We start from the raw sequence: 57671 nt of genomic DNA on the forward strand, positions 1-57671 counted from the left end.
GGCTGCGATGAACAATGACTATATGATGCAAATTCTCAAGTGCTTTTGTCAAGCATGATTGAGATGCTCTTACCCTGTCGGCCACAGCACCCTCATATTTGCGGTGATGGCGGTGAACTTTAGCATCGGCTTCTTCAACTTTTGCCAGTGCTTCATAGGCGCGCTTAGATTGTTTTGCCCCGTCTGTTTTCTCCTTAGCTAAATCCTTCATAGCGTCCGCTTCTTCCTTCGTGAAATAGCGCGGTGCTGGCACAACTGGAACACTGCGGATGCTGGAAAAGTTGCCAGGATTTAGCGGTGTGATAACGCTTGCGTCGGTGCTTGCCAGAACTTTTGATTTGTCGATTGCGTGTCCGCCGTCGTTGCTGGCAGTGAGTTTTCCAGCATCAGAATTACCACCAAACAGTCGCAGTTGTAAGCTCATAATTTTGTCCCAATTTGAATGTTGATGCGAACAGGAGAGGGAAATAAATTCAGGGGATTGATTTGTCGCCACATAGACATAGCCAGCACAAGCAGTCCCGCCGATGCGAGTGCGAGTGCGATGAGTTGCCCAAGGTCAACCCAGTCTAAAAAGCTGGTGGAAGTCTGGCGGGTGAAACCGCACACAGGGAACGAACCGTCGTTAGTCCAATCTAGGGTGTCTACACTTTCTAGAACTGTGTCTAGTGGTGCAGTCAAGGTATACAAGCAGTCGAACTGCTTGCGACTACTTGCGACTGTTTCACTTGTGTCTAGTGGTGTGTCTAGCACTGTGTCTACACTGTCTACAATCGCTGTGTCAAGCAGTTCAGACACTGCGTCTACACTTCCTATAACTGTGTCTAGTGGTATATCTAGCAATGCGTCTACACTGTCTACATTCACTGTGTCAAGCAGTTCACCGTCAACGAGGTACAGTTCTAGCAGCGCTTCCCATGTAGCAGTTTTGCTAAGCTTCCCGAACTGCTTGGCATCCTCATTGGTGAAGCCACGGTCATAGGCGATCGCCTTTAATTGGTCAATGCGACGGTAGCTGACAATTGGTTTAGTCATGGCTGACAAGCCTCAAGTCACCACCAACAACTAATCGCTCGTCAAAACAGGGGTACGTAGAGTCTGGCCCTTGTCCACCTGTCCAATTAACTAGATAAGCCCAAGTTTGTTCATAAGGATGCCAGCAAAAACCAAGCACCTCGCCGTATTCGACACACTCCTTGTCGAATTCATTAGTCCAGTAGTCGGCTACTTTGTCACCAATACAAAACTGGGACTTGGGATATTTCTCAGGGGTTAGATTGACTGGTTGAGAACGCGGCACAAAAAACAGCAAAGCGGCCGATGCGATTTTCTGCAACAACTCGCGACGGGGAATCATTAAGAGTTGCGATCGTCCGCAAAGACAACCGTCTAAAAATGTCATAATTTATCGGCTCCAACCGTTGTACCTGAACGTTTGGGGAAGTCGTGGTTTGGCTAGCATTGCAAGTGCTCGTCAACCGCGCATCAATCTTCCTTAGTTACTCACGATTGCAGACTTCCACCTCCTTGTCAACACAGGAAGTGTAAAGTTTTGTTTCAAATTATTCGGCAAGCAACTCCATCACTTCGTCGGGCGTAATGCCGTAAATAGCAGCTAGCAGTTTGACATTTTTCACATCACTTCCTAACTGTTTAAGCACTCCAATTGCACTACCCAATGGAATAGCTTCTGTTGTGGACTGAGTTAGTAAATCAATCGTTGTCTGAGTATTGGCTCGTTTTTTATAAGTACCTTCATTCATCTGTGTTGAATGCCCCAAACTCTTAGCTCTTGTCTCCTGAGACATTCCCGCCATTTGACCGTTGAGATTTGCTAAGTGACGTAAAGCGTGGGTTTGGGTAAAGCCTTTATCCCATCTTCTTAAGATAGTTTGTGCGCGGTCACTGTATAGCCCACTAATCGTCTTTGGATTGTTTGACGATGTTCTAACATCAGGCAAGTTGCCTGATTTGATTTCTAAACATTCCATCAAGTCAGGATGAGTAGGAGGGAGCATGGGTATACACAACCTGTAGCCCGTCTTAGTTGTAGTATCTAGTAACGTCTTATCGCCTACTACGGCAATCATTTGTTTGTTTATCGGTTCATTCAAGGCAGGAATAATAACACCATCTTTCGTCTTAAATGGCTTGTCAATATTCTGAATCGCAAAAACTTCATGAACTCGAAAGCCATACACCAACTGCATTGAGAATACCCACATCCACCGCCTACGTGATTCCAAATGGTATCGTTTGTTGTTGGGAACATCTAAAACCACTTCGCGAAGTTTTAAAAACTCATCAACCGATAAAGTTTGAAGGTCTTCACGAAATTCTGTTTGTCTACCGTCAATCTCTTTGAGCCTGCCCAATAAGTCGGCACTGTCAATAGTCTCAGCAAGCTTTTTCATGGCGCACAAGCAATTTTTAAAGCACTTGGTTCCTTGTTTTTTACCGTTAACTGCGGACAGAATATCTGTTAGGTTTACGACCCTATCTTGTGGCAACAGCTTATAGTAGTCACCGTAAACGGCACTCCAAGTACGTTGCTGACTAATACTACTCCTGTCACGTTGTTGACGGCGTTTAGTGCGTCCATCCCAGTATTCTTTCTCTACTTTTGTTATCGCCTGACCAAACGTTATCAAATCATTTTTGATGACGTTTTTATCCAAAATAACATCATCATACCAGGCTAAAAAGCGACTCTCGCTAGAGAAGGACTGTAAACCGCTAGCAACTAGATGAGCTTTCCTCAGAGCATCAGTGATACCTTGCATGGTCAAGTAGCACCCACAAGTCTTGTTGACCCGCTTGTCACCTAACTTGAATTGCAACGTTATGTAACCACCACTCGCTTTCCTGTCTCTTTTTAGCCCTACGCCCTTGGGGCATTCTTTCTGTGCTTGTTGGAAGTAGTCTAGAATCCGCTCGTAGCCAATAAGGTAGTCTGCGGTGGTACTTGCAGTGACAGGATTAGATTTTTCGCTCATCTCTCGCTCCCTACTCTGATAGTGCTGAGTTCGACTGATGTACTCAGCCTACAGCAAGTCGCTCAGTGTTCGCTCAAATCAAAAACAGGACTTTCAGAGTGGGTGCAAAAAATGGCTAGAACGACGGAAATTCGTAATTCAAGAGCGAGGCTTTGATTCAAGTCCTGCCGTACCCGTTACATAAAACCTAATAGCATCAATGCTTTGAGCCGTTCTTTCCCGAAAAGGAGAGAGCGGCTCAAACCTTATTTGTTTCGCATTTTTTTCGCATTTTGTTTCGCACAACAAATGCGAAACACTGCCTATCTGGGTCAGGTGGTATCCCGGCATCCTTTCAGCAGACACGGGTCAACTCTCCGGGCCCAATATTTCCAAGAACGTCTCCACGTCTGCCAAGTCCGCTCTGGATTTTTTACGCCGCGCTTTCAATTGGTTGAGCAAGTCAGTCGGCTCTGGGAATTCTGCGACGGTCGGAGCTGAGTTTTTATTTTCGGCGTCTGGCATCCGAAACAAATCCTTAAAAAAGCCCCACCTGCCACACTGGGCGAATCTTCATGCTTCTGACCGATCGACACTGCTACCCTTCTGGGTATAGGTTTGCTATAGCCGATGTGATATCATAAAAAGTCTATTGTGTCAATAGCCTAGCTCCTGCGATGTTCAAACAGCAACAGCAGGTTGTGGGCCGAGTAGCCCTCAGAGGTTATCCTTAGTAATCAGGCTAGTTTCCGACAGGTTTGGATATGTTCCCAACAACTCTATTTCATGTTCCCCAAAATTTAATGCTATTACTCGACCGCAGCGCGATCGACCGATTAAAGCCCCTATTGGCGCAAGCAACCGGAATGCCTATAGTTGCATCGGAAAATACGGCAACAATTGCGCTCGTATTGGTTGCTATGGGAATTCTGGGTTGGGGATTTTATCGCGCCAGACCTTTTGGCAAACTGGGAATTTTGGCTTGGTTGCAGTCTGTTGCGCTGATGAGTCCCTGGCTGCTGTTCTTTGGTTTGTTCGCCGCCGGAATTTACCTCAATCTAGTTGCGGTATTGTTGCTGCTAGTGGCATCCACGGGATTGTACATTTATCTGGGCCGGCAATTGCGTAAGGCTGCATCTGATACAGTGCTGCCGCGGCCGGATGCTGCTGAGGTAAAGTCCCAAAGCGATGCTTTCTCAGCCCCTGAGTCGCAGCGACCACCAGGCCCAGAAACGATTAAGATCGTCACCTCGTCGCCTGCGAATAATGAATCAGAAATAATTCCCGTTCCGGTGGAAGACCTCAAGGCAATTAAAGGTATCTTTGGAATTGATACTTTCTTTGCCACAGAAACGATTCCCTATCAAGATGGGGTAATTCTCAAAGGCAATCTCCGAGGAGACCCAGAACAAGTACACTCACGTTTGACGGCAAGTTTGGAAGAAAGATTAAACGATCGCTACCGCCTATTTTTAGTAGAAAATCAGGACGACAAGCCCGTAGTTATTATCTTGCCCAGCACCAACGACCCGCAGCCCACAACCGTGTCTCAAAAAATCCTAGCAGTCGTGCTCCTGCTGGCAACAATTGCTACTAGCTTAGAGACAGGCGGTTTGCTGCTAAGTTTCGATTTCTTTAACTCGCCGGCTAGATATCTAGAAGTTTTGCCAATTGCAGCCGGAATTTGGGCGGTTTTAGGGTCTGGGGAAATTGCTCGCCGAGTGCTGGCAAATCGGTACAAGGTTGGCTTGAGTTGGCCGTTTTTTATACCAACTTTGCAGATAGGTTGTTTTGGCGCGATCGACCGTTTTGAGTCGCTGCTGCCCAACCGTAAAGTTTTGTTTGACATCGCTTTTGCCGGGTCAGCGGCTGGGGGAATAGTTTCTGTGCTAATGCTGGTAACGGGTTTGCTGCTGTCTCACCCCGGCAGTTTGTTTCAAATTCCCGCAGAATTTTTCAAGGGCTCGGTTTTGGTGGGAACTTTGGCAAAAGTGGTTTTGGGTTCGGCGTTGCAGCAGCAGATTGTTGACGTTCACCCGCTGGTAGTTATCGGTTGGTTGGGCTTGGTAATAACGGCGATTAATTTGATGCCGGCGGGACAGTTGGACGGGGGTAGAATCGTGCAAGCCATCTACGGTCGGAAAATAGCCAGTCGCACTACTTTGGCGACTTTTGTGGTGCTGGCTATCGTTTCTTTAGTTAATCCTTTGGCTCTGTATTGGGCGATCGTGATTCTGATTTTACAGCGGAATCTGGAGCGACCGAGCCTCAACGAGCTGACTGAGCCTGACGATGCTCGCGCGGCTTTGGGTTTGCTAGCTTTGTTCTTGATGATTGCTGCGCTGTTGCCGTTGACTCCGGCTTTGGCTGGCCGTCTGGGAATTGGCAACTAGCAGTAGTCGGGCATCTTTGGTAATAGGCTCTTGGGTTGCGGTAAATTAGTGGAATATAGGAATTGAGCGATCGAACTGGGAACTGAAGGGCGATCGGGTTCCTAACTACTAATTTCCCATTAATACCCGCGCCCAGGGCAATTTATCTACTACCAAAAGTTGATTTTTTTATAACCCAAAATTTGTTTAAACTTGATCGATTAAGTTTAAATAACTTATCTGAGCCTATAGGATAAAGTCATGGCTAATCAACTTCCTCCTGTATTGGTAACTTTTGATGCAGATGTTTTAATGACTGGCCGAACCCAAGTTTGGCAAGAATATGCGAAGGTGGGAACTTGCTATATCCCAGAAGTAGTGTACGACGAAATAGATCGTCTGACAGGGCAAGCGGTGGAAAAAGCTCAAGAGCAAGTAGCTAGAGAGTTTATGCGCTTTTTTGCCGACAGCGGTTGGATTGCAACTGACGCTCAGGAAACACACCGCGCTCTCGAACCTTCGATCAAAAATCAAAGCAAGCCAGCAATGCTGGTGGTGGCGACGGCTCAGTGCGTTTACGGTTTGGCTCAAGAACACCCGGACGCATTGGTGATTTTTGTGTCCAACAGCCAGCCTCTGCTGAAGCGGCTGGCTTCTGTAGGCGCTACGAATCTCTGCGGGATTACCGGGGCGATGCTGTTAAATTGGGCGAGGAAAGGGGAACGCCCGCCGGCGGCGACTCAGCAATTGCAAAGTTTGATGCGTACCCTCGCCGAACGCAAATCGACTCAGCGCCCTAACAACAGAATTCAGGATGCTGCTGTGGGCCAAACGGGGGCTTCTGCTAGCAAGTTAACGGGGACGCGCGGCGCTTCTGAATTGAAGTCGTCTACCAGTTTTACTAAAACTAATAAAACGGGTTTGACTGAGAAGCGCAGTGCGAGTTCCCGGCCCAAAACGCCACGGCGCAATCGCGAGGAGTCGATAGATTACGAGCCGGCTGTATATCGCATGAAACATATTACACCTCCGAAAAAAAGGGACAGCGGTTTTCTGTCTAGTGTGTTCAATTTTTTGGGAGCCTTATTTTTCTTGACGGTAGCGGTGGGTATTTTGTGGCGAGTGTTCGATGTTAGGGGTTTTAGAAAGACTTTTGTGCCGGCTCTACCGCAGCCTGTGCAACAATTTGTTAAGTCGATCGACCCTAAATAATCTAGTTTGCTGAAAATTCTACCTTCTGATGTGGCTGATTTGCACCTTGGGAAACTGGGATAGCACGCTTGGTTAACAAATCGGTTCTCTCCCCTAAATATAGCGGTAAGCTGCTCGTGGCGCACCCTACGGTTAGAATTTCTGGCCTTAGTCCGCTGGGAATTTTCAACGGCTACTATCACAACACAAGATGAACGCTCCACTTTAGTGTTCTAAAAATTCCTCGCCATGCTGAACGGGAACCAAATAATTAGTGGATTAGCACTGGCTTTTGCGGGTTTTGCGTATGCTTTAGTATTTTTTGTTCTTCTTCCCTTCAGACAATACGATTATGCAGCACCACTTGGGGCAATAGCAATGGCGATCGCCCTTACTCTAGCAATGAATTGGCTACTATCTGCATCGTTGCTAACTGGCTGGAGTTGGGTGGCGGCATTATTTGGTTTTCAGGTAGTCCTGATGTTTTTTGGTAGCGTGTTTTTGGAAGATGGGCTGTACCTGCCAAATTTGTTGTTTTTGGGAACTATGATCGTAGGATATGGGAGCGTTTATACCAGTTTTTCACAACAAAAAACACTGGTAATTGTGGGCTTATTGACGGTATTTTTCCTAGCTTTAATGTACTTATCTTTGATTGGTGGCTATGCGATCAAAGGCAAAAATCCGTTTCAGGGTTCTTCTACCCAGATGCTGCCGCTGTTGAATCAAAGGGTAGAAATTATCACCGACAATCCCAAACAATTTTATTTGAATGGTAAAACTGGCGAACTCACGCATATTGACCGTTATGAGGTGACAGTGAAACTAGATTCTGGAGGAGACGAGAGATTGATGTGGCCCTATGTCAATGTTTGGTGGCAGGATATCAAGGCTGCTAGGGAATGAGAATTAAATAACTTCCACAATAACAATTAAAATTGTAAGTTATTTAATTCGCGATCCTAGCGAACAGAAGTCGCACTAATTTATATCGTTTTCGCTGGCCTCGGAATAATAAAATAGAGTCAACACTTAACACTCAACCATTCAGTTTTCAGACCCCTAGTCAACAGTCAACAGTCAACAGTCAACAATCATGACGAGTTCAACGGAAATTGATATCATTCATTGTTTAAAGCTGGCGCTGTTCCTTCTAAAGGTCGAATAATGGCCGGTTTATTGGTAGATTGTTGCTGAAAAAGTGCCTTGAGTGCCAATTCAAGATTTTCTGCCATGACGATGCGGTTTTCGTAAACAGCAATAACTCTGACTAAAGTTGGCAAACTATTACGCTCTGCTTCTAAGTAAAGAGGTTCCACATACAGTAAAGATTGTTCAATAGGAATTACTAATAAGTTTCCTTGAATTGCTTTTGAACCCTGGCGATTCCAGAGAGATATTTGTTCGGAAATAACAGGATCTTGGTTAATTAAAGCTTCTATTTGTTCCGGGCCATAAACTAATCGCTGTTTGGGAAACAGATACAACAGCAATTTTCCGTAATTGCCACCATCCGATCGCCCTGCAATCCAAGCAATTAAATTGTTGCGGCTTACTGGTGTAAATGGCAGCAGCAAAATAAATTCTTCTGTTGTTTCCGTTGGCAGTTTCGTAATCAAATAATACGGTGCTACGGGCTGCTGTTCGCTGCCATAAATTTCATTGGGAACTCGCCACAAATCCTCCCGATTGTAAAATACTTGCGGGTCTTCCATATGATAAGTTAGCAAGCGTTCTGATTGAATGCTCAGCAAATCTACTGGATATCTGATATGTTTGCGGAGAGCCGGAGGCATTTTGTCAAGGGGTTTGAAGAGTCCGGGAAAGATAGCCATCCAACTGTTAATAATCGGATCGGAGGGATAGGCAACATAGAAGTCAACAGATCCGTTGTAGGCATCAATTACTACTTTTACAGAGTTACGTATGTAGTTAAACTCATGATTTCCCGGATCGGAATACGGATAGCGAGGACTTGCTGTATAGGCATCGATAATCCAGTAAAGATAGTTGGGAGATTTATCATTAGCGGCGGGTGCAGGTTTAATTTTGTTGCCATTGTCCTCCCTGGCTTTTTCTATATCATCATTGCTAAGATTGGCGTTGGCTACTACTAAATACGGGTCAGAATCGTAGCGCAAAAAAGGAGCGATCGCCCGGACTCTTTTGTTAATATTTCGGCGGTACAGCAATTTAGTTTCTGGGGTAAAATTGCGGGTAAGCGCCATTTGCCAATTTTTGAGATAATTAGCAAACAGCCAGCGCCTCCATATAGAACCGATCGCAATTCCGCCCCTACCGCTGTAAGTATTGTAAACATTTTCTTCGCCGCTGGGATAGTCGAATTCTTTGACTTTTGTGGGCGTCATCACGTCTGTATCGGTGATTTCGCCGTAGTAAATTCGCGGGTAGCCGATCGGAATACTGGCCCGAATTCGATCGCTAGTGACTTCCAAAGCAGTCTCTCCTTTCTGGGCTGCCACTCCAATATCTTTGACAAAATAATCCGGTAAACCGCCGACACCGACTCTGTTTACGGGAGAAAGAGTAAAGCCGTAACCGTGAGTGTAAACTAGGTGTTCGTTCACCCAAGTTTGAGCATCTGGGGCAACTGCTGTGTAATCTAATTCCCGCGCTGCCAGAAACACTTGTTGACTTTCCGAATCTCCTTTTTGTGCTTTTTCCTTTTTGATTGTGTAGCGATCGATATCCGCATCAGGAAATGTATAATATGGTCTAATTTGCTGTAACTGTCGGGTCGTTTGCAGCAGCGGTCGCTTGTCCCACAGGCGGATGTTGCTAATAGTAAGTTGATTTTTTTCTAAGTCGGCATAAGTAAGTTTTCCGGCGGGATCGAATGTTTTTATTTCGATATTGTTGAGATCAAAGGCTTCTTTAGTAAAGGCAATACTGCGCTCAATGTACGGCTGTTCTCGTGCTAGTTCGTTGGGTTGAACTATGAGTTTCTGCACAATTTGTGGCAGCAGCCAACCTCCCACAAAAGTTAAAGTTACCCAGGCTAAAATAATTTTTTTTAGGACTTCATTTTTAATTTTGAATTGGTAAACCTGCCACAGCATCAAAAGTGCGATCGTCGTGGCCACAATACTCAAAAATCCATAGAAGGGCAGTCGCACTGTCACGTCAGCATAATTTGCGCCGTAAGTAACGTCTCCCCGCGAATACAGCAATGAGTAGCGCCCCAACCAGTAGCGGAATGCAACGGCTAGCATGGAAGCTGCACCCAACCCGTACAAGTGCCGCTGCTGGGATCGAGAAAACCCCAAAAATATCCCTTGACTCAGGCTATTTCCCGACAGCAAATATGTTAAAGCACTAGATACTAAACTGTACAAAAATACAACTGTCAGCCCGAATCCTAGCAAATCTAAGATTGGCAAAATAAATACATAAAAGCTAATATTTTGATGAAAAAGAGGGTCGGTCGTGTTAAAATTAATAGGGTGAAAATATTGCAAAACATTTGTCCAGCGACTGGCGACAATCAGCCCGATCGCCAAACTGAGAAAAAGGGCGATCGCCCGCAGCCAAAAATCAGGCTTAATTACCACAGCTAACATTGTCCCCAGCAGCAAGCCCAACTGCCACCAGCGAGAAAATAACTGCACGGCTATTTGCTGGATGGACTCAATTCCTAACTGCACCGGCGGTGCAGGTAAATTGCCAGCTATACCCAAATAGGTGAGGCTGTTTGCAGCCAACAGCCCGCAGTGAATTACTATAAAAGTTGCGATCGAACTCAATCCGAATACCGCCAACAGCAGCCAGGAAAAGGTTATTTGGGATTTAGCAACAGGTAATTCGTAATTCTTCTCGGTATTCTTCCCCGCGTTGTTCGCCCTCAGTGAAGCGAATAGCTCCCCCACAACCGGCGATTTCATTTCCTCTGCGGGATGTTGCAGGCGGCGGGCTAAAGCCAAATTTCCCAGCAAAAAGACAGAAGAAACAGCAATTGCGATCGTCCCCAGCAACCCTTGAGTTTTCAGCTTTAACAGAAAAACCTGAAGATATCCAACTTCCTGAAACCAGAGAATTTCTGCAGCCATGCGGGAGGCAAATTCAAGAACCAGCCACAGCCCTACAATCCCTAAAATTAATTGATAAATTCGCCTATTAGTCATTACTTATTAGTCATTAGTTATTGGTTGAATGATACAGCATATTCCAGGTTGATGAAGTACAGTAGCCGCTATATTTATGTTGTGTAATTTTAATATGTAGGGTGCGGATCTGCGACCTTTTAAATAGAACTTGCAGATTAACTGGTGGCGACGCACCTTACTTACTACAATATAGTGTGTACTACATATACATGGAATATGCTGTAACTTATATCATGTTCGAGCAATTTACCTTCCCGAATGATACTTTTGCCGCCAGGGTTGGAGGCATTTTTATTCATGGTAATTGACCGGGCATAATATGACTCCTGCTTTCGGGTCAACTGACTAATGACTAATGACTAATGACCAATGACAAACTAGCTGTACTGCTGATTGACATCCACATCCAAATTAAACAGTGTTTGCAAAGTTTGCATCGCTTGCCGCCGCGCCTCAATATCCTGCTGAGCGCGTAACTGTACCATCGGATCGTGCAAAATCTTATTCACAATCCCCCTTGTTAAAGATTCAATCACATCTTGATGTTTCTCCGAAAATTCCGAACCAAGACGCGATAAAGCTTTTTCTAACTCTTGTTCCCGAATCAATTCTATCTTATCCCGCAAACAGCTAATAGTAGGAACGGTTTCCAGACTGCGCCACCAGAGATCAAAAGCCTCTACTTCCTGTTCCAGCAAGCCCTGAGCTTCCATTGCCATTTTGCGACGGGTTTCGTGATTTTGAGCTACCACTGCTTTCAAGTCGTCCACATTAAACGATCGCACATTAGTGAGTTCGTTTGCATCCGAGTCAATGTTGCGCGGCACAGAAATATCCACCAACATCAAAGGGCGATTCGGATCTAAAACCGCTTCCAATTTAGCTTTATTTAACAGTGGATCGGTAGCTGCCGTACTGGTAAAAACCAAGTCAGAACTAGCAATTACCTGCATCATTTCCGATAGCTGATACAGGTGCAGTTGAGCATCTTTAAACTGACCGGCCAACTCCAGGGCGCCCCGCACAGAGCGGTTAACGATCGAAATATGGCTAGCTCCTTTGGAGAGCAAATGCTGCACCAAAAGCCGCGACATTTTGCCAGCACCGATAATGGCAATTTTGCTGCTTGCTAAATGCTGACCCTTCATTTGAGCCAATTCTGCCGCCGCCGAACTAATCGAAACTGCACCAGTACCGATGCTAGTTTCCGTGCGAACTCGTTTCCCTGCTGTGAGAGCTTGCTTGAACAAGCGCTCTAAAATTCTGCCTACACCTTTGTACTGCTGGGCGAGTTTGTGAGTTTGTTTCACCTGAGCCAAAATTTGTCCTTCTCCGAGCACCAAACTGTCGAGGCCAGAAGCCACTCGCATCAAGTGCATCACCGCATCTTCGTGCAGCAAAATAAACAGGTGAGGGCGCAAAGACTGCAAAGGAACTTTACTGAATTCGGAAAGGAACTGAATAACCTCTCGCACACCAGGTTCCGACTCGCGGGTAACAATATAAATCTCTAAGCGGTTGCAAGTGCTGAGGATGGCAACCTCTTGAACGTGCGGGTAGCCGCGCAATTGGGCGATCGCGGCTTCAACTTTCTGTTCTGGAATGCTCAGTTTTTCGCGAACTTCTACCGGCGCTGTTTTGTGGCTGAGACCTACGACTGCAATATTCATATCTGTGATTTGTCACTATTTCTTTCTTAGTTGTTAACAGTCACCTGTTATTAGTTCTTAGTTTATCGCTAATTGCTAATCACTGGTGACTGTTCACCGTTAACTGTTAATTGTTAACATTTAACTGTTAACCACTAACTAATCACTAATTCAATTGCAGAGATTTCGGCTGGTCAAACATATGGATTGTATCCACAAATCGAGCCGTTTTCGACTGAGAAGAAATTACCAAACTTTCAGTGCGAGCGCCGCCGCCAAAGAAGCGAACTCCATTCATCAGCGTTCCGGGAGTAATCCCGCAAGCTGCAAACAGAACTGTTTCTCCAGATGCCAGCTCTTCAGCATTGTAAATCTTGTCTGGGTCTGTGATGCCCATCTCTTTCAGGCGGGCGATATTGCTCTCTTTGCTTTCACCGATCAAACCAGTTTTTACAACAGCCGGATCGTAAATTAACTGCCCTTGGAAGTGACCGCCCAAGCAGCGCATTGCCGCTGCAGAAATCACGCCTTCGGGTGCTGCGCCAATACCCATAAGTGCGTGGATGTTGGAACCAGAAAACGCGCAAGAAATCGCTGCCGAAACGTCGCCGTCGCTGATCAGCCGAACTCTTGCACCCGCTTGCCGAATTTCATTAATTAAATCTTTGTGTCGGGGGCGATCCATGACCACCACCACCAAATCTTCAATACTGCGGCTGAGACAATCAGAGATAATTTTGAGGTTTTGAGTGGGCGTTTTGCGAATATCTACATGATTCTTAGCAGCCGCAGGAGCAGCCAATTTGTTCATGTAGAAATCCGGTGCCGCAAACAAACCACCTTTTTCAGAGATTGCCAAAACTGCCATCGAACCGTTTTGACCGTAAGCAACCAGGTTAGTACCTTCGCAGGGGTCAACAGCGATGTCAATTTCGATCAATTCATCTATGTTGCAGACATCTTTGGCATCTTCGCGGGTACAAATACCTACTTGTTCACCGATGTAAAGCATGGGTGCGTCATCGCGCTCGCCTTCGCCGATCACGATGCGGCCGCGCATATGAATTTTGTTCATGCGCTCCCGCATGGCTTCTACAGCCACTCTGTCGGCTTCATCTTTTTCGCCTTTGCCCATCAAGCGAGCGGAAGCGATGGCTGCCTGCTCAACTACTTCGATAATCTCTAAACCGATTACATTGTCCACGAACTAGATCCTCCCAACTGCTGATGCGTGCCTTGTGCTCTTTTGCACTCCCAGCCATCAAGTTTATCAGAGGCGGGGATCTGTGCGAGCGCAAGCAGTTGCTTAGTTTGTGTTAACTTTTGCTTCTTTGAGACTGGGGCTGGAAAATCTGAGTCCAACAAGCTCAAAGATCCGACCAAGAGGGCCGGCACGGGGAGTAGGGGTAGCACGGCCCCTACAAGAGAATGAAACAGCCCTGCCGTCTGAACGCTAAATCGCGGACTCCAGAGGTTCCGGGGCTGCGACGGGCTGTTTCAGGCAAGTTGTCATTCCGAGTGCCGTTAAAGGTTTTATGATTAGTTTGCGATGCACGATTTCTCAGAAACCCGGTTGCTAACCCGGAATTTATCGTTACTAAACCCAAAATTTTGGTAGAAACCGGGTTTGTGAGGGTAAGTCCTAATGACGATCGCAAATCAAATGGACAGCCCCAAATCGCGACGCAGTAGACTTTATGAGCCGTAAGCAAAAAACAATGATGATGAAAGCCCAAGATATTATGACCACAGATGTTGTTACCATTCGCGGTTCAGCAACGGTAGCTGAAGCGGTGGCGATGATGAACGATTTGTGTTTGCGCGCGTTGATTGTGGAACGTCGCCACGAACAAGATGCCTATGGCATTGTGACAGAAACGGATATTGTCTATAAAGTAGCAGCCTACGGAGTAGACCCGAAAAAAGTCCGCGTCTTCGAGATTATGACCAAACCTTGCATTACGGTCAATCCTGACTTGGGGGTGGAATATGTGGCTAGGTTGTTCGCGAATACCCGCATCCGCCGGGCGCCGGTGATTAAGGACGAGCTAGTGGGCATTATTTCGGTCACGGATATATTGACAAAAAGCGATTTTCTTGAGAAGCCGAAGAGTGTTTTATTTGACGAAGAAATCGAACAGGCGATCGCGGATGCCAGAAGTATCTGTGCCGAAAAAGGCGCTACCTCTAGAGAGTGCGCGGTAGCCTGGGATATTGTAGAAGAAATGCAGGCTGAGGCTTCTCACCAGCGATCGATGAAGCTGGAAAAAACGGCTTTTGACCAGTATTGCGAGGAAAATCCAGAGGCTGCTGAAGCGCGGATATACGACAGTTAATCTAGTTATTAGTCATTAACTATTAGTTATTAGTTATCAACTCTTATTTATGGATTGATAACTAATAACTAACAATCGGAAATAGCTTTTTTTCGGCTCGCCTCACGAAAGATAAAAATCTTAAGTGTTTGGCCCTGTCATCAGAAATTTGGGTTTGAAACCCCGTCCTTCGTTTGACGGCTTTACAAAGATTTTACATTGAGTCTAGCACAATATCACAATCGAAGTGTTAGACTGTGAGCATGACGCTCAAAGCCTTCAGCTATCGATTCTACCCAACTCCGGAACAAGAGAGTTTGTTGCGACGGACAATGGGTTGCGCTCGTTTAGTATACAACCGTGCCTTAGCCGTAAGAACCGAGGCATGGTACAAAGACCAAAAACGGGTAGGGTATGCTGAAACCTCTTCAATGCTAACCGAATGGAAGAAAACAGAAGAGTTAGATTTTCTGTCGGAAGTTAGCTGCGTACCGTTACAGCAATGCTTGCGACATTTACAAACGGCTTACACCAATTTTTTTGATGGGCGGGCGAAATATCCCAACTTCAAGAAAAAACGCAATGGTGGTAGCGCAGAGTTTACCAAATCTGCTTTCAAGTTTAAGGATGGACAAGTTTACTTAGCAAAGTGTGCCGACCCGTTGCCAATTCGTTGGAGCCGGATGCTACCTGTCGGTTGCCGACCATCAACCATTACGGTGAAGCTTTCACCCTCTGGTAGGTGGTCAGTTTCCCTGTTGGTGAATGTTGAAATTGAAGCATTACCTCAGTCAGGCAGTCAAGTTGGTATTGACTTGGGCATTACAAGTTTACTCGCTCTTAGCACTGGTGAAAAGATTGCCAATCCCAAAGGATTCAAGGCAAAATATCGCAAACTTAGAAGAGCGCAGAAAGCTTTAAGCCGGAAACAGAAAGGGTCAAACAACCGTTACAAAGCACGACTCAAAGTAGCGAAAGTACATCAAGAAATTGCTGATGCAAGAAAAGATAACCTTCACAAGTTAACAACGCGGTTGGTGCGCGAAAACCAAACCATCGCCGTCGAGAATTTGGCTGTGAAGAACATGATTAAAAATCCCAACCTTGCCCTGGCCATAAGTGATGCAAGTTGGGGCGAATTGGTCAGGCAACTTGAATACAAGTGTAAGTGGTACGGTCGTACTTTAATTAAGATTGACCGATGGTTTCCGAGTTCAAAACGGTGTGGCAATTGCGGACACATCGTTGACAAGATGCCGTTGAATATCCGGGAATGGGATTGTCCTAATTGCGGGACACACCATGACCGAGACATCAACGCGGCAAAGAATATTTTGGCGGCAGGGCTTGCCGTGGCAGTCTGTGGAGCGACTGTAAGACCCGAACAGAGTAAATCTGTTAAGGCAGGTGCGAAACCCCGTAAGGGACAGAAGCAGAAACCTAAATCTTGAGGTTTGGGAATCCTCGCCGTTCTACGGCGGGGTGGATGTCAAACAAAACACGTTCAGCTTATTCCCATCAAGATCGCGAAAATATCCCGCATAAAACCCCGGTAACGCGCCTCTTGGTCCTGCTGGCCCTTCATCCTTAGCCCCAAGTTCGATCGCTTTGTTATAAACTAAGTTAACTTTTTCTGGACTGTCAACCTGAAGAGCTATCATGACTCCATTGCCAACAGTTGCTGTGTTACCATCATAGGGTTTTATAATAGCAAGTGCTGGTTCCTCTGGAGAAACGCTCCATGCGATAAATCCGTCGAATTCCATGAATCGTCGAGCGCCAATTTCAGCCAGCAAAGCATCATAAAACTTGGCTGCCGTTTCAATATCGTTGGTACCGAGTGTAACATATCCGATCATATTTTTTGTCTTCTAACTGATGTTAAGATTTAAAAGTGTTTGAGCAAATAACAACAGAGTTAAACTGATCTTGAGAAAACCCAAGCTACAACTCAAACATCATTTTACATCATAACTCAAACTATCTCGGTTTTGTCGGCTGCAATGATTTATTGTCGATCGCTAATACATTCGGGACTGTCTCTAGTTGGACTATTGACGATCGCACTTACGGCCTTTGCTTTCATCGCTTCGGAAGCATAGGGCTTTAACAAGGGCAAAACTTCCCGAGCATTTTTAACAGCAGGATCGAGCCACTGTTCCCAATCGCTGTCGGGGAGAATCACGGGCATTCGATCGTGCAGCGGCTGCACTGTTTCGTTAGCAGCGGTAGTAATTATAGTGCAAGATACAATGTTTTCTGTTTCAGGAGATTCCCAATTTTCCCACAAACCGGCAAAAGCAAAAGGTTCGCCGTCTGCCTTTTGAAAATAGTAAGGCTGTTTGTTCTTTCCCTGCTGTTGCCATTCGTAGAAACCGTCAGCCACTATCAAACATCGCCTGTGCTTAATGGCGCTGCGAAAAGCAGGTTTTTCGGCTACAGTTTCCGATCGCGCATTAATCATGCGACTGCCTATTTTCATGTCTTTTGCCCAACTTGGAATCAGACCCCAGCGCATAAATTGAAAATGTCGCTGCATTTTTTCTGGTTCAACTGTGACTGTGGCAACTGATTGAGTTGGGGCGATATTGTATCGCGGTTTGATGTCTGGAACTCCCGACAGTTTGAATAATTCGGCGATGATTTGACCTGAAGTAGTTAAAGTGAATCTTCCGCACATAATTTTATAGTTGTATTAACGCGGTTTTTACCGATTCCGGCAGTTCGACAGTCGGGTAATCCGGCAGTCCGGCATGGGTTGAAACCCCTGCCTCAAAGCTAAAGTCGGTTAAAACCGACTGGAAATATGAGCTCAATATCTATCTATTTTAGTCCTCTTTTAGAGGACTTTAACTATGAGACAGGGGTTAAAAACCCCTGTCGGATTGTCGGACTAAACCGGGCGGGCGAGACGCCCACCCCACAAGAAAATTCATTCTTTGTGGAACAGGCATCTTGCCTGTTCTTGCGGGACACCCCACAAGAAAATTCATTCTTTGTGGAACAGGCATCTTGCCTGTTCTTGCGGGATACCCCACAAGAAAATTCATTCTTTGTGAAACAGGCATCCTGCCTGTTCTTGCGGGATACCCCACAAGAAAATTCATTCTTTGTGGAACAGGCATCTTGCCTGTTCTTGCGGGACACCCCACAAGAAAATTCATTCTTTGTGGAACAGGCATCTTGCCTGTTCTTGTGATTTACCGTTGGGTGCGGGTGAATTTTCGAGATGATTTGTTTTAGGCAATTATTGTTGGTAAAACCCCACCCTAAGAGACATTGCTAAATTGTGGAACCTTCGCCGACAACCATTCGGCGCGCAACTTGTCAATAGCTAATTCTTTGAATTTAGCTTCTACTTCAATCCAAGGAGCCTGATAATAGCAATTAGGCATTTCTGTAATTAAATCGCTGTGGCGCGGATCGGCAAAAAATTCTCTGCCATTTGATATGTGTACTAATTGCCATTCAGGAACAGACCAACTTGTGCGGGCTGCTGCGAGCATTTCGGCAACGTTGGGATCGTCGTAAGTTTCTAAATGTTCGTGAATGACGTGGTGGTGGGCGTCAAAAACCATTGGTACGCCGGTATCGAGACAAACTTCTAAAATTTCCGAGGAACTGTAAGCGTATTCGTCATTTTCAAAGGTTAAGCGCGATCGAATTGATTCGGGTAAATCGCGGATGACTGATTTGAGCTGCGAAGTGCGATCGCTCTTGCCGCCGTGAATGTTCATCAGTGCCAGGGGCGATCGGGGTTGTCCCAACATATCTAAAATTAAAGCATGAGTCGCGAGAATTTTAATGCTGTTTTCAACCACAGAAAGCTTGTCGGAACTGAGGACGACAAATTGATCCGGGTGGAGTACCAAGCGGATGCCTAAAGAAAGAGCGCGATCGCCCGTCTTCCGCAATTCTTCAGTCATGGAGTGTAGCACTGCTTCCCCCAAATCTGTATCTGCAAAAGGGAACAGTGCAGAAGTCATGCGGTAGAGCTTAATCTGATTAACGGAACAGAAGTCGATCGCTTTGTCAAGCCGCTTTAAGTTGTCTGTATAAAGCTCGCGCAATACCGTTTCTTGTTCAGTTTCCGAAAGCTGTAAAAGTCGCTTCCGCGTGACTGTGCGAAAGCGAACTTCATTGGATGTTGTAATACAGACTAATCCCAATTCCGGCAATTTGTCTTTTTCCAATACTTGGTTAATATTGCTCATTTAAAATAACACCTAGCTCTATTTCGATCGCAAAATAGGTTTGTAATAAGGACTGAAGTCCTTAGTTATCAAGTTTTGAGAGACTTTACTCCCTCAAAACTCGATCTAACTATAATTTCTAGCTTAGACTCAGCGGCTGCGGGCGATCGCCTATCTTAAGTCAGAGATGTTGCTTAATAGTTGAGGATGCCATAGCACTCCTGGCATAAATTGTGAAATTTTTCTCTTCTCTTCTCAACATTCGCGTCAAGAGAGTCTTCGCGGTTCCTTCACAAAAAAACTCAGTTTCGTGTTTCCCGAAAGAATTGCTATATCTCCTGACTTTCCCCATTTCCCGTTTTCAATCAACTTCGCAAACGCCCTGACCTGAGAATGCTAATAATCAACCAAAAACCCAAAAAACTCGCCGCCCCAAACAAACCAGTGCTCAGAAAAGATAGCTGAGAAGTTTGTGCGTTAGAAGAAATAATTGCCGCCCCCACAATCAGCGAACCCACGACAATACTAAAAGAAAGTCGGTTCGCAGAATCCCCCAGAGTGCGGCGTAGCGGATCGAGTTCTTTTAGTGTCAAGTTCCACTTCAAAGTTTCCGAAGTAACTCGGTCTAAAAGCACTTCCACCTGTCGCGGAGATTGCAAAGATAAGCTTTTCAGATCCAGGGCAGTTCTCAGCAGAGCTTGGATCGGATCGTCTCCTAATAACTGACGCCGAAACATATCGGTCATCAGCGGTTTGACCTGCTCTACAATATTAAATCGGGGATTAAAAGAGCGCGCCAGTCCTTCCAAATTAGCTAGAGTTTTTGCATACAAACCGAGATTGCTGGGCAGCCGAATTTTATTTTTGCGGGTGATTTCCAGCACCTCATAAAATATTTCCGACAAGTTCATTTGCGACAAGCTAACATTGTAATACTTGCGTAGCATTCGAGCCAAATCGTTCTCTAGATTAACTAAACTTGTCGGCTGAGCAAATTCGGCCATTTCCAAAGTTAATTGAGCGCAGCGCTGAGCGTCTAAATCGACAATTGCCAGCAACATTTCTGTCAAATTCTGCTGAGTGCGCGGGTCTAATCTGCCGACCATGCCGCAGTCTAGCAAAGCTATGCGGCCGTCTTTGAGATAAAATAAATTGCCGGGATGCGGGTCTGCGTGAAAGAATCCGTCGATATATAACTGCTGGAAGAAAACGCGGCAAAGTAGCGTTGTAATTTCTTCGCGTTCGGCATTTATATCTCCTTTGTGGCGAATTCCTTGCAAATCGCCTAACAAAATCGGGACTCCGTTCAGCCACTCCATGACTAAGAGTTTTTTTGTAGTTAACTCCCAGTTAATTTCTGGTAAGACCACTTGTGTGGGGTCAAACCATTTACTTTTAGATAAATTGCGGCGCAGTTCGTCTGTGTAGCTGGCTTCTTGAATGAAGTCTAGTTCTGCACGCAGGGCGATCGCAAATTCTTCTGCTAAGGCGACAATATCGTATTGTTGACCGAAGTCTGTGAGCATGACAAGTTCTGCCAAACCTCGCAGTACGGCGATGTCTTGTTCGATGACAATATCAATACCGGGGCGCTGAACTTTGAGGGCGACTTCGCGGCCGTCTTTTAAGGTAGCTTTGTGGGTTTGGGCGATCGAACCTGCTGCGATGGCTTCGGTGTTAAATTTGGCGAAGGTATTTTCGAGAGATTGTGTGAGTTCCTGGCGGACGATTGCTTCTACTTGCGACCACGGTACGGGCGGCACTTCCGCTTGTAGCGTGGAGAGAGTTTCGATATAGCTGGCGGGTAAAAGGTCAGGACGGGTGCTCAGCAATTGACCCAATTTGACAAATACTGGGCCTAATTCGACGAGGATGTTGCGGAGAACTGCTGGAGTTGGGAGACTGGGTGCGTCGGTTTTGCGGCCGGTTAGGAGGCTTTTCATGTAGTCCCAACCGTTGCGGAAGACGACCTCTAGAATTTCTCCTTTGCGAGAATTGTTTTGAACTAGGCTAAACAAGGGGCCTCCGGGTCGATCGGGTTTAAGGGCTATATAACTACTAGGATAGCGCTGTTGACCAAGCTGACCAGTGTCTTGGGGAATAACTTGGGGGTGGTGCGAATGGGGCGCGATTCCCTACGGGATAGCTTCGCACGCGCGTATTTTGGGTAGCAGAATTGCTGTTGAGAATTTCCTCGTCTCGGAAACATTTTCAGACCGTTTTGTTACTTATAGTATTCATTAATTGACTTATAATCTGTAGACTTATTGTCTATAAAAGTTTATTTATAGTCTGTAGATTTATTGTCTACATTTTTTGATAATTGTACCTTGAAGCAAAAAAGTGAAATAGATATCAAAAAGCGTTTTGGAAAAGCCATAAGGCGGCGTCGGCGAGAACTCGATCTATCACAAGAACACCTAGCCGAAATTTCAGGACTTCATCGTACTTACATTTCGAGCATAGAAAGAGGTCAGCGCAATCCATCTTTGGAAAATATTGACAATCTAACAAAAGCCCTGGATATATCTATTTCTGAGCTCTTTGCTAACTATGGTATAGAGGTAGAAGAGTGACAGCTAAAAAAAATGCTAAAGCTAAAAATACTCGGTTGAGCTATAAACTTGGTCTGCCAGCAGCAATAGCGAGAAAAGTTGAAAAGACAGGTCAAACCAGAGGTGCAGAGAAAGATACTGTTTATCAAAACCGCGTCCTCCGATCTAGTACAGTCCTAATACCGCTGAGTTCGTGGAAAGTTGGGGTTGTCCCACCACCCGAAGGATTTGAAAATGGTTACATAGTTCTTGCCCATCCAGAGGAATACTTTTCGGACACTCCTCCAACCTCTAAATTAGATTTACCAAAAGACTTACAGCTAGGAAAAGATTTATTAGTATTTTATGAAACTAGACCTCAATGGATGCGCTACCCTCCAAGTCAGTATGGTTGGCATCCCGCCCATTCTCGAATTCCACCACTAGGAGGTCAATACCTTGCCCGCGTACCAGATACTACCCGTCCTGGAGACTCTCTTGAAAGGCATGGGTACATAGATAGCAAAACTGGCGGTCAAGGGGCAGGAATTAGGATTTATGAGTATGCTTCAAAAACAGAAATAGAAGCTACTAGATATCAGTTATCTTTCCTTGTGTGGCAAACCGAGGGAATTATTGATATGGCGCGAGAAGAAGGGACACTGAATCCTGAAGAATGCAAGGCAATAATCGAAGCTAAATGTCAGGACATGGGACTGAGCGATCTTACGCTACTTCAGCAAAACAGGATAATAGATAGCCAACAGCGTACCGTTTGCCCTCTTTGCTTGAAGCCTATCCTAGCTCAAGAGCTGGCGTCCCGCGTGGAACAAGCTGAAGGTCGAAATGTACCTGATTTGACAGTTACCACAGCAAATTTATTTCATGTTAAGGAACTCAAAGCCGGAGTATATAATCACTGTCGTTACAATTTGGGATGGGGACATCATCACTGTAATGCAGCAGCTAGAGACTGGGGAGTTAAACGCACATTAAAATGGATGGAAGAAGTCCTCACAAATAACGGAAAAATAATTAATTATTTTTCCGAAGACACATTATTTAATAAGTTTTGAAACAAAAATTCCTTTTTCCAGTCAAATTCTGATGTTTTAGACTTTGGTAATGGCTGTGATATATCAGAACACCGTAAAGTTATTTTGTGACACAGACTTTCTTCAATCTCAATCAGCATAGCTTTACGACCTAACATTTGGGCTGCTTGTCCAACAACACCTGAACCTGCAAAGCAATCCAGCACCATATCACCCGAATAAGAACTGGCTTCAATAATATGAGTAATCATATCTAATGGCTTTTCTGCTGGGTGTTTACCCCGGTAAGGTCTAACTGTTGGGAAATCCCAAATATCGGTGTATGGTATATCGGCAGTTACAGAAAAAGGTCTGATTATTTCTTGATAATCAGGTAATTCTGGGACTTGGGGGCTAAATTTAGACAACACCGATTTCAGTTTTTGATATTGTTCGGGACTGGGGATGTTTCTGCCGGTCTCCCAATTCGATACTGCACCACCGTGATTGACACTCCCATACTCACCAATAGCTTCTGTTAGCTGAATAGTTGAGATCCCTGCAGCTTCGCGGGTTTTTCTGAGCAAGCTACCAAAAGCTGATTGTTTGTTGTTTTCCGCTGAGGCTGATTCAGCAAAAATAATCCGTTCCGAATGAAGATACCAACTCCTTAAACTTTCTTTTTTTGCCTTTTGCTTCCATCCATCATAGCCTGGTTCATTGGGTTTTGTCCAAGTAATTGAAGCTAGGACATTAAATCTTTCACCTAACATTACCTCAATTTTGGCTGCCATTTTATTAGAGGCAAAACAGTAGAGAGAGCCATTGGGAGCTAATACCCGCTGCCATTGCTCGGCTATAGTGTCTAACCAGTGAAGGTACTCTGGATCATTTTTAAATCTTTTGTCGCCCGTAATGTTATCTTTTTTAGTAGAATGATAGGGGGGGTCTGTCAGAATTAGATTGACACAATTATTAGGCAGTGACTTTAATACATCTAAGCAGTCACCTTGGTAGAGAGTGACCGCAGGGGATTGAAAGTAGGTGTTCATTGGCTTATTTTCTCTATAGCGCTCTGTACTCAACCGCTCGATTCCATAATTTAAGTTATTATATATGGGAAACCGAACCTCAGTCTAGTCTGTAAGACAATTAAATGATGGGTTTTACGCTCGCCCGGTTCAACATCTTTAACAGCTTCGGGAAAAATAGCCTGTTTTATAATTTTTTGTAATTCGCTTTTTCCGGGATTTATTGTAATTCCAAAGGGCGATTGATAATCGCCCTATTTCTATCACAATAAATCTTTCAATTTATCATCTTCTCCCAACACCTTAATTACCTGTTTAATCTCCTGCGTCCTGTCCTTTTTTACAATCAAAGTTACATTGCCATCTCTGACAACTACCACATCTTCTAAACCAATGGTGACAATCACCTCATTCTCATCGGCTGCATAAAAAATGCCACCTTTCGTATCAATTCCGACGTGTTTGGCTAACTCCAAATTCGGCTTATCTCCTTGCAGCAAACGACCGATCGCATTCCAATCTCCCAAATCGTCCCAGCTAAAGCCTACGGGCAGAACACAAGCCTTTTGCGTCTTCTCCATCAGCGCGTAATCGATACTAATTTTGGGTAATTCCGAGTACGCCTGCGCCCCTTTTGCTTCCAAAGCTGCCATCATTTCAGGTACATGATTTCGCAGTTCTGTCAAGACTGTTCCGACTCGAAATACAAAAATTCCGCCGTTCCAGCTAAACTTGCCGCTGGCTACAAATTCTTCCGCAGTTGTACGATCGGGCTTTTCCGTAAACCTCGCCACTCGATAGGCCGGAAAACCCCCAAAACTGCCGATTTCCTCGCCTTGTTCGATGTAGCCGTAACCGGTAGAAGCATAACTCGGCTTGACTCCCAAAGTGGCGATCGCATCCTGATTTTTCGCCAACTCCGCCGCCGCCTCCAAAGTCTTGATAAACTCCTGTGGTTCCCCAATCCAGTGATCCGCCGGGAAAAAACCAACAACCGCATCCTCACCGTAACGCTTCGCAGTTTCTATAGCAGTCCAGGCCACCGCCGGCGCAGTATCCCGGCCCTCCGGTTCCGCCAGTAAATTCTCCGGCGGTAACAGCGGCAACTGTTCCCGAACCCCCTCCGCCAACATTTCCGACGTTACCACCCACAAATCGTCCCAACCGTTACCTAATTCCAAAAGTCTTTCCGCAGTAGCCTGCAGCAAACTCTTGCCGCTACCGTCGAGACTCAAAAACTGCTTGGGCCGCTGTTTGCGACTTAGTGGCCAGAAACGTTCGCCTTTACCGCCGGCCAGAATCACAGGAATTAAGGTTCTACTCATTGTTTAAAGTTTAAACTGTTCACATCTATTTTGCCTTGATACTGGTAGGGACACGGCAATGCCGTGTCTTTACCCGTAGCTTAATTTTTAATTCTACCTTCTATCTTCTGCCTGTCACTTTTTCAATCCAATTAGTATCACGATCAATGTAAGGTGCGCCCCAGCATACCTTATTCAATATAAGACCGAAAAACTCTGGTTGAGGAATCATTGAAGATTGCTATAGCCACTAGGAATTAGCCATTACCTATTACTTCGACAATTCGATATTGAGTTCGTTCACAACACGGCGTTTGAGCGGAATTGATTTTTCTCTAGGCAGCAAGTCAAATACTTTCCGAAAAGCGTCATCTACCTGTTCAAATGGTATTTGTCCTTTTTCATTGAAAACTACTTTTCCCGATTGGTCTAGGATGACAGTTTGAGGTACGAAACCTTCGTAATAATGGCTTGGTTCGGTGATTTCGGGTGACGGTTGCGGAGGCAAAGAGTCAATTGTTATGGGCATAAAATCGGCTTCGCGCCCGTAAAATTCCTGGAGTTGAGAGACGACGATCGCGTATTGCTTGGAGTCGCTGCTGTCGTCAGTGTAAAAAACCAACAGTACGGGTTTATGGCGTTTGAAAGAATCTGTAATCTTGACTTTAGGAGGAACTAGGGAACCGTTGCCGGCGTAGAGGGCAAATATTGTACCGTCAAAGCGATCGTCCGTAAGAGTTGCCAAGGCTGGGGCCGTGCCGCTTAGCAGTATGAAGCTAAGTGCGATCGCCACTGTTACAAGACTGGCTGACAAGATTCGCCTCAGCCAGCGGATGCCAGAAGCAGCAGTAACAAGTGATTTTTTTTTCTCAGTAAATATCATAGGTTGTGGGCAGTTGCTGTAAGGAAACCGAAATCAGATGCAAAAACTTTCCTAAGTTTATCAGCAAAATGTAGGCAAATGTTGTTGAGTAGGTTAAAGTAGTTTCGGCTCGACGATCGTAAATTGCTGATAGTGGCGATCGACAAGGCGATTCTACAGGCCCAAGATCACTATTTGCGATCGGCTTTTTAGGGGCGGGCTGGAAGTGTCCGCGCCACAATAAAATTTATTTGTGGTGGCATGGGCTTGTAGCTTCTGAAAATAATGCAAGATGTTAAATCCAAGTGATAACTAGAAACTGAAAACTGGGAATTTACAACTAATGATAGCTTTGCTTGACGCACTCCTCGCCCAAACGCCGGCTGCTGATGTTTCCGGGCCGGCTCAAATCAATCTGGCGCAGGCCCTTGTTTTAGGAATTGTACAAGGATTAACAGAGTTTTTGCCTATCAGCAGCAGCGCTCATTTGAAGGTAGTGCCGATCGCCCTGGGATGGGGCGATCCCGGAGTTGCTTATACTGCTGTTATTCAGTTGGGCAGCATTGTCGCAGTGCTTTGGTATTTCTGGAAAGACTTGACAAATATAGCTGTTGGTGCAGTCGAAGCCCTGGTGCAGCGCAACTACAAATCCCATGAGTTTCAAATGGCGGTAGCACTGGTTTTGGGAACAATACCTATAGTCTTTTTTGGGCTGCTAATCAAGGCATTGGTTCCAGATTTTGACAACTCGCCACTTAGAAGTTTGGCCAGTATCGCCATTGCTTCGATCGTCATGTCGCTACTGTTAGCAATAGCAGAAAAAATTGGCAAGCGCAATCGCACTTATGAAAAGTTAACTGTCTTAGACGGTATTTTGATGGGATTAGCTCAAGCAATCGCCTTGATTCCGGGGTGTTCGCGATCGGGTTCCACTCTAACAGCAGGATTGTTCATGGGATTGGAAAGACCCGCCGCCGCGCGGTTTTCTTTTTTATTGGGAATTCCGGCAATTACTCTGGCTGGATTAGTGGAATTAAGGGGTGATTTGGGACAAGGAATCAGCGATGCGGGAGTTGCAGCTTTGATAGTGGGAACGATTTCATCATTTGTGTTTTCTTATTTGTCGATCGCGTGGCTAATGAAGTTCCTGCAAACTCAAAAGACGTGGATATTTGTGTTGTATCGGCTAGCTTTTGGCGTGGCCATTTTAACGGCGATCGCAGGTGGGGCAGTGAAAAATGCGTAGGTTGTTATAATTACAAGGACAGGCAAGATGCCTGTTCCACAAAACAAGAACAGGCAAGATGCCTGTTCCACAAAGAGTAAATTTTCTTGTGGGACGGGCATCTTGCCCGTTCATAAAAAGCTTATTAATAGCTGACAAGCTGTTAGCTTTTAACTCAAAGTGAGCGTCGCCGTGAAGGATATAGAATGCCTGAAGATAGCGAGCGCCAAAATGAAAAATTAACGCTAATTATGCTGGTTCATGGTGCTAGCATTGGTGTAGCGATGTCCTTCTTTATCTCTCCCGGAATTGTGGGAACAATAGTATCAGATTTAAAACAGGTTCTCCGTTCAGAATCCCAGTGCTAATATATGGAATAGTCTCGCAAAAAAAGGGATTATTTGCCGCAAGGCTGGGTTGACAAAAGAGCGCTGTTGTGCTGGCAGAAACAACTAAGCCTGTCAGGAACCCCGTCAAAATTTTGAGTTTCATAAATACATATTTTTGATACATCCTCTCACAGCCAAGCTAAATTCACAACCCAGAAGTTATTCTGATTCTAAAGGCGATCGAGCCTAGGAGACTGCTATGCTGAAAAGAGAAAACTAATACTGCCATCAATCTTAAAATGCTATTTGTTCCTACGGCTGAACCAATTCCGCTTGTGGCTGATGCAAACGGTGTTATCCGGGTTAGCCAAACCCGAATTACCCTAGATACAGTCATTACAGCTTTTCTTGAAGGAGGCACAGCAGAAGAAATCCGGGAACAGTACCCGTCTCTTCAACTTTCCGATATTTATTTTGCGATCGGCTACTACTTGCGACACCAATCCGAAGTTGACGCTTATCTGATGGAACGTCAACGTCTTGCCACAGAAGTTCAGCAGGAAGCAGAAAGGCGTTTTAACCCAGTTGGAATACGCGATCGCTTATTAGCCAGACGCAACCAAAAAGGGTAGTGTTATATGCTGCGATTATTGGCAGACGAGAACTTTAACAATCAGATTGTTCGAGGTATTCTGCGGCGAAATCCCGACGTTGATATTGTCCGCGTTCAAGATATGGGCTTGATCGAAGCAGACGACCCAACTGTTTTAGAATGGGCCGCGCAGCAAGGGCGCGTGGTACTAACTCACGATGTAGCAACTATGACAAACTTTGCCTACGAACGAATGCAAGCAGGTCTTGCGATGCCAGGGTTATTTGAAGTCAGCCGCCGTGTTTCTGTAGGTTTGGCGATCGAGGAAATTTTGCTAATAGCTGAGTGCAGTCTGGAAGGAGAATGGGAAGGACAAGTGCGATTTTTACCTTTACGCTAACGAGTTTAAGCAAACTATGTCAATACCGAAAAAAGGAGCCAGAAAAATAATTGTTGATGGGGAGCCTTTTATCTGGCTAATCCGAAGACAAGCTACTTATACGCAAGAATACTCCGGAAATCTTCATGTTGCGATCGAACACGCCCAAAAACGGGGTTCGGTGTTAGTTATCATCACCGATCGACCTCATCCTCAATGTTGGGGTACTAACGAAGTGAAACCAGTAACACCCTGTGATGCAACACAATGGATACGGCAAGCGGTGCGACTCGGATGGCAGCCTCAGCTACCCGGAATAACTTTTGAGGTGCGGATTGCAGAACTGTTTATGGAAAAAATATAATAATGCTGTATATTTAGCAACCCGACAAGTCAATTCTGTTAAAGACGTTAAAGACAATTCACTCGCCTAGACTGGCAGAAGCGATCGCCCGATCGCTTCTGTCAGCCTAGACAAGTTAAACTGTAAACATTCTCCGCTAACAAATAACAAATAACTAATAACTAATAACCATGAGCGACATATCAATCCGGCCCGCCCTAATCACCAAAGTTATCCCCGACAGCATCTGCGCCGAAATGGGATTTGAACCCGGAGACTCAATCGTCGCCGTCAACGGTCAAAAACCCCGCGACTTGATTGACTATCAATTCCTGTGCGCCGATGAATTTCTAGAATTAGAAGTATTAGACACTAAAGGCAAAACTCACAAATTAGAAATAGAAAAAGAGTATGACGAAGACTTGGGAGTGGAATTTGAAACTGCTCTTTTTGACGGACTAATTCAGTGCAACAATCGCTGTCCTTTTTGCTTTATTGACCAGCAGCCTCCGGGAAAGCGCGAAACTTTGTATCTCAAAGATGATGACTACCGACTTAGTTTTCTTTACGGTAGCTATCTCACTCTCACAAATCTGACTGAAAAAGAGTGGGACAGAATCGAACAAATGCGGCTTTCTCCTCTCTATGTTTCGGTACACGCTACGGAACCGGAAGTGCGAATTCGGTTGCTAAAAAATCTCCGCGCGGGGAAGATTTTAGAACAAATCAAATGGTTTCAAGAACGCCGCTTGCAAATTCACGCTCAAGTAGTTGTTTGTCCCGGTATTAATGATGGCGAACATTTAGAACGCACTTTGTTAGATTTGGCAAAGTTTCATACTGGAAGTATTCCGGCTGTAGCATCGGTGGCTGTAGTGCCGGTGGGTTTAACTCGCTTTCGCCCGGCCGAAGATGAACTAATCGCAGTAACTGCCCAAAAAGCGCGAGAAGTAATCGAGCAAGTGCAGAAAATTCAAGGGCTTTTGAGTACAGGAAAAGGTGGCGGAAAGCCGAAAAGGAAGAATTCAAAATATACCCCCCCCAACCCCCCCTTAGCAAGGGGGGGAGAAGATTTAAATGGCTTGTTAGGAAAGTCAAAATCTCGCTGTATTTGGCTGGCTGACGAGTGGTTTTTAATCGCTGGTTTAGATTTGCCGTCGGCTGCTGATTACGAAGATTATCCGCAAATTGGTAATGGTGTGGGTTCTATCCGCCAGTTTATCCAGCAGTTTGAAACGGCTTTTGAGAAGCTGCAACCGATGCCAGTCGAGCCTGCGCGCAAGTTAGTTTGGGTGGTGGGGAATGCTGTCGAAAAAGCTTTTGAGCCGATCGTACAACAACTAAACCAAATTCCCGGCTTGTCCGTCAACATGGCCGCACTGTGCAGCAACTACTGGGGACAAACTATCACTGTCACGGGTTTGCTCACCGGGCAAGATTTGCTGGAAGCTTTGCAGGGGCGAGACTTGGGAGATGGCATTCTGCTGCCGTCGGTGATGCTAAAACAGGGGGAACCGCGTTTTCTCGACGACATGACCCTCGAACAGCTCGCCAGCTCGCTAAAAACCCGGATTTTGCCGGTGAGCGGAGTAGAGGAACTAATCTCGACGGCGATCGGTCTGGCAAATGCTGAAGTTAAATTCTAAATTTTGAATCGAACATTCAAAAGTTAAGATGAGTAGGGTAATTGTGACTTGCAACCGTCGAGTTCAGGCTACAGACTAGAAATTTGAGACCTCAATCTTGCTCTAAAATTGTCTCTAGGATTGCAGAGTAATTAAAAAATTATGCGTGTTTTTCGTCAAATCATCGTAGTCGGAGTGGGCGCTGCAATTACTTTGGGCAACGCCCCACAGAGTGCTTCAGCACAGTCTCCGACTCAATCTCAGGACAGTTTGGCCCGCTTCAATCAGCTCGAATTAGGGCAGAAGGTTCGATCGACCTCGAACACAGCTGCAGAATCAGCGTCACAGGCCGAACAGTCGATCGCCCTTAATCCCCCAACTGGAAGCGAGCAAGCATCAAAGCCTCAACAGGCTGCTCCGGCTTCCCCATCAACTCTGTCTCAGGCCGGTGCAACGCCTCTAAGAGGGTTGGAACCGACACAGACTCAGCAGCCTTCCCCGAACCCTCCCAACAATGTTCCTGTGCCGAGTTCCCCGGTACCCATCCTCCGGGGCACTCCGAACGAAAGTTTCCCCCCTGTCCCTCCGAGGGGTATTTTAGACACCAAGCCTCCGGCTTCCCTGGAACCCAACCCGAATCCCCTGCAGTTTCCGACAAACCCGGAGGATGTCAGGATCGAGCAAACTGAGTCAATTACCTTGCAGCAGGCGATCGACCTCGCCCGCCGCAACAGCCAAGTTTTGCAAATCGCCGGACAGCAAGTGGAACAAAGCAGAGCCGCTTTGCGCGAACAGCAAGCTGCTCTTTATCCAGACCTGAATTTTCAAATGGACGCCAGCCGCTCTGTGACTGCAGGCGGAGAACTCGGAGTCCGGGCTCAGCAGCGCTTCAACAACTCTCGGGCTAACGGAACCGGGCAGCCCGCCGAGCAAGCCCGGCAAAATTTAGGCAGCAACAGTCTCAACAACACTTTGCAGTTGAGCTATGACATCGATTTGTTCGGAAGACGGCGGGCTAACATCCGCGCGGCCGAGGAACAGTTGCGCCTTCGGGAATTGGATGTGGAACGCCAAGCCGAGGAACTCCGCTTCGACACTGCTGAGGCTTACTACACCTTGCAAAACGCGGACGGACAAGTTGCCATCCGCCAAGCTTCAGTCAGAAATGCTCAGCAAAGTTTGCGGGATGCCGAAGCCCTGGAACGGGCAGGGGTGGGAACCCGGTTTGCTGTATTGCAGGCTCAGGCAAATTTGGCTAACGAAGTGCAACAACTGTCAGTTGCTCGTCGCGATCAGCGAGTTGCCCAGCGGCGTCTGGCTGAGATTTTGAATGTCAGCCAGTCGGCGAACTTGACGGCGGCCGATCCGGTAGAGCAAGCGGGCTCTTGGAGGCTGTCTTTGGAAGAGAGTATCGTGCAGGCTTTTAGGAATCGCCCCGAGTTGGAACAGCAGTTGGTGCAGAGGGATATCAGCAAGCAGCAGAGGCGATCGATTCAGGCGGGGCGTTTGCCTCAACTGAGTGTTGGGGGTAGTTACAACGTGCTGGGACAAGACCCTGACGACCCCAACCCGTTTGCTACTCGCGGGTGGGCGGATGGTTATTCGATCCGGGCGAGTCTGACTTGGAGTATCTTCGACGGGGGCGCGGCGAACGCGAGGGTGAGACAGCGGGATGCTGATATTGCGATCGCCGAAAGTCGATTTGACCAACTCCGCAATCAGGTGCGCCGGGAAGTGGAACAAGCTTATTTTGGCTTAGAGTCGAGTTTTGAGAATATCGAAACTTCTGAGGCGGGGGTTTTGCAGTCAAGGGAAGCTCTGCGTCTGGCGAGACTGCGGTTTCAAGCTGGTGTAGGTACTCAGACGGATGTGATTCAGGCGGAAACTGATTTGACTAGGGCTGAGAGAAACCGATTGTCGGCAATTGTCACCTACAACCTGGGACTTTCGTCTCTCCAGCGGGCTGTGAGCAATCTTCCGACTAATAACCTCTCGGATGCTCCTTGAGATTGGGTTGGGGCGAGCTTTAATTACCAGATCAATTGGACATCCTGTATTAAACGTCCGACACATTAGTTAATATTTTGTAATAGAGTTCCATGTCAACTGCGTTAAGGAATCGGCAATGGCCAATATCAAGTTTGTGAAGGAAAATCAGGAAGTCATCGCAGCAGACGGAGCCAATTTGAGACTCAAAGCTCTAGAAAACCGCATCGATTTGTACACATTTTCGGGAAAGATGATGAATTGCGGGGGCTACGGTCAATGCGGCACCTGCATTGTGGAAATTGTCGAGGGCAGTGAAAATCTGTCGCCCCGCACTGACTTTGAGAACCGCAAGCTCAAGAAAAAGCCCGAAAACTATCGGTTGGCTTGTCAAGCTATGGTCAATGGCCCGGTGAGCGTCAAGACTAAACCGTGACTCTCAGAAGGCAGAAGGTTGATTAACAGAAAGAAAAATGCAGAATGCAAAAATTGTGTTTTTTTTCCTATTTCACTGTATAATCACGCCTTTTGCTCGCCTAGGAAAAGAAACTTGGTTTCTAGGACAAATAAGAGATTGGGTAGGGAGGCATCCAGGCAGAAAGCGGGTTTCGACGCTTGTCCGTCAGCTCTTCTTCTGTCTTCGAGTTTGCCTTTTGCCTTTGAGTGATATCCTAGTTGTGTGTGTTTTTCTATTTTCCGATAGAGGCGAGCGTCTTCATGGAAGTTAACGATTTAGGGTTTGTGGCAACCATTCTGTTTGTATTGGTTCCCAGTGTTTTTCTAATCATTCTGTACATTCAAACAGCTAGCCGTCAAGGTAGAAAAGATTAGCAACTGCTGTTATTTCTGTCAGGCGCAAGCTGCTTGCAAAAAAAAAGCGCCAACAGCTTTTTGCTGAGGCGCTTTTTTTATTAACTGTTGAGTGTTAGCTGCTAAGGAATGAGAATTAAATAACTTACAATGCGTGATGGTTTTTGTGAGATGGGCGTCCCGCCCGTCCAGAAAGGGCGGGCTATAAGCCCAACCCCTACTCCGCACTTTCAAGAGTGTAAATTATTTAATTCGCGATCCTAAGTGTTAACGATGAGATTCTAGCCGACTGTGCGGGCTAGCAAGACGGGACAGTTGGCATAAACTCGCACGTAGTCTGATAGCGAATTTCCTAGGAGTCGATCGATATCCACAAAGTTTTTGGCAACGCTGGGTCGCCGATCCGGGGAACCGATTACTAACAAGTCGGCATTCAACTCGTCTGCAATCCGACAAATTTCTTCCCCTGGCTTGCCTGTAGCACTCACGCAGCGGTAGCTAACTCCCATTTGTTTGGTTAGTGCTACTGCTGGGGCCAATACAGCGTCTTTTTCAGCACTTGTTGTTAAATCTGTGCTGGATTTTCCCGTCAAATCTTTGGTGACGTGTACTAAAATTATCTCTGGGCCACTGACTTCTTTGACCAAAGATAGCGCCAGCTCTAATGACTGTTTGGCAGCTTCTGATTTGTCTACCGCCACCATGACGCGCTTGATTTTTTTGACATAGATGTCGTCTTTTACTAACAACATCGGTCGGGATGTTAGCTGGAAAACGTACTGGCTGACTGAGTTTTCCAAAATCGATTGCAGCCGTCCGAGTCCGCGGGAACCCATAATTACTAAGTCGGATTGTTCTTCTTCTGCGACTTGGCAAACTGTGGTTTTCGGGTCTCCCTGTTTGAGCCTGGGGTTGACTTTGCTGGGATCTATTTTCAAAGACTGGACTGCTTGTGCTAAAATCTTGCCTCCTTCTTCCAGTTTCTCGGCCATGCCATCGGAGGTTACTTGGGGCGGCACGACGTGCAAGACGGTGACAGAGGTTTGTTGCAAGGAAGGGATGTCCATCAACATATTAAACATCTCTTCGCACAAGCCGCGACCGGCGACGGCTACTAAAATTTTTTCTATCATGGTTTTTTTGGCGGTAAAAACAGTTGAGTTTTCTTGTGCGACGTTAAACTAGGGCGTTGGTACTCTAGTTGCTTACAGTCAAGCATAAGCCTGAAGTTTGTCTTATGATTTGTAGAAATGTAGCGTTTTGGAACGATTTGTAAAGTGTTAGAGAACGATCGAACTCAACCTGAACTCGCACCGGCTGGTGCTATTCAAAATCGCCGCGGGATCGACTCTGAGGGCTGGTTTGAATATTTGGTGCGAGTTTACCCTCACCATACTGACTACAGCGGTGTGGTTTGGCACGGGACTTATATTGCTTGGATGGAGGAAGCTAGGGTGGAAAGTTTGCGATCTCTTGGCATCGAGTATGCAGACTGGGTGGCGCAGGGTTTGGAATTGCCTGTGGTGGAACTTTCGCTGCGCTACCACCGGGCTGTACAAATGGGTCAATCTGTGGCAGTCAGAACGCGGATGGCTGCTAGCGAGGGTGTGCGGCTGCTTTGGGATTACGAAATTCGATCGGCTGAGACTCAGGAGTTATATGTGACAGCACAGGTAACTTTGGTGGGTGTCGATCGCGACAAGAACAAGATTATCCGGCAATTGCCGCCGGCGCTAAAGGAGGCTTTGACAAGGCTTTCTGTTAAACCTTCAACCTAAGCTGCTGTTAATACCAATTCTCGCCTCCAGAAAGCAAGAATGATGAGTGTGGGTTTGTTTACTGAAAGACTGTATGCACCGGTGCGTCGCTCAAAGATTGTGGATATTATTTAATATTTAAGGGTGGCGACGCACCCGGAGCGATACTGTTGCATGAGTTTTGAGGATTTGTATAATTTATAATTATACCTTCTGCTTTCTGTTTTTTGCCTTCATTGGAACTTTTAATAATGTCAAAAAAACTGGAATTGCCAGAGCAAAATATTGAACTTCGGCGCAATATTTTGGAAAAAACCGAGTTAAACTCTGCCTTAAAAACTGAAGACAAAACTCTTGTTTCGGGAAAGTCAGACAGTTTAAAAAACGGTGAATTAGCTGACAGTCAAGGCAAAATTTGGGCGATCGTTTCGCTGTCTGCGGCGCTGCTAGCGGTGTCGCTGGCGGCGATTTTTATTAGGTTTAGCGAACGGGAAATCAGCCCGAATGCTACTGTTTTTAACCGTTTGTGGATAGCAACTGTGGTATTTGGAGTATGGAATGGTGCTGATGCTGCACGCCGCCGAATGTCTGGGGCAAAAGTTGAAGAGCGATCGAGCTACACTCTGCAGGATGTGATGCTGTTAACAGCCGTAGGCGTGGTTTCTTCTGCTTCTTTGGGTTTCTGGGCCTGGTCACTGACTCAGACTAATGTCGCTAATTCTACTGTACTGCGAAACTTAACTCCTTTATTTACTACTTTGGGGGGATGGCTGCTGTTGGGGCGGCGCTTTGACAGCAGGTTTTTGGTGGGACTGGCGGTGGCTTTGTCTGGCGCAATTGCGATCGGAATGGACGATTTGCAAACGGCGGGAGACAATCTAGTCGGCGACATTACTGCTCTTTTATCGGCGATTTTTTATGCAGGAAATCTGCTACTTTCAGAACATTTGCGAACAAAGTTTCCGGCGACAACTATATTGATGTGGCGCTGTTTTATTGGTAGTCTCTTGGTTTTGCCACTGGTTCTGCTGGCGGGCGATCGAGTTTTCCCTTATTCTTGGCAGGGATGGCTGGCTGTAATTGGTTTGGCGGTGATTTGTCAAGCTTTCGGCCAGGGACTGCTCATCCACAGTCTCGGTCGTTTGTCGTCGGGATTTGTCGCTCTTTTTCTGCTGCTAGAACCCGTGATTACTGCGATTATTGCCGGGGTGCTGTTTGCGGAAAGTTTGAGCTTGTTTAATTGGTTTGCATTCTCCGTAGTTTTGGCGGGAATATATTTGGCAAAATCTAGCAGTTCGGCAGATAAAAAATAAAACACACAGGAAATAAACTTAAATGGTTGCAACATCAATTAGCCTGAATCGCTGGCATTATGACTTTAGTTTGCTGCGTCAATATTTGGAGGTGCTGTTTGCTAAATTGCGGATTGCTGTGGTGTTCGGCGGGGACTGCGATCGCCCCGGCTCAGTGATTTACAAAACTCACAATCCCCGCGCTTGGAAGAGTTACGAAATCGTCGCCCGCGAAATTGCTACAGCATTAGCAGAAATTGGCTTTCAGCAAGTCTTTGTCATGCCTGACGACATGAACTTACCGGAACAACTAAAACAAAAAAATATCCATTTAGTGTGGCTGAATACTGGCGGAGTCCAGGGATACAATCCTGTTTGTCACACTCCCGCATTGTTGGAAATGTTGGGAATGCCTTATGTCGGTCACAATCCTTTAAATAGTTCAACTTTAGATAACAAACACGCTTTTAAACGGGAACTGCAATCAGTCGGAATACAAACCGCTCCGTTTATTACTTGGCATCCTTCTCAAGGGATTTTGCATCCTAATTTGCATCAGCGTTTTGCCATTGCTTTTGGTGACTATCAAGGGCCGTTTGTTGTTAAACCAGTATCCGGTCGCGCTTCGCTGCACGTTCATTTTGTAGACAAAATTGAGGGTTTGTCTGAGGCGGTTTCGGAAGTTCACCGAGCCACTCACAATACTGCTTTAATTGAAAAGTATTTGCCGGGACGAGAATTTTGTGTGGCGGTTTGTGGCTATGTTAAATATGCTAAAGGCGGTTTCTATAAAAATACAAAACCTTTTGCTTTTTCGACGGTGGAGCGCGTGCTTGAGCCTGACGAACTTATCTTTACTTCTATGGACAAAAAAGCGATTACGGCGGATCGAGGACGGTTGATGGGCGGTGAGGAACCTGATCTCAAACAAGAGTTAATTGAGTTAGCTAGAAAAATTTATTGGGAGTTTAGTTTGAACAGTTTGGTGCGAATTGATGTCCGAAGTGATGCTGATGGAACGCTTTATGTTTTGGAAGCAAATCCCAAACCGGATCTGAAACATCCAGGGGAAAATGTGACGAGTTTGGTAGCTTTAGGTTTGGCGGAATACGGGATGAGTTATAACGATTTAATTTTTAGTTTATTGGCGGATAGGTTGGATTATTTGTTGACTCAGCATATCGAAATTATTCCTCATATTGTGGATTTGCTGCATTAATCGGACTTGCAGGGCGGGCTGCACCTTACCTGTAAACAAAAGGGATTTGTAAAGAAATATAAATTGTCGAGAAAAGTCAACACAGGCTGGCAAGTTGTGATAGCTTTGAGTAAGATCGCGATTTGTGGATGTCCCTTTTTTGGTCATAATCAAAATCCCTCAATTTATATTAATTAGATAAAACACATGGAAGCATTACTTTTATTAATAGGATTTGGAGGCGGGGCATTAGTCTGCTGGCTAATTTTGAATAAGCGAAATTCACGCAATTTGGTACGGATGCAGGGTTCGCAGGAGGCGATATCGAATTTGGCTGCTCAGTTGGATGCCAGAACTTCGGAATTGCGGCAAAAGGTGCAGAATGAAAATCAGCTAAATTCTGAATTGTCTCAGTTACAAAGTCGGTTGGAAACTGTGACTCGCGAGCAAGAAGTGTTAAAAAATCAAGTGTCGGAAATGGAAGAATTTTTGGCAGGAATTGCCCAGGATCGATCGCAAATTGATACTCTGATTGCTGATTTGCAGTTTCAGCTAGAAAATGCTCAACAAGCTGAGTCTCAGTTAGCAGAAGTGGCAGAACTTCAAGAGCAGTTAGAAGTTGCGGATCAGGAGCGATCGCAACTTAACGCTCAATTGCTGGAAATGCAAGCAGAGTTAGAGGCGGTTGATGCAGAACGTTCTCAATTTCACGCTCTGCTGTCGGAATTTGAAAGTCAGTTGGAAACGGCTAGCCAAAGCAGATTGCAGGTACAGTACCAGTTGTCGGAAACTCAAATTAAGTTCGATCGCTCGATTCAAGAGCGCGAGCAACTTCAGTCTCAACTATCTGGTTTGCAAGAGCAACTGCAATTAGTCGAAGCAGAGCGATCGCAATTTACTTCGGAATTGTCAGAGCTACAAGCTCAATTGGAGAGTGCAGAGCAAGAACGCAAAACACTCAACTCTCAATTGCAAACCGCTCGCCAACAAGCAAAGCAACCTCCATTGGAATTATTAGAACTGCAAAGACAGTTAGAAGCAGCTAATCTGGAGAAAATGCAGTTAAACTCTCAACTTCATGAAGTACAACTTCAATCCGAAATGGTTGTTGTAGAGCGAGAGAGACTGCTGTCTGAGTTGTCAGAATTGGAGTCTCAGATACAGCGCAAGGAGGAAGATAGCTCGCAACTCCAGTCTCAGTTATCAGAACTGCAAGCTGAATTAGAAACTGCTAACACAGAACGCTCCCACCTTTATTCTCAACTGTCCCAATTGCAAAGTCAAATCGAGACAGCAAACCAGATCCCTACTCAACTTCAATCTCAAGTATCGGACTTAGAAAATCAGCTAAATAGCCTGCATCAAACTCGCTCTGAATTAGAAGTTCAGCTAGAAACTGCTAACACCGAACGCTCGCAACTTTATTCTCAACTCTCGGAAATTCAAAGTCAAGCCGAGACAGCAAACCAGAATCAAAATCAACTTCAATCTCAAATCTCGGAGTTAGAGCAACAGTTAGAAACTGTGCGTCAAAGTCGCTCTGAATTGGAATCTCAGTTCAATTCTCAAATCTCGGAATCCCAAAGTCAAATCGAGACAGCCCACCAGAATCAAAATCAACTTCAATCTCAAATCTCGGAGTTAGAACACCAGTTAGAAACTGTGCGTCAAAGTCGCTCTGAATTGGAATCTCAACTCACTTCTCAAATCTCGGAATCCCAAAGTCAAATCGAAACAGCTAATCAGAATCAAAATCAACTTCAATCTCAAATCTCGGAGTTAGAAAATCAGATAAATAGCCTGCATCAAACTCGCTCTGAATTAGAAGTTCAGCTAGAAACTGCTAACACCGAACGCTCGCAACTTTATTCTCAACTCTCGGAAATTCAAAGTCAAGCCGAGACAGCAAACCAGAATCAAAATCAACTTCAATCTCAAATCTCGGAGTTAGAGCAACAGTTAGAAACTGTGCGTCAAAGTCGCTCTGAATTGGAATCTCAGTTCAATTCTCAAATCTCGGAATCCCAAAGTCAAATCGAAACAGCTAATCAGAATCAAAATCAACTTCAATCTCAAGTATCCGACTTAGAAAGTCAGTTAGAAAGTGTGCGTCAAAGTCGCAGTGAATTGGAATCTCAGCTAACTTCTCAACTTTCGGAATTCCAAAGTCAAACCGAGACAGCAAATCAGAATCAAAATCAACTTCAATCTCAAATATTGGAGTTAGAAAGTCAGTTAGAAAGTGTGCGTCAAAGTCGCTCTGAATTGGAATCTCAGCTAACTTTTCAAATCTCCCAATTGCAAACTCAAATCGAGACAGCAAATCAGAATCAAAATCAACTTCAATCTCAAATATTGGAGTTAGAAAGTCAGTTAGAAAATGTGCGTCAAAGTCGCTCTGAATTGGCATCTGGGCTAGAAACTGCTAACAGAGAACGATCGCACCTTTATTCTCAACTCTCGGAAACTCAAAGTCAAATTGAGACAGCAAAGCAGAATCAAGCTCAACTTATATCTCAAGTATGCGAGTTAGAACATCAGCTAGAGACAGTTTATCAAGAACGCTTGCAGCTAACATCGCAACTTTCCGCAGCGGGCGATCGGCAATCTGAGCATTTTGAGTCGAAGTCAGGGAAAATTAAAGCATCTACTTCAGATACCAAAGTTGGGAAGAGTCAAGGATTTGTTGTTTCTCAGCAGGGTCAAGGCGATTATACTACTATTAGCGAAGCGCTGAAAAATGCAGCACCGGGCACGCGCATTGACGTGCATCCAGGCGTTTACCGCGAAAGTCTAATTATCGACAAATCGGTAGAAATTATCGGCAGCGGAGAGGTCGATCGCATTGTGGTTGAAAGTATCAGCTCAAACTGCATTAAAATGGCAACTGACAGTGCTTTAGTGCGCGGTTTAACGCTGAGCGCCACTGGGAAATATTACGCTGTAGATATTCGCAAAGGCGAGTTAATCATAGAAGACAGCGATATCACTTCTGCGGACTATTCTGTGGTGGGAATTTGCGGCCCTGATGCAAATTCGATCCTCCGTCGGAATAAAATTCATGATGGGGTATGGAACGGAATTTTTATATCGGATAATGGGAAAGCAACGGTGGAAGATTGCAGTATTTTTGACAACGGCAGTTTGGGAATAGGTGTCGGATTGGGAGGGAAATTGATCGTGCGCCGGTGTCGGATTAATGGTAATGAAGGTGAGGCGATCGCCGTTTACAGAGATGGCATTGCTACCGTGGAAGATAGCGATTTAACGGGCAATGCTGGGGGTGCTTGGCGCATTGCAGATAACGGATACTTGAACAGCAAAGGCAATCAAGAATAGAAGAAGGAAGTTCGGCAACGGATTCGCTCGACGGATGTAACGGATGTAAAGGATAGAAGGAAGAGGGAAGAAGGCAGAAGGAAGTTCGGCAACGGATTAGCTCGACGGATGTAAAGGATAGAAGGAAGAAGGAAGAAGGCAGAAGGAAGAGGGAAGAAGGAAGAGAAAAGAGGGAAGAGAATTCCCAATTAGCGATTCCCAATCCCCGATTGCCAATTACCAATTATCAATTATAAATGCCTAACAATCGAGCTGGATTGTGTTTCATCATTAAATCAATTTCCTGCGGAGAAATGCCTTCATCTATCAATTTTTTCACAAATAATCTGTAACCTTCCGCAGGCAAAGGATCGGGTTTCCTTCCTAAATCCGTGCTCATCACAAAATGCTCTGCTCCTATTAGTTTAATCGCTGCTGCCATCTTACTAATAGAAACTTGATGCCAGTTTTTGTGTCCGTCATCAGCGGCATTTTCTCCCATCAAATCGTTCACAAATGCGAGTTCTAAGAAAGCTCCGGTTGCGGCGGCTGTTTGCATATTTTCTAGGGACAAACCGGGTACATCTGCCATTGCATGGGTAATCAGAATGTTCTTAATGTTGAGCAGGTTGGCTTCAGCTACAACTGCCATCACTTCTTCTGAGGAAATATGACCAGTTTCCAATACCAAATTCTCTTGGGCTACAATCTTCAAAACCGCTGCTGTTTCCGGTAAAACCTTGCCATTTTCCGCAACTTTAATCCCCATTCCCGACTTGTGAAAAACCTGCAAGTGATGCTCAGCATCAACCGTTGGTAGCCACACTACTTTACCGTATTTGCCACCGATGCGGTGCATTGCTTCTACAGCGTCGGGATTAATGCCGCCTACCGAATGATTGAGAACAACTCCTCCGAAAACTTCGATTTTTGGTACTATTTTATTAACCAGAACTGCCCGCGCTGCTGTGCTGGCATAATGATTTTTCAATACCACAGCTTTCATCTTCGCCCTAGCAGCTAATTTCGCTACTTCAAAATCGTCTAATCTACGGGGAATCGCATCAGGAGAAGAATGAATGTGAAAGTCGATCGCACCTTCGATCGTACTCTTGGGCAAATTGATTATCGGCGGATCTGCGACAGCATAAACTGGCAGACAAAACCAATAGCAAACCATCCAAACAAACGTTAAAAAAACAGCTTGCATTCCTCCCCTCTGCGTTCTCTGCGCCCTCTGCGGTTCATCCCCTCTTAATCCTCTCAAATAAAAGATTTAACCACATTTGCCAAAGCTTCAGCATTCTCTTCGTGCATACCCAAAGAACCGGGAATAACTCGCGATTCAACACCCGGTAATTCCGTTAATGCTTCCATTTCAGCCTTGGATTTTGGCGGCGCATTTTCAGCAATTACAACCATCACCTGCACTGCTAATTGTTGAAATTTATCTGTAAATTCCGATCGCACTTTTGCCGTATCTAAACCACCAGTCACAAAGGCAGCGGAACCGTATCGAGCACCTGGTTTTTGCGTCACTTGCCATTTGTTTTGGATGAAATCTGGCGTGACTTTAGCTGCATCGGCGTAGACGTGGCGGCGGTACATAAAACTGAGGAAAGACGGCGCAGTGTTTAGTTTGTAGAGGAATTGTCCCAGTAAGGGCGATCGTACTAATTCTCTCACGATTCCGTGCCAGCCGCTTTGCTGTTTGCTCATCGTCGGCAAAGGCCCGCGCCAAGTCGGTGCTGCTAACACAATCTTTGACCAAACATGGGGTTTTGATTGCGCTAATTGCATCACATAACTCGCAGCGTGACCTGCTGCAACTACAGCCACCGGACTATTAAAATTTTCCGCAACAAAATCCTTGAGAAATTGATGATATAATTGCGGTTCATAGTCGGTTCGCGGGCGATCGGATTCGCCAAAACCCGGCCAATCTAAACTCATAACTTGAAAGTTAGAAGCTAACAATTCTGCTAAAGGACGCATTTCTTCTCGCGTCGAAACCGTACTGAATGCCGGCAGCAACAATACAGGATTTCCCTGCCCTCTGGTTTCGTAAATAACTTTGATTTGGGTTTCTTTCCAATTCCACAGATATTCTTGAACTGCGGCGGAATACTGGCCAGAATTGGATTTTGTTAAATTTGTAGTTTGAGTCATGGCTGTTTATTCTTTTAATTTTCTTCTGCTTGCTTGCTCAATTCACAAGCAAGAGCCTTATTTTTCATCATTTGAAAGATGTTGAAAAATCCGTTAGCGCGGGAAGGTGTAAGACTCACATTCAATCCCGTGTCTTGAATAAAATCTGGGGTAATGGTGACAATTTCAGCAGGCGTTAATCCGCTCAAACCTTCCACCAGCAAGCCAACTAATCCTTTGACTAACTGAGCGTCTGAATCGCCTTGATACAGAACTTTTCCGTCTGCCAAATTTGCGGTAATATAAACTTGCGACACGCAGCCAGAAACTTTGTTTTCCGGCAGTTTATCGCTTTCGGGAAATGCTGGGAGTCGCTTGGCATACCACAGCAGTTGTTCGTAGCGTTGTTTCGGATCGGAATGTCGCTGAAAGCGCTGAACGATTTTAGCTAAAGCAGCAGGTAGCGCGGTGTTTGCAGACATGATTCACTCGTAGCGGTTTACTTCGTTAATATTATACCTTCGATTGTAGCAGGAAGGGCGATCGATTTGAGATTTTAGATTTGAGATTAGGACTTACGCATGAGATAGTAGGGACACGGCAATGCCGTGTCCTCATGGTTTTTTAAGACACGATCTTAAACTAAACAACTGTTCAGGTGTTCTCGAATTTGAGCGATATCTAAGTTGCGGCCGATGACTACGAGTTGATTCTTAGGTGCGGTAAACCATTCCGAAGCATCTAGTTCGTATCTGGGGCCGCTGAGTTGAAATATGTGTCTCATCGGACTGTCGTTAAACCAGAGAATTCCTTTTGCCCGAAATACATCGAAGGGCATTTTTTCCGTTAGAAATTCTTGGAATTTGTGGACATCAAAAGGTCGATCGCTCTCAAATGATAGTGAAATAAATCCGTCGTTATCTAAGTGATGAGATTGATGTCCGTGATGGTGGTGTTCGTGATGATGTTCGTGATGGTGTTCGTGTTTTTCCTCAATTTCAAGACTGTTGAAAATATCTGCTTGCGTTAAACCCACACCCAAAATTAAGGGTAGAGGAACTTCACCGTATCGAGAGTGTAAAATTCTCGCTCCTTCCTTAACTGTGCGAATGTAAGATTCTAACTTTTCTACTTTTTCTGGAGGAGCGAGATCGGTTTTGTTCAGCAGCACAATATCTGCAAATGCCACTTGTTTAAAAGCTGCTTCGCTGTCAAAATGATCGGGAGTGAATGTTTCGCTATCGACTACGGTAAGTACAGAATCTAGATTGGTTAAATCCCGCAATTCTGTGCCGACAAATGTCAGGATAATCGGCAGCGGGTCAGCAACTCCGGTGGTTTCAATTACCATGCAGTCGATGCGTTCTTCTCGTTCTAAAACTCGGTAAACTGCATCGACTAAGCCTTCGTTAATAGTGCAACATATGCAACCGTTGCTAAGTTCTACCATGTCATCCTCTGTAGAAAATAGAAGCTGCGAATCGATGTTTATATCGCCAAATTCGTTAACTAAAACGGCTACTTTTAAGTCTTGGCGATTTTTGAGTATTTGATTGAGTAAAGTAGTTTTTCCACTGCCGAGAAATCCGGTAATTATAGTTACTGGCATCCCTCTTTTGGGAAGATCGGCAATTAAATCTGGGGTTTGTACGGTGAGATTAGTCATTGTTATTCGTTGGTTAATTGTAGAGACCTTGCTGTTAATTTGCCAAGCCGATCGCACCTCATCGCTGACAGCCCGGTGCGATCGCCTCTGCTAAGATACGGGCGATCGAGCCGATCGCGCGCCTTTTGTTTGATAATCATTCTCATTATACGTGAAAATGCGGTTGGCGCGCAAGCTCTACAATTACAGATCGGTGCAATATCTCCGATCGAGCGTTAATCTGAAGAGCTTACTGTAGTTAACGAGCGCGATCTATCCACAAACAGGAGAATATATGGTATTTAGTAACTAGCCGGATTGTCTCTTAGGAGTTTGGGCGATCGCGCAGAAATAACTATGTAAAAATGTTATTTATCTAAAAGCAAAGCGGTATAATATATTGTGAAAAAAATCTGGCTAAAATATCGAGTTTTTCAGGCAGTTGTCTTCTTAGGATTGGGTTTGCTATTAACCATCGCGCTTTCGCTTTCTTTTGGTGCGGTACCCATGAGTGCCGATCAATTGTGGCAAGCATTTCTGCACCGAGGTGATACTGTCAATCAAACTATTTTATGGGAATTGCGTTTGCCCAGAGTTGCGGCAGCGCTGACGGTTGGTGCGGCTTTAGGAATGTCGGGGGCTTTGCTGCAAGGTTTGCTCCGCAACGGTTTAGCCGATCCTTTTGTATTAGGAATTTCGGCGGGTGCAGGGTTGGTTGCGATTACCATGCTGACTTTGGGAATATTTCAAACTTGGGTGCCTTTGGCGGCTTGGATAGGTGCTATTTTCACTTCGATGCTGGTCTACTTTTTGGGCAAAACTAAAACGGGAATTTCTGTGGAACGTTTGGTTTTAGCAGGTGTGGCTGTGAGTTCTCTTTTTGGGGCAGTACAAACTACACTGTTGCTGTTAGCTGAAGACAGCCGCTTGCAAGCTGCTTTGAATTGGTTAATCGGTAGTTTGAACGGTCGCGGTTGGTCGGATTTGCAGGTGGCTGCACCTTATATTTTGGCTGCTTTGCTGTTAGGATGTTTTTTGGGGCGATCGATAAATTTGCTGGCTTTGGTTTCTCTAAAAGTGAGAAAGCTAAAGGCATTCCAAAGCCCGCAGCGATCGGAAACCTGGTTTTTGAGCCTGACTCCCAATGCTGTCGGATCGCCATCAAGAAGCTAGATCCAGAGGTGGCAAACCGCGCAACTGTCGCAGCGAGTTGATACACATCTGACAGTCGCAGCCAAACAGCGCCACCGCCTCATCGCTTTCTGCTTCCGAAAAATCCAGCATCGCCACCCGTTCTTCACCCGGGCGCTGCCAACTGATTCTTACTTTAGAATTAGCAGCAGCAGACTTGCCAGAAAGCCGCACGCAACTCAGGCGCTGAGTGTGGGGCGATCGCACGCATTGAGGCGAATCAGCCGATTGGGCTGGTATTTCGCCAATTAGAGCGGGATTGGCGATCGCGCTCATAGACATCACAGATCCAAACAGCGTCGGACTTACAAGTAAAGTGAGGAGCAATCGATTCATTTGTCGTCCTTAAGAACTTTAACGTATACAATAGCCGATTATCTGTTGCAATTCAACAATGTATTCGTCCGACATCAGTACGATTTGCCGTTATTAAGGCTTAAAAGCCGAATATTTGCCGCCCAAACTTTCAACAATTATCCGCGTATTAGCAACTAGCATTTTCTGATAAGTATCACCTTGGCTCCCGATTTTAAGATTTGTTGCAATTTGAGTAAATTTAGATAGCCAGTGATAGCAAATTCATCCAATGCGGGTAAACTGATTTCAGCAAGGACAACTCGAAGCAGCGAACAAGTTTACCTCAAAAACCAAGTGGGGAGTGATGAGTACAGTTTTAGTGGTGGAAGATTCCCGCAGCCAGCGCGAGTGCATTTCACATCAGTTGAGATGCAGCGGATTGAATGTAATTCAGGCATCAGACGGTGTGGAAGCGCTGGATAAAATCGAGAAAAATTGCCCCGATTTAGTATTATTAGATGTCATAATGCCCCGTCTCGACGGCTACGGGGTTTGTCGTTTCATTAAAGCTAATCCCGAAACTCGGAACATACCGGTGGTATTTTTAACAGGCAAGGGACAGCAGTTAGCTTTATTTGCGAGGTTCCAGGGCGATCGCGCCGAGGCTTATGTTAGCAAACCTTGGCAGCCGAGGGAACTTTTGGCAACAATCAAAAAAGTTTTGCTCAATGCTAATATTAAGTTCGATCGAGCTTCAGCCGACGCTTGGACAGAATACGGTATTTTAAACTTAAGTACAGTCGAACTGTATCAAAGCCATGCCGATGCTTGGACAAAATACAGTTCCCAAATTATTAAATTGTACGATTCCAGCTTAGCAGCTTTCGAGCAAGCTTTGGCAATTGAACCGAGTCACTCAAATGCAAACAAGTATCGCAACCGAGTCCAGACAATCCGGGCAACTTTGATGAAAAAATTAGAGCAAACTAAACCTTGCAAAGTCTGTGATTATTATTACGGTAAGGATGGCATCACTTGTGCAGTGCATCCTGCTGGCCGCCCTCAAGAAGTGTGTCGCGATTGGGAATTTAATTAAAAATGAAAACAAATAACCGCGCTTACTTGGAAAAGTTGCTGCAAGAAAGAAACGAACATCCCGAAAGAATGGCGGAAATTGATGCGAAAATCAATGAAACTTTTCGCCAAAATTACGCAATTTTAGTAATGGATATGTCAGGATTTTCGCGCACGACAGTCCGCTACGGAATTATTCATTTTTTGGCAATGATTCACCGAATGCACGGAATTGTAAAACCGATAATTTCCGAATACAGCGGCACTGTAGTTAAGGAGGAAGCCGACAATATTTTTGCAGTTTTTCCCGATGTAAAATCGGCGGTGGAAGCTGCGATCGACTCTTTGAAACAAACGGCGGCTGTCAACACGACACTGCCGCCGGAGATGGACATTTACCTCTGCATTGGTATTGGCTGTGGCGATGTTTTGATGCTGGAAGGAGAGGATATGTACGGATCTGAATTTAATCTGGCATCCAAGCTGGGAGAGGATTTGGCGGAACGCGGAGAGATTTTGCTGACCTCAGCAGCCTTTGAAAAGTTGGAAGGTGACAAGCAAGATTGGGAAAAAGTGGAACTTTCGGTTTCAGGTTTGGAATTGGTGGCGTACAAGCGGCTGTAATCGGGTGAATTTCTGTTGTCTTCTCGTTCTTCGCCCTGCTGGAAAATGAGAACATGGCTTGTGCCAGCCTTGACTCGAAACCCGGTTTCTTCGCAGATATCGGGCGACTAAGGATCGCGAATTAAATAATTTACACTCTTGAAAGTGGGGAGTAGGGGATGGGCCTGAAAGCCCGCCCTTTCTGGACGGGCTTTCAGGCCCATCCCACAAGAACCATCACGCATTGTAAGTTATTTAATTCTCATTCCTAAGCCATTTTGGTATAAACCAGGTTGATGAGGCTATATTCTTAGAGAATATGGAGTTTAAATAAAATTTAAAATTAGATGATTGAGGAACACAAAACTTGGCAATCTATTAATTTATCCGCTATTGGACAGCGGCTGGCTTGGCTGCAGCAACAGCCAGACAAGGTTATTTTTTGCAAAGAGTCTGGTGTTCACTATGTTGCAGTCACAAAAGAGCGATCGCACATTAAACTATCTTTAGTAGAAAAAGTAAATCAGCACACAGATTTACTGCAATCTGTATTCGATTTCAACAATCCTTTACATCTAGTGTCTGAATATACTCAGGCGATGATGTTGGGTTTAGTGTGGCAAAACCAACCTCAAAGAATCTACATAGCTGGTTTTGGCGGCGGCAGAATTCCCTTAGTGTTGCACCACTATTTGCCGGAAACTGTTATAGAATGTGCGGATGTCGATCCGATCGCGATCGAAGCAGCTACACAGTGTTTTGGGGTAAAATTGGACGATCGTCTAACTGTAACAATTCAAGACGGCAGAGAGTATTTAGAGCAGCAAAAATCAGATACTCAATACGATATCATCATGATCGACGTAGCTTTTGGCAACGGCTACTTTCCGCATCGCCTATCCACCAAAGAATTTTATCAAATCTGCGAAAAACGCTTGTCAAGTGAGGGAGTTGTGCTGGTAAATCTGCTGCAAAGAGATGAGTTTTATGCGGAAAAAATCAAGACTTTTCAAAGCGTATTTTCCCAGGTGTGCGTGTGTCCGTGGAAGGACATTAACACTGTTTTGATTGGTAGCAACAGCGCTATTTTAGAGAAGAATGAGATTGTTGCTAGGGCAAAATATTTGCAAGATGGCTATCAATTTTCATTTCCATTAACAGAAAGAGCGCGGGAAGTAAAATTAGGTACAGAATTGGCGGAAGCTGTACCTAATTTATATCGATCTCAAATTTTGCATGACGATTCGCCGCCCGCTGGTTATTTTGATTGCTGGTTATTCTGATATCTATAATAAGTCCGGGTTTACTCTTTGTGGAACAGGCCGGAAAGCCTGTTGCTAATAGGAAGTTGAGAGCACCCAGGGATTGAAAGAGACTATGGGATAAAATTGCCCTCAGAGTGCGATCGGATATAACCATCGACAATAGGGCAACTGACGACACGGCATTGCCGTTTCCCTACCCCAACACAATCAATTTTCCTCGATAAGAGATATAACCATCGCCCGATTAATTGTAGGGAAACTGCACGGCGTCGTCTCCTGAGTGTAGGTAATATCAATTCCGATGCCACCGGATTTGATATAACTGCTATTTCATACATTCAACCATCTGCTGTTCCAGCTTAGCCAACAATGTATCAACATCGGTTGCAGCTTCCTCAAAACAAACAGGAGGTTCAGGCTTAGGTTCAAAAAGAATCAACTTAATTTGACCTTCCCCGATCGCCAAAATCGCCACTTCCTTCTCAGGCTTGTGAGCGTTCAACACACCTACAACTTCCTGAATATGACTTTTTACTTGACGGTTCAACTCCTCAACCGCCTCTTTCTTACAATACACAAAACGCGCAGTTTCTGCAATATCAATTGCCAAAATCTCCTCGCTTTCTTCTCCCCTTTCCAGAAATAGCCCCCAAGCCAAAGCAGCCAATTCATTTTGATTAGCTTTCACAAATTTATCTAATTTCCGACTCCAGCTATTTTCGTTGGGTTTGGACTCAGGGCTATCAAATAGAAACATTTTCTCTTCTTGCTTGTAGAAACTAATATTTTGCAGTCAGTTGTCAGTTAGCAGTTGGCAGTTGGCGGTTGGCAGTTGGCTGTTGACTGTTGTCATTAGTTACCCATGCCCAAAGGCCCATCCCCAATTACAAATTAGCAATTCCCAATTACCCAAAACCGCTGCGTTTCTATCTTATACCAGATTGCACGCGCCAGAGCGCCGCATAAATTCCGTCCTGTTCGATCAGTTGTTCGTGCTGCCCCGATTCTACCACCAGCCCCTCTTCCATGACACAAATGCAATCGGCATTGCGGACAGTAGAAAGACGGTGGGCGATCGCAATTGTAGTGCGATTCTTGGTAATTCGTTCGAGCGATCGCTGAATTGCCGCCTCAGTCTCGTTATCCACCGCTGAAGTAGCTTCGTCAAGAATCAAAATCGGCGGATTCTTCAAAACAGCCCTCGCAATTGCAATTCGCTGTCGCTGCCCCCCCGACAACTTTTGACCGCGTTCCCCTACAATAGTGTTGTAACCGTCCGGCAATTGCGCGATAAACTCGTGCGCTTCGGCAATTTTCGCAGCATTTACTATCTCTCGATTGCTGGCCTCAAAACTGCCGTAAGCAATATTTTCTGCCACCGTACCGTGAAACAAAAACACATCTTGACTCACCAATCCGATCGCTCTCCGCAAATCTTTTAAATTCAGGCTATTTAATTCTATACCGTCGAGATAAATATTGCCATGCTGTACCTCGTACAGCCTCAATATTAGTTTCACCAGCGTACTTTTACCGGAACCTGTCGCCCCAACAATCGCAGTAGTTTTTCCCGCCGGCAGATTCAAAGAAAAATACTGCAAAATCGGTTTTCTTTGATTATAAGAAAACGTAACATTTTTAAATTCCAACTCACCCTTAATCGAACTAACCGGCCGCCGAATATCACCCGTGCGAATTGCGATCGGAGTATCCAACAAATTCATCACCCGATTAGTCGAAGCCATGGCGCGCTGGTATTGATCCAGAGTATCTCCCAGGCGAGTCAGCGGCCACAACAACCGCTGGGTCAAAAACACCAAAACGCTGTAAGTTCCCACAGACAACCGGCCCGCCACCACCTCCAAACCCCCCAGAAATAGTGTTGCAATAAACCCCAAGAAAATCACAACCCGAATCAGCGGAATAAAAGCAGCCGAAAGTACGATCGCCCGTCGGTTGCTTTGGCGGTAAGCTTGGCTTTGTGTTTCGATGCGCTGAATTTCATAATCTTCGGAAGTAAAACTTTTAATAGTAGTAATTCCCATCAAATTATTCGACAGTTGCCCGTTCAGAAAACTCACCTTTTCCCGCACATCAGCATAGAAAGGAGCGAGGCGATTTTGAAAGGCGATCGAACCCCAAATAATAAAAGGTATCGGCAGCATTGACAGCCCAGCAACAAGAGGAGAAGCAGCAAAAAAAGCCGCCCCAATCACAACAACCGTTGTCATTACCTGAATTACCTCATTAGCGCCGTCGTCTAAAAAACGTTCGAGTTGATTGATATCATCATTGAGAATAGAAATCAAACCGCCCGTGCTGCGTTCTTCAAAATAAGCTAATTCTAATTCCTGCAAATGACTGTAAGCTTCCAGACGCAAATCGTGTTCAATATCCTGAGCCAAATTGCGCCACAAATAATCATAGGCATATTCAAAAACAGATTCCAACGTCCAAACAATCGCGCTCAAAAGAGTGATAATTGCCAGTTGCCAAAAGACATCTTTTATGCCCCATTGAGCGAGGATAGAATCTTGCTGTTTCACCACCACATCAACGGCAATACCGATTAATGCTGGCGGCGCTAAATCAAAGAATTTATTCAGCAGCGAACAGATACTTGCCAGCCAAGCTTTCAGGCGGTAGCGGCGCCCGTATTTCAGCAGCCGCTTGAGGGGATGGACAGGTTTTGATGGATTTGGTGATGCTTGAGAATCATTCATAGGGCATGGGGCATCCGAAATAGGGCCGAGAATTAGAAATTAGTAGGGTGATCGGCGCGCACCTTACCTTTGTTTAATTGTTAATTCTCAAAAGCCCGGTTCCTAGGCTTTAAACGTTAACACTCGCTTCATTTTAGCGACTACACCAACTATTTGCGCCTCAATCTGAACGTGAATTACTGGTTGAATTGGCTGGTAAATTTTGGATCACAAGTTGTAATTCTGTCTCGCTTGTTGAGTCAGCTTCAACTTGTGTTCGAGACTTTGCCAATTTTCGGCTGCGATATCGCTGATAAACTCGTCGAGACTGTCGCGGTAAATAGAGAGCGATCGCAATAATTCCTCTCGATTGTACTTTGCCACCATCACTCCCAGTTCGGGATTGCCACCCCCCACCCGGCTCGTGTCCCGAAAACCCGAACTCGCCAAATGTTGGGCTAAATTAACAATATCCCGATCGCCCTCTCGATCGCACGCAGCAACCAGCGTCGCGCTCGCCATCAGCGGCAAATGAGAAATCCAAGCCACAGCTCGATCGTGCTCTTCCGGTTCACATCGGTAAACTTTAGCACCCAGCAACCGCGCAATTTCCTCAACCTTATCCACAGCAAACGCCGGCGTTTGGGCAGTCGGCGTCACCACATAAGGCCGGCCCACAAACAAATCAGGTACCGCAGCCTCGATTCCGCTTTCAGCAGTCCCCGCCATCGGGTGTCCCCCTACAAAATTCGGCCACAGAGAAGACACAGCCTGCACTATGGGTGTTTTTACGGAACCGACATCGGTTACAATAGTATCAGGGGAAAGATAGGGCACCAAGTCTCGGACGATCGGCTCGATCGACCCCAGTGGCGTGCAAATAAAAACCACATCGGCTGCTGCAATCAGAGACAGGTTTATGCTGGCTTCATTGACAACACCGCGAGCTTGCGCCCGATCGCAAGTCTGCTGCCGACTCGAAACCCCCAAAACATTAAACCCGCGCGATCGCAAATCCAGCCCGATCGAGCCACCAATTAAACCCAGTCCGACAATACCGATATTCATAGCAATAAAATGGGGATATTTGATACGGTGCCGCCCCCATGACAGTCGAGGAACTCCTGAAGAAATATGCCGCCGGAGAAAGAAACTTTGCCGGAATCAACCTGACTGAGGCCAACCTCAGCGGCGTCAACTTGAGCGGAGCCAACCTCAAGGGTGCGAATCTGAGTGTAGCAAACCTGAGCGGAGCCAACCTCAGCAAAACCAACCTCACAGGTGCAAAACTCAACATTGCCAGACTCAGCGGCGCCCATCTAGGCGGCGCCGACCTCACCGACGCCGACCTCAACGTCGCTTACCTAGTGCGAGTTGACCTCAAAAAAGCCATACTCATAGGAGCCAAACTGATCAGAGCCGAGCTCATTCGAGCCGAACTCAGCGGCGCAAACCTCAGCGGTGCAAACCTCAGCGGCGCCACCCTCACCGAAGCCACCCTTCGAGGAGCCAACCTCGCTCAAGCCAACCTTCGAGGCGCTCACCTCAGTGGCGCGTGCTTGACAGAAGCCAACCTCGAACAAGCCAACCTGCAAGGAGCCGACCTCAGCCGAGCCGACCTCAGCGGCGCCGACTTGCGAGGCACAGAACTGAGACAAGCCAACCTAACTCAAGCCGTACTCAGCGGCGCCGACCTCAGCGGCGTCAATTTGCGCTGGGCAATCCTCAGCGGTTGCAATCTCCGCTGGGCCGACCTGAGCGAAGCAAAATTGAGCGGTGCCGACCTCAGCCGAGCCGACCTCTGCCACGCCAACTTGCTCAATGCCAGCTTAGTTCACGCCGACCTGACAAATGCCTATCTGATCCGCGCCGACTGGATTGGAGCCGACTTAACCGGAGCCACCTTAACCGGAGCCAAACTCCACGCAGTTTCGCGACTGGGCATCAAAACCGAAGGCATGACCTGCAAATGGGTCGATCTGAGCCCCAACGGCGACCACAGCCAAATTTACTGGTTGAACTCAGGAGGAACCCACGAATTTTTTCACGAAACCTTGCCCACAGTTCGGATTGTAATTGACTCGCCCTTAGACCAAGGCGCTCATTTTGCGCTAGCAGCAACTTATTACCAAATTGCCCAACAATATCCGAGTTTAAGTCAGCCTCCCACGATCGAAGTCAGCTCCAGGCGCACCGTACTCGCCTTTAAAATGGACAGCGACGATAAATTATTTGCCACCGCTTACGTTGCCATCATTCCTTTTAACGACGCTGCCATAACTCAAAAAAACCTAATAGCTTTGATGAAAATGATTCAATCCCACGATGCAGGCAAACTTAACGTCAAAGAATCTAAACACGTTCAGTTATGTAGCAAAGCTCTCAACCAAGCTATCAGCAAAGTAGACCAAATCAAAATTTCCAGTTCTTTTCCAAAAATCGGCGAAAGCATCAATTTCTTTCAAATTCCCACACAAATGATCTTAATTAATTCCCGCGACCAAAGACTCAGCGTATATCACCACCCAGCCTTCGGCAAGCGCCTGATTAAAAAATACGACCCAAGTAACTCAACCTCTGGCAAGTTAGCCGAGATAGCAAAATTGGCTCAAACTAATATCAGTAGCATTTTGGATTTTATAAAAGGCTTCCACAATATAGATGTTTAAGCATATTGCATCAAGTTACAGAAAATGCTTATTCTAGTTTAAAGGTTGGCACAACAAAGCTTTGTTCTAGCTAACACATCAGGGAAATTCAAAAGCATGGATGCCGAAGAACTCATCACAAAATATGCAGCAGGAGAAAGAGACTTTACTGCAATCCTCCTTTGCGAGGCAAATCTCAGCAGGATCGATCTCAGCGGGGCTAATTTCAGTGAGGCAATCTTAAGCCTCACCAACATGAGTGGCACCAATTTGTCAAACGCCAACATGAGAAAAGCCAAACTCAATGTTGCCAGACTCAGCGGTGCCAATCTGCACAAAGCCAACCTCAGCGGTGCTATCCTCAACGTAGCTAACTTGATTAGAGCCGACCTCAGCGAAGCCCAACTCGTCGAAGCTACACTGATCAGATCCGAACTGATTCGAGCAAACCTCAGTAGTGCCAACTTGACCGGTGCAAATCTCAGCGAAGCAGATTTGAGAGAAGCAACCCTCAGAGAAGCCAATCTAGAGCAAGCCGACCTCAGCGGGGCTCACCTTAGAGGCGCTTCCCTAACAGCGGCAAACTTGGAACGGGCCAACTTGCACAGAGCCGACCTCAGCAGGGCAGACTTGCGAGGAGTCAACCTCTGCAATGCCGAACTCAGACAAGCTAATCTTTCTCAGGCCAACCTCAGCGGCGCTGACTTGCGAGGCGCTAATCTCCGGTGGGCTGACCTCAGCGGGGCGAACCTGACCGGCGCTGACCTCGATGAAGCGAGATTGAGCGGGGCCAACTTGTACGGGGCAAATTTGAGCAATGTCAATCTCTTGAACGCTACTCTGGTACACGCGGATTTGACTCAAGCGAATTTGATTCACGCTGATTGGGTAGGCGCTGATTTGACGGGGGCGGCCCTGACGGGGGCAAAAATTTACGCGGTGTCGAGGTTTGATGTGAAAGCAGATGACATTACCTGCGATTGGGTTGACCTCAGTCCTAACGGCGATCGCAGCCACATTCAGCGCTTTACCCCAGAAGAATCTCAAAGGTTTTTCAATGCTACACCGCCGACAGTTCAAATTATTGTCGATCGACCCCTCGACCCCGATGCTAACTTTGTCCTTGCAGCTACCTACCGCCAAATTGCCCGTCAATACCCTGCTTTGAACCATCCTCCCAGTATCGAAGTTAATTCTCGACGCACAATCATATCATTTAGAATAGAACAAGACGAGCAACTATTTCCCACAGCTTTCGTGGCGATTACTCCCTTTAGTGATGCAGCATTTACTCAGAAAAATTTAATGACTCTGATCAAAATGATTCAACCCCAAAGTGGTAATAACCTGGGTGTCAGAGTCTCAAATATGGTAGTGCAATTAAACGTTGCCCTGACCCAAACAATGAGAAAAATAGGGGAAATGAAAATTCAGCCGATTCGCCTCGATCGCGAACCGATGTCAAGTTTTTTCCAATCGCCTACCCAAACTGTACTGGCCAACTCCAGCGCCGAAAGTTTGATGATTCACTATCACCCAGATTTTGGCAGAAACTTGACCAATTTGCCTGGAGTCAACAAAACCTCTATCAGTCCTGCAATTAAAGCCCAAAGATTTACCACCCCGCCGCTAAATACTGTCATTGAGTTTGTCAAAAGCTTTTATCAGCTCGGTGAGTAAATACTATAAATGAATTTGATATTATTTCTATTTATGCCATAAAAAAGTTAGCCGATTGCCATTTCATTCAGGTAAAAAAAATGGAAGCTGAAGAACTGCTCAAACGATTTGCAATCGTCAAAAGATACACAGAAGGTGACAGAGATTTCACAGGAATCAACCTGAATGAAGCTAATCTCAGCCGCATCAACCTCAGCCAATCAATTTTAAGGCGGGCTAGCTTATTTGTCACCAACCTCAGCGGCGCTAATTTGAGCGACGCTAACTTGAGCGAAGCTAACCTGAATGTGGCTAGACTCAGCAGTACCAACCTGTCGCGGGCAATCTTAAACGGGGCGACTCTCAACGTAGCAAACTTAGTCAGAGCCGATTTAAGTGCAGCTCAATTAATCCGAGCATCCCTGATTAGAAGCGAATTAGTCCGCTGCGAACTCAGCAAAACTAACTTCAGCGGTGCAAACCTGACTGAAGCAGATTTAAGAGAAGTAAAACTGACGGAAGCTAACCTGTGCGGTGCTAATCTTTCCGGTGCAAATCTCAGAGGTGCTTCGGCTGCTTCAGCTAACTTTCAAGAAGCTAACTTACACGGCGCAGATTTGACGAAAGCAGAACTTAGCGGCGTCAATTTGATCAATGCTGATATGAGACAAGCTTCTTTGCAACAGGTGAATCTCAGCAGTGCCAATTTGAGCGGAGCTAACCTCAAATGGGCTGATTTGACGGGAGCAAACCTCAACGGCGCGGATCTGAGCTTTGCTAAATTAAGCGGAGCTAACCTTAACGGAGCAGATTTAAGAAATACTAATTTAGCAAGTGCTAGTTTCGTTCACGCTGATTTGACAGAAACAAATTTGATTAAGGCAGATTGGGTAGGCGCTGATTTGAGGGGAGCAACTTTAACAGGAGCAAAACTGTATTTGGTTCCTCGATGTGGCATCATCGCAGATGATATTACTTGCCAGTGGGTTGACCTCAGCCCCGCAGGCGATCGCACTCAGATTCAACAATTTAATTCGCCGTCAGAATCGATAAAATTTTTAAGTCACACGCCTGGGTTAGTGCAAATTGTGGTTGACGCACTTTTAGACTACTCAGCAAACAGCACTTTAGCCACAGCTTACAGCGAAATAGCTCAGCATTACCGAGCAATGAATTTTCCTCCTAATATTGAAGTCGGCTACCGCCGCACAACTCTAACTTTTAGATTTGAGAGCGATGAGCATTTATTGCCAGCAGCTTTTTTAGCGATTCTTCCTTTTAAGGATGCTCTACAAACTCAGAAAAATATTATGATTATCGGCAAAAATATCGAAAGTCAAAATTTGGAGGAAAAACGAATATTGCAGTTGCGTAAAGCATTGAGTACAGCTACAAATAAATTAAATGAGTTGATGAATTTGGTCTCTAATATATCACAAGTGAGTCAGCCAACAAAGTTTTTTGAGTCACCTACCCAAACTATTTTAATTAGTTCGGGACAGGAGAGTTTGATGGTGAATTCTCACGGGAATTTTGGGAAGGGAGGTGCAACTCATCAGGAGAGTAAATTCTGTTTGCCTCTCGGTCAAAAAGTAGTTGATTTTCTGGCCAGTTTTGATTATGTTGATTGAGGAATGTTAACAGTACAATCGATTGATTGAGGTAGAAGTCCACAATTCGCTACTCCGCTTCCTGCGATCGAACTCCGAGCCGCACTGGCCCCACCATTTAACGATGGCGCGGCTCGTGGCGCGGGCTTTGCGCTTGGGGCGCAGCGCTCTGATCCAAACGGGGCTTCCCGCTGGAGCTTACCGACAGCGGTATCGAGTCAGCTATTTGATGCCGATTTTGATGTGGCCAGAGCCTGTGATATTAGTCGCGCCTACACGGGTGATCGAGCATTTGAGAGCAGTGGAAATTCCACGTTTGCAAGAGTGGCTGCAAACAGAGGGGTCGATCGAGACTTATTCGGATAATGCCACGGGACGAGGATTGATGCTA

Annotated in this window: 53 protein-coding genes (1 of these 53 running past the window's edge); 28 read left to right on the top strand and 25 right to left on the bottom strand. The window is 45.7% G+C overall.

Annotation, left to right across the window (positions count from 1 at the left end; translation table 11 throughout):
• From QUB51_RS20355 to QUB51_RS20375, 5 genes are all read right to left on the bottom strand, one after another.
• Positions 1–424 (bottom strand): hypothetical protein (locus tag QUB51_RS20355; RefSeq protein WP_333298315.1); only part of this gene is annotated, 424 nt, incomplete at its 3' end.
• A complete protein-coding gene (locus tag QUB51_RS20360) occupies positions 421–1035 on the bottom strand; it encodes a hypothetical protein (RefSeq protein ID WP_333055845.1) in 615 nt (204 codons plus the stop codon). The genes QUB51_RS20360 and QUB51_RS20355, both read right to left, overlap by 4 nt.
• On the bottom strand, positions 1028–1402 hold the full coding sequence (locus QUB51_RS20365) for a hypothetical protein (RefSeq protein ID WP_333055843.1): 375 nt from the start codon (positions 1400–1402) through the stop codon (positions 1028–1030). Before QUB51_RS20365 ends, QUB51_RS20360 begins: the two co-directional genes overlap by 8 nt.
• Before the next feature lie 160 nt (positions 1403–1562).
• A complete protein-coding gene (locus tag QUB51_RS20370) occupies positions 1563–2996 on the bottom strand; it encodes a hypothetical protein (RefSeq protein ID WP_333210808.1) in 1434 nt (477 codons plus the stop codon).
• A gap of 348 nt (positions 2997–3344) precedes the next feature.
• Positions 3345–3500 carry a hypothetical protein gene (locus QUB51_RS20375; protein WP_333263071.1) on the bottom strand — a complete coding sequence of 52 codons (156 nt, stop codon included), beginning with the start codon at positions 3498–3500 and terminating at the stop codon, positions 3345–3347.
• 239 nt (positions 3501–3739) lie between these two features.
• Here QUB51_RS20375 and QUB51_RS20380 point away from each other — a divergent pair, with 239 nt between their 5' ends.
• The 3 genes from QUB51_RS20380 to QUB51_RS20390 all read left to right on the top strand — a co-directional run bounded on the left by QUB51_RS20380 (position 3740) and on the right by QUB51_RS20390 (position 7444).
• Positions 3740–5368 carry a site-2 protease family protein gene (locus QUB51_RS20380; protein WP_333263073.1) on the top strand — a complete coding sequence of 543 codons (1629 nt, stop codon included), beginning with the start codon at positions 3740–3742 and terminating at the stop codon, positions 5366–5368.
• Positions 5369–5608: 240 nt separating this feature from the next.
• The gene (locus QUB51_RS20385) at positions 5609–6559 is read left to right on the top strand and encodes a PIN domain-containing protein (protein ID WP_333263077.1); all 951 of its coding nucleotides are present in this window, start codon (positions 5609–5611) and stop codon (positions 6557–6559) included.
• Between the two features lie 228 nt (positions 6560–6787).
• Positions 6788–7444 (top strand): hypothetical protein, encoded by a 657-nt coding sequence (locus QUB51_RS20390; protein ID WP_333055835.1) that lies wholly within the window; start codon positions 6788–6790, stop codon positions 7442–7444.
• A gap of 215 nt (positions 7445–7659) precedes the next feature.
• Here QUB51_RS20390 and QUB51_RS20395 read toward each other — a convergent pair whose 3' ends face one another.
• The 3 genes from QUB51_RS20395 to glpX all read right to left on the bottom strand — a co-directional run bounded on the left by QUB51_RS20395 (position 7660) and on the right by glpX (position 13515).
• Entirely contained in the window at positions 7660–10680 is a 3021-nt protein-coding gene (locus QUB51_RS20395) for a UPF0182 family protein (RefSeq protein WP_333263082.1), read from the bottom strand.
• A 359-nt stretch (positions 10681–11039) separates the two neighbouring features.
• The gene (locus QUB51_RS20400) at positions 11040–12332 is read right to left on the bottom strand and encodes a glutamyl-tRNA reductase (RefSeq protein ID WP_333055833.1); all 1293 of its coding nucleotides are present in this window, start codon (positions 12330–12332) and stop codon (positions 11040–11042) included.
• A 145-nt stretch (positions 12333–12477) separates the two neighbouring features.
• Positions 12478–13515, bottom strand: a complete 1038-nt coding sequence (glpX, locus tag QUB51_RS20405; RefSeq protein WP_333055832.1) for a class II fructose-bisphosphatase — start codon at positions 13513–13515, stop codon at positions 12478–12480.
• Positions 13516–14029: 514 nt separating this feature from the next.
• On the opposite strand from glpX, the gene QUB51_RS20410 reads away from it, so the two are divergent.
• Together QUB51_RS20410 and QUB51_RS20415 are read left to right on the top strand one after the other, a co-directional pair.
• A complete protein-coding gene (locus QUB51_RS20410) occupies positions 14030–14647 on the top strand; it encodes a CP12 domain-containing protein (protein WP_333055870.1) in 618 nt (205 codons plus the stop codon).
• Positions 14648–14889: 242 nt separating this feature from the next.
• On the top strand, positions 14890–16077 hold the full coding sequence (locus QUB51_RS20415) for an RNA-guided endonuclease TnpB family protein (protein ID WP_333055831.1): 1188 nt from the start codon (positions 14890–14892) through the stop codon (positions 16075–16077).
• A 21-nt stretch (positions 16078–16098) separates the two neighbouring features.
• On the opposite strand, the gene QUB51_RS20420 is transcribed toward QUB51_RS20415, so the two are convergent.
• Both QUB51_RS20420 and QUB51_RS20425 read right to left on the bottom strand, forming a co-directional pair.
• Entirely contained in the window at positions 16099–16485 is a 387-nt protein-coding gene (locus tag QUB51_RS20420) for a VOC family protein (protein WP_333055830.1), read from the bottom strand.
• Between the two features lie 149 nt (positions 16486–16634).
• The gene (locus QUB51_RS20425; protein ID WP_333210799.1) at positions 16635–17306 is read right to left on the bottom strand and encodes an SOS response-associated peptidase; all 672 of its coding nucleotides are present in this window, start codon (positions 17304–17306) and stop codon (positions 16635–16637) included.
• 126 nt (positions 17307–17432) lie between these two features.
• On the opposite strand from QUB51_RS20425, the gene QUB51_RS20430 reads away from it, so the two are divergent.
• Complete coding sequence (locus QUB51_RS20430) at positions 17433–17825, top strand: hypothetical protein (RefSeq protein ID WP_333263083.1); 393 nt, start codon at positions 17433–17435, stop codon at positions 17823–17825.
• 70 nt (positions 17826–17895) lie between these two features.
• On the opposite strand, the gene uvsE is transcribed toward QUB51_RS20430, so the two are convergent.
• Both uvsE and QUB51_RS20440 read right to left on the bottom strand, forming a co-directional pair.
• Positions 17896–18840 carry a UV DNA damage repair endonuclease UvsE gene (gene uvsE, locus QUB51_RS20435; RefSeq protein ID WP_333263086.1) on the bottom strand — a complete coding sequence of 315 codons (945 nt, stop codon included), beginning with the start codon at positions 18838–18840 and terminating at the stop codon, positions 17896–17898.
• A 344-nt stretch (positions 18841–19184) separates the two neighbouring features.
• Positions 19185–20837, bottom strand: a complete 1653-nt coding sequence (locus QUB51_RS20440; protein WP_333055826.1) for an AarF/ABC1/UbiB kinase family protein — start codon at positions 20835–20837, stop codon at positions 19185–19187.
• A gap of 285 nt (positions 20838–21122) precedes the next feature.
• Here QUB51_RS20440 and QUB51_RS20445 point away from each other — a divergent pair, with 285 nt between their 5' ends.
• Both QUB51_RS20445 and QUB51_RS20450 read left to right on the top strand, forming a co-directional pair.
• Entirely contained in the window at positions 21123–21395 is a 273-nt protein-coding gene (locus QUB51_RS20445) for a helix-turn-helix transcriptional regulator (protein ID WP_333055825.1), read from the top strand.
• On the top strand, positions 21392–22429 hold the full coding sequence (locus QUB51_RS20450) for a BstXI family restriction endonuclease (RefSeq protein WP_333055824.1): 1038 nt from the start codon (positions 21392–21394) through the stop codon (positions 22427–22429). The genes QUB51_RS20445 and QUB51_RS20450 overlap by 4 nt, the downstream gene beginning before the upstream one ends.
• Here QUB51_RS20450 and QUB51_RS20455 read toward each other — a convergent pair.
• From QUB51_RS20455 to QUB51_RS20465, 3 genes are all read right to left on the bottom strand, one after another.
• Positions 22393–23439, bottom strand: a complete 1047-nt coding sequence (locus tag QUB51_RS20455) for a site-specific DNA-methyltransferase (RefSeq protein ID WP_333055823.1) — start codon at positions 23437–23439, stop codon at positions 22393–22395. The genes QUB51_RS20450 and QUB51_RS20455 overlap by 37 nt on opposite strands.
• A gap of 242 nt (positions 23440–23681) precedes the next feature.
• Positions 23682–24743, bottom strand: a complete 1062-nt coding sequence (locus QUB51_RS20460) for a mannose-1-phosphate guanylyltransferase (RefSeq protein WP_333055822.1) — start codon at positions 24741–24743, stop codon at positions 23682–23684.
• Between the two features lie 250 nt (positions 24744–24993).
• On the bottom strand, positions 24994–25605 hold the full coding sequence (locus QUB51_RS20465) for a thylakoid membrane photosystem I accumulation factor (protein WP_333055821.1): 612 nt from the start codon (positions 25603–25605) through the stop codon (positions 24994–24996).
• Positions 25606–25927: 322 nt separating this feature from the next.
• On the opposite strand from QUB51_RS20465, the gene QUB51_RS20470 reads away from it, so the two are divergent.
• The 8 genes from QUB51_RS20470 (at position 25928) to psbM (ending at position 32894) form a co-directional block, all read left to right on the top strand.
• Positions 25928–26830, top strand: a complete 903-nt coding sequence (locus QUB51_RS20470) for an undecaprenyl-diphosphate phosphatase (protein ID WP_333263089.1) — start codon at positions 25928–25930, stop codon at positions 26828–26830.
• 607 nt (positions 26831–27437) lie between these two features.
• Positions 27438–27770, top strand: a complete 333-nt coding sequence (locus tag QUB51_RS20475; protein ID WP_333055818.1) for a DUF433 domain-containing protein — start codon at positions 27438–27440, stop codon at positions 27768–27770.
• A gap of 6 nt (positions 27771–27776) precedes the next feature.
• Positions 27777–28130: a DUF5615 family PIN-like protein gene (locus tag QUB51_RS20480; RefSeq protein ID WP_333055817.1), complete on the top strand. Its 354-nt coding sequence runs from the start codon at positions 27777–27779 to the stop codon at positions 28128–28130.
• Between the two features lie 16 nt (positions 28131–28146).
• Entirely contained in the window at positions 28147–28473 is a 327-nt protein-coding gene (locus tag QUB51_RS20485) for a hypothetical protein (RefSeq protein WP_333055816.1), read from the top strand.
• Between the two features lie 170 nt (positions 28474–28643).
• Positions 28644–30098 carry a DUF512 domain-containing protein gene (locus QUB51_RS20490; protein ID WP_333210792.1) on the top strand — a complete coding sequence of 485 codons (1455 nt, stop codon included), beginning with the start codon at positions 28644–28646 and terminating at the stop codon, positions 30096–30098.
• Between the two features lie 141 nt (positions 30099–30239).
• Entirely contained in the window at positions 30240–32084 is a 1845-nt protein-coding gene (locus tag QUB51_RS20495; RefSeq protein ID WP_333055814.1) for a TolC family protein, read from the top strand.
• 118 nt (positions 32085–32202) lie between these two features.
• Positions 32203–32499 (top strand): 2Fe-2S iron-sulfur cluster-binding protein, encoded by a 297-nt coding sequence (locus tag QUB51_RS20500; RefSeq protein WP_333055813.1) that lies wholly within the window; start codon positions 32203–32205, stop codon positions 32497–32499.
• A 281-nt stretch (positions 32500–32780) separates the two neighbouring features.
• The gene (psbM, locus tag QUB51_RS20505) at positions 32781–32894 is read left to right on the top strand and encodes a photosystem II reaction center protein PsbM (RefSeq protein ID WP_015177760.1); all 114 of its coding nucleotides are present in this window, start codon (positions 32781–32783) and stop codon (positions 32892–32894) included.
• Between the two features lie 260 nt (positions 32895–33154).
• On the opposite strand, the gene QUB51_RS20510 is transcribed toward psbM, so the two are convergent.
• A complete protein-coding gene (locus tag QUB51_RS20510; protein WP_333055811.1) occupies positions 33155–34006 on the bottom strand; it encodes a universal stress protein in 852 nt (283 codons plus the stop codon).
• A 144-nt stretch (positions 34007–34150) separates the two neighbouring features.
• Here QUB51_RS20510 and QUB51_RS20515 point away from each other — a divergent pair, with 144 nt between their 5' ends.
• The 4 genes from QUB51_RS20515 (at position 34151) to QUB51_RS20530 (ending at position 40459) form a co-directional block, all read left to right on the top strand.
• A complete protein-coding gene (locus tag QUB51_RS20515) occupies positions 34151–34651 on the top strand; it encodes a thioesterase family protein (RefSeq protein WP_333055810.1) in 501 nt (166 codons plus the stop codon).
• Positions 34652–34881: 230 nt separating this feature from the next.
• On the top strand, positions 34882–35943 hold the full coding sequence (locus QUB51_RS20520) for a DMT family transporter (RefSeq protein WP_333263092.1): 1062 nt from the start codon (positions 34882–34884) through the stop codon (positions 35941–35943).
• A 22-nt stretch (positions 35944–35965) separates the two neighbouring features.
• Positions 35966–37141, top strand: coding sequence for an ATP-grasp domain-containing protein (locus tag QUB51_RS20525; protein WP_333263095.1), 1176 nt, complete (start codon positions 35966–35968; stop codon positions 37139–37141).
• A gap of 186 nt (positions 37142–37327) precedes the next feature.
• Positions 37328–40459 (top strand): right-handed parallel beta-helix repeat-containing protein, encoded by a 3132-nt coding sequence (locus QUB51_RS20530; protein WP_333263098.1) that lies wholly within the window; start codon positions 37328–37330, stop codon positions 40457–40459.
• A gap of 226 nt (positions 40460–40685) precedes the next feature.
• On the opposite strand, the gene QUB51_RS20535 is transcribed toward QUB51_RS20530, so the two are convergent.
• From QUB51_RS20535 to QUB51_RS20555, 5 genes are all read right to left on the bottom strand, one after another.
• Positions 40686–41648: a DUF6282 family protein gene (locus tag QUB51_RS20535; RefSeq protein WP_333055806.1), complete on the bottom strand. Its 963-nt coding sequence runs from the start codon at positions 41646–41648 to the stop codon at positions 40686–40688.
• Positions 41649–41701: 53 nt separating this feature from the next.
• Positions 41702–42607, bottom strand: coding sequence for an alpha/beta hydrolase (locus tag QUB51_RS20540; protein ID WP_333055805.1), 906 nt, complete (start codon positions 42605–42607; stop codon positions 41702–41704).
• Between the two features lie 14 nt (positions 42608–42621).
• Entirely contained in the window at positions 42622–43068 is a 447-nt protein-coding gene (locus QUB51_RS20545; RefSeq protein WP_333055804.1) for a SufE family protein, read from the bottom strand.
• Positions 43069–43223: 155 nt separating this feature from the next.
• Positions 43224–44252 (bottom strand): GTP-binding protein, encoded by a 1029-nt coding sequence (locus QUB51_RS20550; protein ID WP_333055803.1) that lies wholly within the window; start codon positions 44250–44252, stop codon positions 43224–43226.
• Positions 44253–44254: 2 nt separating this feature from the next.
• Complete coding sequence (locus QUB51_RS20555; protein WP_333055802.1) at positions 44255–44392, bottom strand: hypothetical protein; 138 nt, start codon at positions 44390–44392, stop codon at positions 44255–44257.
• A 241-nt stretch (positions 44393–44633) separates the two neighbouring features.
• On the opposite strand from QUB51_RS20555, the gene QUB51_RS20560 reads away from it, so the two are divergent.
• Positions 44634–45404 (top strand): iron ABC transporter permease, encoded by a 771-nt coding sequence (locus QUB51_RS20560; protein ID WP_333055801.1) that lies wholly within the window; start codon positions 44634–44636, stop codon positions 45402–45404.
• Here the strand turns inward: QUB51_RS20560 and QUB51_RS20565 are convergent.
• Positions 45393–45758, bottom strand: a complete 366-nt coding sequence (locus QUB51_RS20565) for a hypothetical protein (protein WP_333055800.1) — start codon at positions 45756–45758, stop codon at positions 45393–45395. The two genes, QUB51_RS20560 and QUB51_RS20565, sit on opposite strands and share 12 nt — an antisense overlap.
• Before the next feature lie 325 nt (positions 45759–46083).
• Here QUB51_RS20565 and QUB51_RS20570 point away from each other — a divergent pair, with 325 nt between their 5' ends.
• The 3 genes from QUB51_RS20570 (at position 46084) to QUB51_RS20580 (ending at position 48679) form a co-directional block, all read left to right on the top strand.
• Positions 46084–46815, top strand: a complete 732-nt coding sequence (locus QUB51_RS20570) for a response regulator (RefSeq protein ID WP_333055799.1) — start codon at positions 46084–46086, stop codon at positions 46813–46815.
• Between the two features lie 2 nt (positions 46816–46817).
• Positions 46818–47417, top strand: a complete 600-nt coding sequence (locus QUB51_RS20575; RefSeq protein WP_333055798.1) for an adenylate/guanylate cyclase domain-containing protein — start codon at positions 46818–46820, stop codon at positions 47415–47417.
• 326 nt (positions 47418–47743) lie between these two features.
• Positions 47744–48679, top strand: a complete 936-nt coding sequence (locus QUB51_RS20580) for a fused MFS/spermidine synthase (protein WP_333055797.1) — start codon at positions 47744–47746, stop codon at positions 48677–48679.
• A gap of 307 nt (positions 48680–48986) precedes the next feature.
• On the opposite strand, the gene ccmS is transcribed toward QUB51_RS20580, so the two are convergent.
• The 3 genes from ccmS to QUB51_RS20595 form a co-directional block, all read right to left on the bottom strand.
• The gene (gene ccmS / locus QUB51_RS20585) at positions 48987–49418 is read right to left on the bottom strand and encodes a beta-carboxysome assembly chaperone CcmS (RefSeq protein ID WP_333055796.1); all 432 of its coding nucleotides are present in this window, start codon (positions 49416–49418) and stop codon (positions 48987–48989) included.
• A 169-nt stretch (positions 49419–49587) separates the two neighbouring features.
• Complete coding sequence (locus QUB51_RS20590; protein WP_333055795.1) at positions 49588–51384, bottom strand: ABC transporter ATP-binding protein; 1797 nt, start codon at positions 51382–51384, stop codon at positions 49588–49590.
• A gap of 207 nt (positions 51385–51591) precedes the next feature.
• Complete coding sequence (locus QUB51_RS20595; protein WP_333055794.1) at positions 51592–52431, bottom strand: prephenate/arogenate dehydrogenase; 840 nt, start codon at positions 52429–52431, stop codon at positions 51592–51594.
• A 38-nt stretch (positions 52432–52469) separates the two neighbouring features.
• Here QUB51_RS20595 and QUB51_RS20600 point away from each other — a divergent pair, with 38 nt between their 5' ends.
• From QUB51_RS20600 to QUB51_RS20615, 4 genes are all read left to right on the top strand, one after another.
• Complete coding sequence (locus QUB51_RS20600; RefSeq protein ID WP_333055793.1) at positions 52470–54032, top strand: pentapeptide repeat-containing protein; 1563 nt, start codon at positions 52470–52472, stop codon at positions 54030–54032.
• Positions 54033–54128: 96 nt separating this feature from the next.
• On the top strand, positions 54129–55691 hold the full coding sequence (locus QUB51_RS20605; protein ID WP_333055792.1) for a pentapeptide repeat-containing protein: 1563 nt from the start codon (positions 54129–54131) through the stop codon (positions 55689–55691).
• Between the two features lie 80 nt (positions 55692–55771).
• Positions 55772–57301, top strand: a complete 1530-nt coding sequence (locus tag QUB51_RS20610) for a pentapeptide repeat-containing protein (RefSeq protein WP_333263102.1) — start codon at positions 55772–55774, stop codon at positions 57299–57301.
• Positions 57302–57323: 22 nt separating this feature from the next.
• Positions 57324–57671, top strand: the beginning of a protein-coding gene (locus QUB51_RS20615; RefSeq protein ID WP_333263106.1) for a helicase C-terminal domain-containing protein. Its footprint extends 1161 nt past the window's final position; the window shows 348 of its 1509 coding nt (coding positions 1–348); its start codon is at positions 57324–57326; its stop codon lies off the right edge, out of view.

It is taken from the genome of Microcoleus sp. AT8-A3 (assembly GCF_036705675.1).
GTDB lineage: Bacteria > Cyanobacteriota > Cyanobacteriia > Cyanobacteriales > Microcoleaceae > Microcoleus.

What these genes read in the sequence shown, in the direction of transcription:
- QUB51_RS20360 (WP_333055845.1), bottom strand. Translation starts at nt 1,035, where the DNA reads ATGACTAAACCAATTGTCAGCTACCGTCGCATTGACCAATTAAAGGCG.
- QUB51_RS20365 (WP_333055843.1), bottom strand. Translation starts at nt 1,402, where the DNA reads ATGACATTTTTAGACGGTTGTCTTTGCGGACGATCGCAACTCTTAATG.
- QUB51_RS20370 (WP_333210808.1), bottom strand. Translation starts at nt 2,996, where the DNA reads ATGAGCGAAAAATCTAATCCTGTCACTGCAAGTACCACCGCAGACTAC.
- QUB51_RS20375 (WP_333263071.1), bottom strand. Translation starts at nt 3,500, where the DNA reads ATGCCAGACGCCGAAAATAAAAACTCAGCTCCGACCGTCGCAGAATTC.
- QUB51_RS20380 (WP_333263073.1), top strand. Translation starts at nt 3,740, where the DNA reads ATGTTCCCAACAACTCTATTTCATGTTCCCCAAAATTTAATGCTATTA.
- QUB51_RS20385 (WP_333263077.1), top strand. Translation starts at nt 5,609, where the DNA reads ATGGCTAATCAACTTCCTCCTGTATTGGTAACTTTTGATGCAGATGTT.
- QUB51_RS20390 (WP_333055835.1), top strand. Translation starts at nt 6,788, where the DNA reads ATGCTGAACGGGAACCAAATAATTAGTGGATTAGCACTGGCTTTTGCG.
- QUB51_RS20395 (WP_333263082.1), bottom strand. Translation starts at nt 10,680, where the DNA reads ATGACTAATAGGCGAATTTATCAATTAATTTTAGGGATTGTAGGGCTG.
- QUB51_RS20400 (WP_333055833.1), bottom strand. Translation starts at nt 12,332, where the DNA reads ATGAATATTGCAGTCGTAGGTCTCAGCCACAAAACAGCGCCGGTAGAA.
- QUB51_RS20410 (WP_333055870.1), top strand. Translation starts at nt 14,030, where the DNA reads ATGATGATGAAAGCCCAAGATATTATGACCACAGATGTTGTTACCATT.
- QUB51_RS20415 (WP_333055831.1), top strand. Translation starts at nt 14,890, where the DNA reads ATGACGCTCAAAGCCTTCAGCTATCGATTCTACCCAACTCCGGAACAA.
- QUB51_RS20420 (WP_333055830.1), bottom strand. Translation starts at nt 16,485, where the DNA reads ATGATCGGATATGTTACACTCGGTACCAACGATATTGAAACGGCAGCC.
- QUB51_RS20425 (WP_333210799.1), bottom strand. Translation starts at nt 17,306, where the DNA reads ATGTGCGGAAGATTCACTTTAACTACTTCAGGTCAAATCATCGCCGAA.
- QUB51_RS20430 (WP_333263083.1), top strand. Translation starts at nt 17,433, where the DNA reads ATGAGCTCAATATCTATCTATTTTAGTCCTCTTTTAGAGGACTTTAAC.
- uvsE (WP_333263086.1), bottom strand. Translation starts at nt 18,840, where the DNA reads ATGAGCAATATTAACCAAGTATTGGAAAAAGACAAATTGCCGGAATTG.
- QUB51_RS20455 (WP_333055823.1), bottom strand. Translation starts at nt 23,439, where the DNA reads ATGAACACCTACTTTCAATCCCCTGCGGTCACTCTCTACCAAGGTGAC.
- QUB51_RS20460 (WP_333055822.1), bottom strand. Translation starts at nt 24,743, where the DNA reads ATGAGTAGAACCTTAATTCCTGTGATTCTGGCCGGCGGTAAAGGCGAA.
- QUB51_RS20465 (WP_333055821.1), bottom strand. Translation starts at nt 25,605, where the DNA reads ATGATATTTACTGAGAAAAAAAAATCACTTGTTACTGCTGCTTCTGGC.
- QUB51_RS20470 (WP_333263089.1), top strand. Translation starts at nt 25,928, where the DNA reads ATGATAGCTTTGCTTGACGCACTCCTCGCCCAAACGCCGGCTGCTGAT.
- QUB51_RS20475 (WP_333055818.1), top strand. Translation starts at nt 27,438, where the DNA reads ATGCTATTTGTTCCTACGGCTGAACCAATTCCGCTTGTGGCTGATGCA.
- QUB51_RS20480 (WP_333055817.1), top strand. Translation starts at nt 27,777, where the DNA reads ATGCTGCGATTATTGGCAGACGAGAACTTTAACAATCAGATTGTTCGA.
- QUB51_RS20485 (WP_333055816.1), top strand. Translation starts at nt 28,147, where the DNA reads ATGTCAATACCGAAAAAAGGAGCCAGAAAAATAATTGTTGATGGGGAG.
- QUB51_RS20490 (WP_333210792.1), top strand. Translation starts at nt 28,644, where the DNA reads ATGAGCGACATATCAATCCGGCCCGCCCTAATCACCAAAGTTATCCCC.
- QUB51_RS20495 (WP_333055814.1), top strand. Translation starts at nt 30,240, where the DNA reads ATGCGTGTTTTTCGTCAAATCATCGTAGTCGGAGTGGGCGCTGCAATT.
- QUB51_RS20500 (WP_333055813.1), top strand. Translation starts at nt 32,203, where the DNA reads ATGGCCAATATCAAGTTTGTGAAGGAAAATCAGGAAGTCATCGCAGCA.
- psbM (WP_015177760.1), top strand. Translation starts at nt 32,781, where the DNA reads ATGGAAGTTAACGATTTAGGGTTTGTGGCAACCATTCTGTTTGTATTG.
- QUB51_RS20510 (WP_333055811.1), bottom strand. Translation starts at nt 34,006, where the DNA reads ATGATAGAAAAAATTTTAGTAGCCGTCGCCGGTCGCGGCTTGTGCGAA.
- QUB51_RS20520 (WP_333263092.1), top strand. Translation starts at nt 34,882, where the DNA reads ATGTCAAAAAAACTGGAATTGCCAGAGCAAAATATTGAACTTCGGCGC.
- QUB51_RS20525 (WP_333263095.1), top strand. Translation starts at nt 35,966, where the DNA reads ATGGTTGCAACATCAATTAGCCTGAATCGCTGGCATTATGACTTTAGT.
- QUB51_RS20530 (WP_333263098.1), top strand. Translation starts at nt 37,328, where the DNA reads ATGGAAGCATTACTTTTATTAATAGGATTTGGAGGCGGGGCATTAGTC.
- QUB51_RS20535 (WP_333055806.1), bottom strand. Translation starts at nt 41,648, where the DNA reads ATGCAAGCTGTTTTTTTAACGTTTGTTTGGATGGTTTGCTATTGGTTT.
- QUB51_RS20540 (WP_333055805.1), bottom strand. Translation starts at nt 42,607, where the DNA reads ATGACTCAAACTACAAATTTAACAAAATCCAATTCTGGCCAGTATTCC.
- QUB51_RS20545 (WP_333055804.1), bottom strand. Translation starts at nt 43,068, where the DNA reads ATGTCTGCAAACACCGCGCTACCTGCTGCTTTAGCTAAAATCGTTCAG.
- QUB51_RS20550 (WP_333055803.1), bottom strand. Translation starts at nt 44,252, where the DNA reads ATGACTAATCTCACCGTACAAACCCCAGATTTAATTGCCGATCTTCCC.
- QUB51_RS20555 (WP_333055802.1), bottom strand. Translation starts at nt 44,392, where the DNA reads ATGATTATCAAACAAAAGGCGCGCGATCGGCTCGATCGCCCGTATCTT.
- QUB51_RS20565 (WP_333055800.1), bottom strand. Translation starts at nt 45,758, where the DNA reads ATGAATCGATTGCTCCTCACTTTACTTGTAAGTCCGACGCTGTTTGGA.
- QUB51_RS20570 (WP_333055799.1), top strand. Translation starts at nt 46,084, where the DNA reads ATGAGTACAGTTTTAGTGGTGGAAGATTCCCGCAGCCAGCGCGAGTGC.
- QUB51_RS20575 (WP_333055798.1), top strand. Translation starts at nt 46,818, where the DNA reads ATGAAAACAAATAACCGCGCTTACTTGGAAAAGTTGCTGCAAGAAAGA.
- QUB51_RS20580 (WP_333055797.1), top strand. Translation starts at nt 47,744, where the DNA reads ATGATTGAGGAACACAAAACTTGGCAATCTATTAATTTATCCGCTATT.
- ccmS (WP_333055796.1), bottom strand. Translation starts at nt 49,418, where the DNA reads ATGTTTCTATTTGATAGCCCTGAGTCCAAACCCAACGAAAATAGCTGG.
- QUB51_RS20590 (WP_333055795.1), bottom strand. Translation starts at nt 51,384, where the DNA reads ATGAATGATTCTCAAGCATCACCAAATCCATCAAAACCTGTCCATCCC.
- QUB51_RS20595 (WP_333055794.1), bottom strand. Translation starts at nt 52,431, where the DNA reads ATGAATATCGGTATTGTCGGACTGGGTTTAATTGGTGGCTCGATCGGG.
- QUB51_RS20600 (WP_333055793.1), top strand. Translation starts at nt 52,470, where the DNA reads ATGACAGTCGAGGAACTCCTGAAGAAATATGCCGCCGGAGAAAGAAAC.
- QUB51_RS20605 (WP_333055792.1), top strand. Translation starts at nt 54,129, where the DNA reads ATGGATGCCGAAGAACTCATCACAAAATATGCAGCAGGAGAAAGAGAC.
- QUB51_RS20610 (WP_333263102.1), top strand. Translation starts at nt 55,772, where the DNA reads ATGGAAGCTGAAGAACTGCTCAAACGATTTGCAATCGTCAAAAGATAC.